Source organism: Nonomuraea sp. NPDC002799 (genome assembly GCF_053592075.1).
In genome coordinates this window covers 750,186-806,260 of sequence record NZ_JBSFVA010000001.1, presented here as the reverse complement: position 1 = coordinate 806,260, position 56,075 = coordinate 750,186, and the positions used below count along the sequence as shown (strand labels likewise).

53 protein-coding genes (2 of these 53 cut by a window edge) are annotated in these 56,075 nt (G+C 70.8%); 32 read left to right on the top strand and 21 right to left on the bottom strand.

What is annotated here, in order from left to right:
• From alr to tsaD, 9 genes are all read left to right on the top strand, one after another.
• Positions 1–194: the 3' portion of an alanine racemase gene (alr, locus tag ACWD0F_RS03600; protein WP_449872321.1), read on the top strand. The gene continues 952 nt to the left of window position 1, outside the view; the window shows 194 of its 1,146 coding nt (coding positions 953–1,146); its start codon lies off the left edge, out of view; the stop codon is at positions 192–194.
• Positions 195–239: 45 nt separating this feature from the next.
• A complete protein-coding gene (locus tag ACWD0F_RS03595) occupies positions 240–1,292 on the top strand; it encodes an alpha/beta fold hydrolase (RefSeq protein ID WP_449872320.1) in 1,053 nt (350 codons plus the stop codon).
• Position 1,293: 1 nt separating this feature from the next.
• Positions 1,294–1,752: a tRNA (adenosine(37)-N6)-threonylcarbamoyltransferase complex ATPase subunit type 1 TsaE gene (gene tsaE / locus ACWD0F_RS03590; RefSeq protein ID WP_449872319.1), complete on the top strand. Its 459-nt coding sequence runs from the start codon at positions 1,294–1,296 to the stop codon at positions 1,750–1,752.
• Between the two features lie 210 nt (positions 1,753–1,962).
• A complete protein-coding gene (locus ACWD0F_RS03585) occupies positions 1,963–2,601 on the top strand; it encodes a hypothetical protein (RefSeq protein WP_449872318.1) in 639 nt (212 codons plus the stop codon).
• Positions 2,602–2,614: 13 nt separating this feature from the next.
• Positions 2,615–3,148: a class F sortase gene (locus ACWD0F_RS03580; protein ID WP_449872317.1), complete on the top strand. Its 534-nt coding sequence runs from the start codon at positions 2,615–2,617 to the stop codon at positions 3,146–3,148.
• A 158-nt stretch (positions 3,149–3,306) separates the two neighbouring features.
• Complete coding sequence (locus ACWD0F_RS03575) at positions 3,307–4,236, top strand: aminoglycoside phosphotransferase family protein (RefSeq protein ID WP_449872316.1); 930 nt, start codon at positions 3,307–3,309, stop codon at positions 4,234–4,236.
• Positions 4,237–4,263: 27 nt separating this feature from the next.
• Entirely contained in the window at positions 4,264–4,911 is a 648-nt protein-coding gene (tsaB, locus tag ACWD0F_RS03570; RefSeq protein ID WP_449872315.1) for a tRNA (adenosine(37)-N6)-threonylcarbamoyltransferase complex dimerization subunit type 1 TsaB, read from the top strand.
• An 11-nt stretch (positions 4,912–4,922) separates the two neighbouring features.
• Positions 4,923–5,354 carry a ribosomal protein S18-alanine N-acetyltransferase gene (gene rimI, locus ACWD0F_RS03565; RefSeq protein WP_449872381.1) on the top strand — a complete coding sequence of 144 codons (432 nt, stop codon included), beginning with the start codon at positions 4,923–4,925 and terminating at the stop codon, positions 5,352–5,354.
• Positions 5,347–6,378: a tRNA (adenosine(37)-N6)-threonylcarbamoyltransferase complex transferase subunit TsaD gene (gene tsaD / locus ACWD0F_RS03560; protein ID WP_449872314.1), complete on the top strand. Its 1,032-nt coding sequence runs from the start codon at positions 5,347–5,349 to the stop codon at positions 6,376–6,378. Before rimI ends, tsaD begins: the two co-directional genes overlap by 8 nt.
• Positions 6,379–6,550: 172 nt before the next feature.
• On the opposite strand, the gene ACWD0F_RS03555 is transcribed toward tsaD, so the two are convergent.
• Positions 6,551–8,470, bottom strand: a complete 1,920-nt coding sequence (locus tag ACWD0F_RS03555; RefSeq protein WP_449872313.1) for a hypothetical protein — start codon at positions 8,468–8,470, stop codon at positions 6,551–6,553.
• A gap of 194 nt (positions 8,471–8,664) precedes the next feature.
• The gene (locus ACWD0F_RS03550; protein WP_449872312.1) at positions 8,665–9,834 is read right to left on the bottom strand and encodes a class I SAM-dependent methyltransferase; all 1,170 of its coding nucleotides are present in this window, start codon (positions 9,832–9,834) and stop codon (positions 8,665–8,667) included.
• Positions 9,835–10,381: 547 nt separating this feature from the next.
• Between ACWD0F_RS03550 and groES the strand changes: the two genes are divergently transcribed.
• The 3 genes from groES to ACWD0F_RS03535 all read left to right on the top strand — a co-directional run bounded on the left by groES (position 10,382) and on the right by ACWD0F_RS03535 (position 13,096).
• Positions 10,382–10,693 carry a co-chaperone GroES gene (gene groES, locus ACWD0F_RS03545; protein WP_184958020.1) on the top strand — a complete coding sequence of 104 codons (312 nt, stop codon included), beginning with the start codon at positions 10,382–10,384 and terminating at the stop codon, positions 10,691–10,693.
• Positions 10,694–10,764: 71 nt separating this feature from the next.
• Positions 10,765–12,384 carry a chaperonin GroEL gene (groL, locus tag ACWD0F_RS03540; RefSeq protein WP_449872311.1) on the top strand — a complete coding sequence of 540 codons (1,620 nt, stop codon included), beginning with the start codon at positions 10,765–10,767 and terminating at the stop codon, positions 12,382–12,384.
• 118 nt (positions 12,385–12,502) lie between these two features.
• Positions 12,503–13,096, top strand: a complete 594-nt coding sequence (locus ACWD0F_RS03535) for a DUF7711 family protein (RefSeq protein WP_449872310.1) — start codon at positions 12,503–12,505, stop codon at positions 13,094–13,096.
• A gap of 160 nt (positions 13,097–13,256) precedes the next feature.
• Here the strand turns inward: ACWD0F_RS03535 and ACWD0F_RS03530 are convergent, their stop codons facing one another.
• The 5 genes from ACWD0F_RS03530 to ACWD0F_RS03510 are packed head-to-tail and all read right to left on the bottom strand — an operon-like array spanning position 13,257 to position 18,336.
• On the bottom strand, positions 13,257–14,525 hold the full coding sequence (locus ACWD0F_RS03530) for an SGNH/GDSL hydrolase family protein (RefSeq protein WP_449872309.1): 1,269 nt from the start codon (positions 14,523–14,525) through the stop codon (positions 13,257–13,259).
• A complete protein-coding gene (locus tag ACWD0F_RS03525) occupies positions 14,522–15,070 on the bottom strand; it encodes a hypothetical protein (RefSeq protein ID WP_449872308.1) in 549 nt (182 codons plus the stop codon). Before ACWD0F_RS03525 ends, ACWD0F_RS03530 begins: the two co-directional genes overlap by 4 nt.
• Positions 15,067–15,981, bottom strand: a complete 915-nt coding sequence (locus ACWD0F_RS03520; RefSeq protein ID WP_449872307.1) for an alpha/beta hydrolase — start codon at positions 15,979–15,981, stop codon at positions 15,067–15,069. The genes ACWD0F_RS03525 and ACWD0F_RS03520 overlap by 4 nt, the downstream gene beginning before the upstream one ends.
• A gap of 53 nt (positions 15,982–16,034) precedes the next feature.
• Positions 16,035–16,823 carry an SDR family NAD(P)-dependent oxidoreductase gene (locus ACWD0F_RS03515; protein WP_449872306.1) on the bottom strand — a complete coding sequence of 263 codons (789 nt, stop codon included), beginning with the start codon at positions 16,821–16,823 and terminating at the stop codon, positions 16,035–16,037.
• Between the two features lie 58 nt (positions 16,824–16,881).
• Positions 16,882–18,336 (bottom strand): MFS transporter, encoded by a 1,455-nt coding sequence (locus ACWD0F_RS03510; protein WP_449872305.1) that lies wholly within the window; start codon positions 18,334–18,336, stop codon positions 16,882–16,884.
• A gap of 177 nt (positions 18,337–18,513) precedes the next feature.
• Here ACWD0F_RS03510 and ACWD0F_RS03505 point away from each other — a divergent pair, with 177 nt between their 5' ends.
• Together ACWD0F_RS03505 and ACWD0F_RS03500 are read left to right on the top strand one after the other, a co-directional pair.
• Positions 18,514–19,122, top strand: a complete 609-nt coding sequence (locus ACWD0F_RS03505; protein WP_449872304.1) for a TetR/AcrR family transcriptional regulator — start codon at positions 18,514–18,516, stop codon at positions 19,120–19,122.
• A gap of 367 nt (positions 19,123–19,489) precedes the next feature.
• Positions 19,490–20,125 (top strand): sigma-70 family RNA polymerase sigma factor, encoded by a 636-nt coding sequence (locus ACWD0F_RS03500; RefSeq protein WP_090930520.1) that lies wholly within the window; start codon positions 19,490–19,492, stop codon positions 20,123–20,125.
• A gap of 109 nt (positions 20,126–20,234) precedes the next feature.
• On the opposite strand, the gene ACWD0F_RS03495 is transcribed toward ACWD0F_RS03500, so the two are convergent.
• On the bottom strand, positions 20,235–20,612 hold the full coding sequence (locus ACWD0F_RS03495) for a DUF5319 domain-containing protein (protein WP_090930411.1): 378 nt from the start codon (positions 20,610–20,612) through the stop codon (positions 20,235–20,237).
• A gap of 117 nt (positions 20,613–20,729) precedes the next feature.
• The gene (locus tag ACWD0F_RS03490; RefSeq protein WP_449872303.1) at positions 20,730–21,722 is read right to left on the bottom strand and encodes a helix-turn-helix domain-containing protein; all 993 of its coding nucleotides are present in this window, start codon (positions 21,720–21,722) and stop codon (positions 20,730–20,732) included.
• Between the two features lie 436 nt (positions 21,723–22,158).
• Here ACWD0F_RS03490 and guaB point away from each other — a divergent pair, with 436 nt between their 5' ends.
• Complete coding sequence (gene guaB / locus ACWD0F_RS03485) at positions 22,159–23,640, top strand: IMP dehydrogenase (protein WP_449872302.1); 1,482 nt, start codon at positions 22,159–22,161, stop codon at positions 23,638–23,640.
• 3 nt (positions 23,641–23,643) lie between these two features.
• A complete protein-coding gene (locus tag ACWD0F_RS03480; protein ID WP_449872301.1) occupies positions 23,644–24,765 on the top strand; it encodes a GuaB3 family IMP dehydrogenase-related protein in 1,122 nt (373 codons plus the stop codon).
• A gap of 138 nt (positions 24,766–24,903) precedes the next feature.
• Here ACWD0F_RS03480 and ACWD0F_RS03475 read toward each other — a convergent pair whose 3' ends face one another.
• Positions 24,904–25,473 carry a dihydrofolate reductase family protein gene (locus tag ACWD0F_RS03475; protein ID WP_449872300.1) on the bottom strand — a complete coding sequence of 190 codons (570 nt, stop codon included), beginning with the start codon at positions 25,471–25,473 and terminating at the stop codon, positions 24,904–24,906.
• Between the two features lie 127 nt (positions 25,474–25,600).
• Between ACWD0F_RS03475 and ACWD0F_RS03470 the strand changes: the two genes are divergently transcribed.
• Positions 25,601–26,353, top strand: coding sequence for a phosphotransferase family protein (locus ACWD0F_RS03470; RefSeq protein ID WP_449872299.1), 753 nt, complete (start codon positions 25,601–25,603; stop codon positions 26,351–26,353).
• A 1-nt stretch (position 26,354) separates the two neighbouring features.
• Here the strand turns inward: ACWD0F_RS03470 and ACWD0F_RS03465 are convergent, their stop codons facing one another.
• From ACWD0F_RS03465 to ACWD0F_RS03450, 4 genes are read right to left on the bottom strand one after another with little or no spacing between them, the layout of a single operon-like run.
• Positions 26,355–27,179: a class II fructose-bisphosphate aldolase gene (locus ACWD0F_RS03465; RefSeq protein WP_449872298.1), complete on the bottom strand. Its 825-nt coding sequence runs from the start codon at positions 27,177–27,179 to the stop codon at positions 26,355–26,357.
• 10 nt (positions 27,180–27,189) lie between these two features.
• A complete protein-coding gene (locus ACWD0F_RS03460; protein ID WP_449872297.1) occupies positions 27,190–28,164 on the bottom strand; it encodes a 1-phosphofructokinase family hexose kinase in 975 nt (324 codons plus the stop codon).
• Positions 28,164–29,297: an N-acetylglucosamine-6-phosphate deacetylase gene (nagA, locus tag ACWD0F_RS03455; RefSeq protein ID WP_449872296.1), complete on the bottom strand. Its 1,134-nt coding sequence runs from the start codon at positions 29,295–29,297 to the stop codon at positions 28,164–28,166. The genes ACWD0F_RS03460 and nagA overlap by 1 nt, the downstream gene beginning before the upstream one ends.
• Positions 29,294–30,166, bottom strand: coding sequence for an SIS domain-containing protein (locus ACWD0F_RS03450; protein WP_449872295.1), 873 nt, complete (start codon positions 30,164–30,166; stop codon positions 29,294–29,296). Before ACWD0F_RS03450 ends, nagA begins: the two co-directional genes overlap by 4 nt.
• Positions 30,167–30,297: 131 nt before the next feature.
• On the opposite strand from ACWD0F_RS03450, the gene ACWD0F_RS03445 reads away from it, so the two are divergent.
• Together ACWD0F_RS03445 and glpD are read left to right on the top strand one after the other, a co-directional pair.
• The gene (locus tag ACWD0F_RS03445; protein ID WP_449872294.1) at positions 30,298–31,068 is read left to right on the top strand and encodes a DeoR/GlpR family DNA-binding transcription regulator; all 771 of its coding nucleotides are present in this window, start codon (positions 30,298–30,300) and stop codon (positions 31,066–31,068) included.
• A 70-nt stretch (positions 31,069–31,138) separates the two neighbouring features.
• The gene (gene glpD / locus ACWD0F_RS03440) at positions 31,139–32,875 is read left to right on the top strand and encodes a glycerol-3-phosphate dehydrogenase (protein WP_449872293.1); all 1,737 of its coding nucleotides are present in this window, start codon (positions 31,139–31,141) and stop codon (positions 32,873–32,875) included.
• A 73-nt stretch (positions 32,876–32,948) separates the two neighbouring features.
• On the opposite strand, the gene ACWD0F_RS03435 is transcribed toward glpD, so the two are convergent.
• From ACWD0F_RS03435 to ACWD0F_RS03420, 4 genes are all read right to left on the bottom strand, one after another.
• Positions 32,949–34,721 carry a S8 family serine peptidase gene (locus ACWD0F_RS03435; RefSeq protein WP_449872292.1) on the bottom strand — a complete coding sequence of 591 codons (1,773 nt, stop codon included), beginning with the start codon at positions 34,719–34,721 and terminating at the stop codon, positions 32,949–32,951.
• An 82-nt stretch (positions 34,722–34,803) separates the two neighbouring features.
• Positions 34,804–35,982, bottom strand: a complete 1,179-nt coding sequence (locus ACWD0F_RS03430) for a helix-turn-helix transcriptional regulator (RefSeq protein ID WP_449872291.1) — start codon at positions 35,980–35,982, stop codon at positions 34,804–34,806.
• Positions 35,983–36,067: 85 nt separating this feature from the next.
• Positions 36,068–38,092, bottom strand: a complete 2,025-nt coding sequence (locus ACWD0F_RS03425; protein WP_449872290.1) for a beta-propeller domain-containing protein — start codon at positions 38,090–38,092, stop codon at positions 36,068–36,070.
• Between the two features lie 32 nt (positions 38,093–38,124).
• On the bottom strand, positions 38,125–40,350 hold the full coding sequence (locus ACWD0F_RS03420) for a protein kinase domain-containing protein (RefSeq protein WP_449872289.1): 2,226 nt from the start codon (positions 40,348–40,350) through the stop codon (positions 38,125–38,127).
• A gap of 73 nt (positions 40,351–40,423) precedes the next feature.
• On the opposite strand from ACWD0F_RS03420, the gene ACWD0F_RS03415 reads away from it, so the two are divergent.
• From ACWD0F_RS03415 to ACWD0F_RS03405, 3 genes are read left to right on the top strand one after another with little or no spacing between them, the layout of a single operon-like run.
• Positions 40,424–41,929 (top strand): succinic semialdehyde dehydrogenase, encoded by a 1,506-nt coding sequence (locus ACWD0F_RS03415; RefSeq protein ID WP_449872288.1) that lies wholly within the window; start codon positions 40,424–40,426, stop codon positions 41,927–41,929.
• Positions 41,872–43,581, top strand: a complete 1,710-nt coding sequence (locus tag ACWD0F_RS03410; protein WP_449872287.1) for an FAD-dependent oxidoreductase — start codon at positions 41,872–41,874, stop codon at positions 43,579–43,581. Before ACWD0F_RS03415 ends, ACWD0F_RS03410 begins: the two co-directional genes overlap by 58 nt.
• Positions 43,582–43,618: 37 nt before the next feature.
• Positions 43,619–44,359, top strand: a complete 741-nt coding sequence (locus tag ACWD0F_RS03405; RefSeq protein ID WP_449872286.1) for an MBL fold metallo-hydrolase — start codon at positions 43,619–43,621, stop codon at positions 44,357–44,359.
• A 29-nt stretch (positions 44,360–44,388) separates the two neighbouring features.
• Here ACWD0F_RS03405 and ACWD0F_RS03400 read toward each other — a convergent pair whose 3' ends face one another.
• The gene (locus ACWD0F_RS03400; protein WP_449872285.1) at positions 44,389–44,511 is read right to left on the bottom strand and encodes a hypothetical protein; all 123 of its coding nucleotides are present in this window, start codon (positions 44,509–44,511) and stop codon (positions 44,389–44,391) included.
• Here ACWD0F_RS03400 and ACWD0F_RS03395 point away from each other — a divergent pair.
• On the top strand, positions 44,479–44,865 hold the full coding sequence (locus ACWD0F_RS03395) for an SDR family NAD(P)-dependent oxidoreductase (protein ID WP_449872284.1): 387 nt from the start codon (positions 44,479–44,481) through the stop codon (positions 44,863–44,865). The genes ACWD0F_RS03400 and ACWD0F_RS03395 overlap by 33 nt on opposite strands.
• 8 nt (positions 44,866–44,873) lie before the next feature.
• Positions 44,874–45,242, top strand: a complete 369-nt coding sequence (locus ACWD0F_RS03390) for a hypothetical protein (protein ID WP_449872283.1) — start codon at positions 44,874–44,876, stop codon at positions 45,240–45,242.
• A 17-nt stretch (positions 45,243–45,259) separates the two neighbouring features.
• Here the strand turns inward: ACWD0F_RS03390 and ACWD0F_RS03385 are convergent, their stop codons facing one another.
• The gene (locus ACWD0F_RS03385) at positions 45,260–46,003 is read right to left on the bottom strand and encodes an N-acetyltransferase (RefSeq protein ID WP_449872282.1); all 744 of its coding nucleotides are present in this window, start codon (positions 46,001–46,003) and stop codon (positions 45,260–45,262) included.
• 77 nt (positions 46,004–46,080) lie between these two features.
• On the opposite strand from ACWD0F_RS03385, the gene ACWD0F_RS03380 reads away from it, so the two are divergent.
• Together ACWD0F_RS03380 and ACWD0F_RS03375 are read left to right on the top strand one after the other, a co-directional pair.
• Entirely contained in the window at positions 46,081–47,574 is a 1,494-nt protein-coding gene (locus ACWD0F_RS03380) for a DUF885 family protein (protein ID WP_449872281.1), read from the top strand.
• A gap of 93 nt (positions 47,575–47,667) precedes the next feature.
• Positions 47,668–48,516, top strand: a complete 849-nt coding sequence (locus tag ACWD0F_RS03375) for an SDR family NAD(P)-dependent oxidoreductase (protein WP_449872280.1) — start codon at positions 47,668–47,670, stop codon at positions 48,514–48,516.
• On the opposite strand, the gene ACWD0F_RS03370 is transcribed toward ACWD0F_RS03375, so the two are convergent.
• Positions 48,507–49,433 (bottom strand): hypothetical protein, encoded by a 927-nt coding sequence (locus ACWD0F_RS03370; protein WP_449872279.1) that lies wholly within the window; start codon positions 49,431–49,433, stop codon positions 48,507–48,509. The two genes, ACWD0F_RS03375 and ACWD0F_RS03370, sit on opposite strands and share 10 nt — an antisense overlap.
• 98 nt (positions 49,434–49,531) lie before the next feature.
• Between ACWD0F_RS03370 and guaA the strand changes: the two genes are divergently transcribed.
• The 6 genes from guaA to ACWD0F_RS03340 form a co-directional block, all read left to right on the top strand.
• Positions 49,532–51,079 (top strand): glutamine-hydrolyzing GMP synthase, encoded by a 1,548-nt coding sequence (guaA, locus tag ACWD0F_RS03365; protein ID WP_449872278.1) that lies wholly within the window; start codon positions 49,532–49,534, stop codon positions 51,077–51,079.
• Positions 51,080–51,393: 314 nt separating this feature from the next.
• Complete coding sequence (locus ACWD0F_RS03360) at positions 51,394–52,299, top strand: DNA-processing protein DprA (RefSeq protein ID WP_449872277.1); 906 nt, start codon at positions 51,394–51,396, stop codon at positions 52,297–52,299.
• A gap of 82 nt (positions 52,300–52,381) precedes the next feature.
• The gene (locus ACWD0F_RS03355; protein ID WP_449872276.1) at positions 52,382–52,873 is read left to right on the top strand and encodes an AAA family ATPase; all 492 of its coding nucleotides are present in this window, start codon (positions 52,382–52,384) and stop codon (positions 52,871–52,873) included.
• A gap of 242 nt (positions 52,874–53,115) precedes the next feature.
• A complete protein-coding gene (locus ACWD0F_RS03350) occupies positions 53,116–54,294 on the top strand; it encodes a PP2C family protein-serine/threonine phosphatase (protein WP_449872275.1) in 1,179 nt (392 codons plus the stop codon).
• Entirely contained in the window at positions 54,291–55,850 is a 1,560-nt protein-coding gene (locus tag ACWD0F_RS03345) for a sensor histidine kinase (protein ID WP_449872274.1), read from the top strand. Before ACWD0F_RS03350 ends, ACWD0F_RS03345 begins: the two co-directional genes overlap by 4 nt.
• A protein-coding gene (locus ACWD0F_RS03340) for a response regulator (protein ID WP_449872273.1) crosses the window boundary here: on the top strand, positions 55,847–56,075 show its 5' end (the start). The gene runs 233 nt beyond the window's last position; only the first 229 of its 462 coding nucleotides appear in the window; it begins with the start codon at positions 55,847–55,849; its stop codon lies beyond the right edge, outside the window. Before ACWD0F_RS03345 ends, ACWD0F_RS03340 begins: the two co-directional genes overlap by 4 nt.

Sequence of the window (56,075 nt, the reverse complement as noted above, 5' to 3'; positions counted from 1 at the left end):
TGGACCAGTTCATGATCGACATGGGGGACGACCCGCTGTCGGCAGGAGACGAGATCGTGCTGTTCGGGCCCGGCGACGGGGGCGAGCCGACCGCTCAGGAGTGGGCGGATACTCTCGGCACGATCACGCATGAGATCGTGACCAGGATCGGTTCGCGGGTACCGCGTGTCTACGAGCACAGGAGCTCCCAGTGACGCAAGGCACCGCGCGACGGCCATGAGCGTAGAAGGATCGGGGACATGACGACGACGACAAGACGGCGCAGGGTCGGGATCGCCGGCGCGCTCGTCGGTGCGGCATCCGCCGGAGTCGCGGCGGCGGCGCTGGCCAAGCGTTACGCGGTCGGCCGCATCAGGCTGCGCCCCGACACGGAGTCCAGTGAGCCGTACGGCGAGCTGCGGGGCAGGGAGCGCACGCTCGTCACCTCCGACGGGATGGCGCTGCACGTCGAGATCGACGGGCCCGATGACGCGCCGCTGACCGTGGTCTTCTGCCATGGCTACTGCCTCAACCTGGAGTCCTGGCACTACCAGCGCAAGGACCTGCGCGAAAACTACCGCGTCGTGCTGTGGGACCAGCGCTCCCACGGGCGCTCGCAGCGCGGCGGCGCCGCCGACAGCACGATCGACCGGCTGGGCGAGGACCTGGCCGAGGTGATCGAGCAGTTCGTGCCCGGCCCGTGCGTGCTGGTCGGCCACTCCATGGGCGGCATGACCATCATGGCACTGGCCGACCGCCACCCCGAGCTGTTCGGCGACCGGATCCGCGCGGTGGCGCTCATCGCGACCTCGGCGGGCAAGCTGGCCGAGCTGACGCTGGGCCTGCCCGCGCTGCTGTCCAAGGTCGTGCACAAGGTCGCCCCCTCGACGGTCTCGATGCTGGGCAAGCGCGGCTCGCTGATCGACAAGACCCGCCACGCGGGCAGCGACATCGCCTTCCTGATCACCCGCTACATGGGCTTCGGCGACTCCAAGAACGTCAGCCCGACCCTGGTCGACTTCGCCGAGTCGATGATCAGGGGCACGCCCACCGAGGTGGTCGCCGACTTCTACCCCGCGCTGATGAACCACGACAAGCTCTCCGCCCTGCACGTGCTCGACCCGGTCCCCACGGCGATCCTCGTGGGCGACCACGACTGGCTGACCCCGCCCGAGCACAGCAAGGCCATCGCGGCCGCGCTGCCCAAGGCGCAACTCACCGAGGTGCCCGACACCTCCCACCTGATCCAGCTGGAGCGGCCGGGCATCGTCAACGACGTGCTGCGCGACCTGGCCAAGCGGGTGGAGCTCTGACGTGAGGCTCGCGACCGCCGAGGCCATGCGCGCGTACGGCGCCCGCCTGGCCGGCCACCTGCGCCCTGGCGACCTGCTCGTGTTGTCGGGCCCGCTCGGCGCCGGAAAGACCACGCTCGTGCAGGGCATCGCCGAAGGGCTCAAAGTACGCGGACCCATCACCTCGCCCACGTTCGTGATCGCCAGGGTGCACCCGTCACTGCGCCAGGGCCCGCCGCTCGTGCACGTCGACGCCTACCGGCTGGGCGGCGACCTGGAGGTGGACGACCTCGACCTGGACGCCTCCCTGGAGGAGTCCGTCACCGTCGTCGAGTGGGGAGAGGGCCTGGTGGAGGGCCTGGCCGACGACCGGCTCGACATCCACATCGATCGCGAGGCGGGCGACGAGGCGCGGATCATCACGCTGCGCGGGGTGGGCCCCAGGTGGGCCGACACGCCGTCTGATCCGCCAGAAGATTAAAACCACCGTCAAACAGTGTTAATGCTGGCACCCTTGACTTACCAGGCCATAGATATGAATCATGATCGCTGGTCAGGGATTCGCCCAGAAATTCTGGGTATCAGGAGGGGCGACATCCACAATTTTGGTGGATGCTGGGGTGCAAGACGGCAAAGTGGGGTGCGGCCGGTGCTCAGGGTCAGGCGAGTCGCTTACGCGGGAGTCATCGTCATGGTCGGTCTGACCGGCTGCACGGCCTCAGCGGAAACAGATCCCACACCGACACCCTCGGCCAGCGGCACAGCCGCTCCGTCGGCCACGCCGAGCACGCCCCTCACCGGCAGTCCCCGGCCGACGGCCACCAGGCAGACCATCTCGGTCCAGCTCAACCCCGACCGCATCACCGCGGGCGAGACCTCCAGCGTGTGGATCCTGGCCAACTGCCCGGTCCCGACCGGCGGCCCCGCGCACACCGGCACCGCGACCTCCAGGGCGTTCGTCAACGGCGTCACGCTCAACCCCGTGCCCGCGGCGTCGATCACGCCCGCCGTGACCGCCAGCCCCGCCAACGGCTCGCCCTGGGTGCGCGGCGAGGCGCGCGTGTCTGGAGCGGTCCGGCGCGGCAACTACCGGGTCGACGTCAAGTGCGACGGCACCAACGACATGGGCCGCGCCACGCTCAGGGTCGTCGCGGCCGACGCCCTGCCCAGCAGCGTGCCGAGCAAGGCGCCCAAGGCGGGCGGCGGCGGCATGTACGCCAAGGACGCCGGCGAGGAGTCCTCCATCCCGTTCGGTCCCGCCGCCGTCCTCATCGGGCTGGCGCTGGTCGCGGGCGCCGGCATCGCGGTCAAGCGGCGCAACCGGGCGTAGGCGGGCTGAGGCGATGGCCCGAGCAGGACGGGTGGTGCTCGCGGGCGCCCTCACGGGACTGGCGCTGGTGGCGTTCGGCAAGGGCATGACGGGCACCACGCCCGTCGCGGCCGTCGTGCCCGAGAGCATCGACATCCCCTCGATCGACGTCGAGGCCTCGCTGATGAAGCTCGGCCTGGACAAGAACGGCGAGGTCGAGCTGCCGCCCTACGAGAAGCCGAAGATCGCCGGCTGGTACACCGGCAGCGCCGTACCCGGGGAGAAGGGGGCTTCGGTGATCATCGGCCACGTCGACACCAAGTCGGCTCCGGCCGTGTTCTACAAGCTGAGGCAGTTACGCAAGGGTGAGACCGTCAAGGTCGAGCGCAGCGACGGCAAGGTCGTGAGCTACAAGGTCGACGCGATCGAGCAGGTGCACAAGGACTCCTTCCCGGCCAAGCGGGTGTACGTCGAGGACGGGCTCAAGCTGGTCACCTGCGGCGGCAAGTTCGACTACGCCAAGGGCGAATACCTCGACAACATCATCGTCTACGCCTCGAAGGTCTGAGTTCGGGCACACCTTCGTGGGCTGAGACCGGCTGCGCCTTCGCGGCCTGAGACCGGCTGCGTCTTCGTGGGCTGAGACCGGCTGCGTCTTCGTGGGCTGAAAACGGCTGCGCCCGCCGCGGCCTGAAAACGGTTTGCGCCCTCCGGGAGCATGGAGGCATGAGCGCAGAGACCCATCCGCCCGCGTCCGGCACGCGGGTGCCGTGGCAGAAGGTCCACCCGTCGGTGCGCGCGGCGGTCGAGGAGTTCCTCGGCGGCCGGGTGGTGGCGGCCGACACCCAGCCGGGCGGGTTCTCGCCGGCGGCCGCGGTGCGGTTGCGGACCGAGGGCGGCAGATGCGCGTTCGTCAAGGCCGTCGGCCCCGAGCCGAACCCCGACACCCCCGGCATCTACCGCGCCGAGCTCAAGATCGCCGCGATGCTCCCCGCGTCACTTCCCGCGCCGCGCCTGCTGACCGGCTTCGAGGTCGCGGGCTGGGTGGCGCTGGTCTTCGAGGACATCGACGGCGCCCATCCCGCGCTGCCGTGGCGGCGCGGCGAGCTCGACCGGGTGCTCGCCGCCGTCGGCGAGATGTCGGCCCTGCTGACCCCCGCCCCCATCGACGCGCCGCCGATCGAGGCGGTCTTCGGCCCGCGCCTGCGCGGCTGGCGGCGGCTCCTGGAGGAGGACACCGCGGGCCTCGACCCCTGGGCGCTGCGCCACCTCGGCGCGCTGGCCGAGCTGGAGTCCGGCTGGGCCGTGGCGGCGGCGGGCGACAGCCTGGTCCACGCCGACCTGCGGGCCGACAACATCCTGCTCACCGACGAGCACGTCTACGTCGTCGACTGGCCGTGGGCCTGTGTGGGCGCGCCCTGGTTCGATCTGGTGTCTCTGCTGCCCTCGGTCGGCATGCAGGGCGGGCCGCAGCCGCATGAGCTGCTCACAAACCCCGATCCGGCCGTGACCGCCGTGGTCGCCGCGCTGACCGGCTATTTCGTCCGGCAGGGCCGCCTGCCGGGGCCGCCGGGGATTCCCAAGCTCAGGGCGTTCCAGCAGGCGCAGGGCGTGGTCGCGCTCGGCTGGCTGAAGTGGCGTACCGGCTGGGTGTGAGCCGTCCGGCGGGTAGGCTAAACAGTCGTGCTGGTCCTGGCCTTTGATACCGCGACACCTGCTGTCACCGCCGCGCTCCATGACGGGGAGCGTGTGCTCGCCGAGTCGACGACGATCGACGCCCGGCGCCATGGCGAGCTGCTCGTTCCCACCATCGAGGTGGTGCTGCGCGAGGCGGGCACGTCTCTGCGCGACGTCACGGCGATCGTGGCGGGCAGCGGCCCCGGGCCCTACACCGGGCTCAGGGTCGGGCTGATGACCGCGCAGGGGCTCGCCACGACGCTCGGCGTGCCCGCCTACGGCGTGTGCACCCTCGACGCGGTCGCCTACGGCAGCGGGTTCGGCGAGCCGTTCCTGGTGGCCACTGACGCGCGGCGCAAAGAGGTGTTCTGGGCGCGTTACGCGGACATGCGCACCAGGCTGGCCGGGCCTTTCGTGGACCGGCCCGCCGACGTTCCGGTGGAGGGGCTGCCGGTCGTGGGCGCCGGTGCCGCGCTTTATGCCGAAATTTTGGGACAAGGGGGCGGGGTGGCGCCGTACCCGTATGCGGGCGCCCTGGCCGCCCTCGCGGCCGAGCGGCTGGCCGAGGGCACGCCGCTCGACCCGCCGCGCCCGATCTACCTGCGCCGGCCCGACGCGGTGGTGCCGGGCGCGCCCAAGAGGGTGACGGCGTGAGGCTCAGGCCGATGACCGAGGCCGACCTTCCGGCGGTCATGGCGATCGAGCGGGCCACGTTCCCGCTCGACGCGTGGAGCGAGGGCATGATGCGCGGCGAGCTGGCCGACATGCCGCGCTCGCGCCACTACGTCGTGGCCCTGGTCGGCGACGAGATCGTGGCCTACGCCGGGCTCGCCGTCGCAGCCGATCAGGCCGACGTGCAGACCATCGCGGTGCTGGACAAGCACCAGGGCACCGGCCTCGGCGGCGCGATGCTGACCGAGCTGCTCGCCGAGGCGCGCCGCAGGGGAGCGCGCGAGATCTTCCTGGAGGTCCGGGACGACAACCCGCGGGCGCAGGGGGTCTACCGGCATTTCGGGTTCGAGGACATCGGCACCCGCCGCCGCTACTACGACGACGGCACCGACGCGATCATGATGAGAAGGAAGCTGGATGGCTGACGCACCTCTGGTCCTGGGCATCGAGACGTCCTGCGACGAGACCGGCATCGGCATCGTCAGAGGTCACACGCTGCTGGCCAACACGATCGCCTCCAGCATGGAGGAGCACGCCCGCTACGGCGGCGTGGTGCCCGAGGTCGCCTCGCGCGCCCACCTGGAGGCCATGACGCCGACCGTGGAGGCCGCGCTGGCCGAGGCCGGGCTGAGATTCGCCGACATCGACGCCATCGCCGTCACGGCGGGCCCTGGGCTGGCCGGGGCGCTCCTGGTCGGCGTGGCCGCGGCCAAGTCCTACGCGCTCGGCCTCGGCGTGCCCCTCTACGGCGTCAACCACCTGGCCGCCCATGTCGCCGTCGACCAGCTTGAGCACGGGCCGCTGCCCAAGCCGTGCATCGCCATGCTGGTGTCGGGCGGGCACTCCTCGCTGCTGCTCGTGCCCGACGTGGCCGCCGACGTCATCTCGCTCGGCTCGACCGTCGACGACGCGGCGGGGGAGGCGTTCGACAAGGTGGCGCGGGTGCTGGGGTTGCCGTTCCCCGGCGGGCCGTACATCGACCGGGCCGCGCGCGACGGGTCCGCCACGGCGATCACGTTCCCGCGCGGCAAGGTCGACGACGGCACGCTCGACTTCTCCTTCTCCGGCCTCAAGACCGCCGTGGCGCGCTGGGTCGAGGCCCGCGAGGCCACCGGGCAGTCCGTGCACGTGCCCGACGTGGCCGCCTCCTTCCAGGAGGCCGTGGTCGACGTGCTGACCCGCAAGGCGTTGCAGGCGTGCAAGAAGTACGACGTGCACGACCTGCTCGTCGGCGGTGGGGTGGCGGCCAACTCGCGGCTGCGGGCGCTGGCGCAGGAGCGGTGCGAGGCGGCGGGTGTGCGCCTTCGGGTGCCCAGGCCCGGGCTGTGCACCGACAACGGCGCCATGGTCGCCGCACTGGGCTCGGACCTGGTGGCGGCCGGCATCACACCGTCCACGCTGGAGATCCCGGCCGACTCCTCGTTGCCGATCACGACCGTCTACGTGTGAGCCCGTCGCGCGGGCCACGCTCGCGCGGGCCACGCTCGTGCAGACCGGCTCGCGCGGCCCGCGCTCGTGCAGACCGGCTCGCGCGGGCCGCGCTTGTCCGGGCCGGGCTTGTTAAGTCGCGCTTGTCCGGGGCGGTGTGTCCGGGGTGGTGGGTCCGGGTGGCTTCGGGGGCTCAGTCCTTGGTCCTCGTCGGGCGGAGCAGGGCCTCGGCCAGGACCAGCATGCTCTCCTCCAGGGCGCCGAGGCGCTTGGTCAGGTCGTCGGTCGCGGGCGCGACGATGCCGCTGACCGTCTCGGCGAGCTCGTCGCGGTCCGGGCGCGACCGCACCAGGTCGGTGAGCGTGTCGGCGGCGGCGGCCAGGCGCTCGGCGTGCTCGCCGGTCTGCGACCTGATCAGGTCGCCGACCCGCTCGGGGATGGCCAGGGCGGCGGGTAGCTGCACCACACGCTGGTTGACGGCCTCGATGCGGTCGTCCACGGACTCCAGGTGCTCGCCGGCCTGCTCGGCGCGGGTGGCCAGGCCGTTCATGTGGGCGTCGAGGCCGTTGAAGCGGGTGTCGAGACCGCTGAAGTGGCCGTCGATCGTGTCGAGGCGGCCGCTCAGGTGCTCCTCGGCCTCGCCCAGCCGCTCGTCGATGGCGTCGATCTGGTTGTCGAGCTTGTTGAAGCGGCCCTCGCTGCGGGTGGCGCTGTCGCCCAGGTGCTGGTCGGTGGTGGCCATGCGCTCGTCGAGTGAGGTGAAGCGGGTGTCGATACGCATGTCCAGCGCGTCGAAGCGGTCGTCGTGGCGGCCCAGGTGACCGTCCATCGTGCCCAGCCGCTTGTCGACCCCGCCGAGCCGGCTGTCCACGGAAATGAGGCACTTGTCGACGCCGGTCATCCGCCCGTCGAGCCCGTCGAGCCTGGTGTCGATGTCGGCCAGGCACTCGTCGGCTGACTCCAGGCGGCTGTCGAACCCGGTCAGCCTGGTGTCGAGGCCCATGAGGCGGCCCTCGGCGCGTTCGAGGCGGGCGTCGACGCCGTCGAGCCGGGCGGCCAGGCGCTGCTCGCTCTCGCCGAGCTCGACGGCGAGGTGCCGGTCGGCCTCGTCGAGCCGGGCGGTCAGGCGCTGCTCGATGCCGGACAGGCGGCCGGTGAGCTGCTCGTCGGCCTCCCTGAGACGTGTGGTGGCGCGCTCGTCCGCCTCGGTGAGCTGGGTGGTGAGGCGCTCGTCCGTTTCGTCCAGGCGGGCTGTCAGGCGTTGGTCGGTCTCGTCGAGGCGGGCCGTCAGGTGCCGGTCCGTCTGGTCGAGGCGGGCCGTCAGGTGCCGGCCGGTCTCGTCCAGGCGGGTCGCGAGGTGCTGGTCGGTTTCGTCGAGGCGGGTGGTGAGGCGCTGGTCGGTCTCCTCGATCCGCGTGGTGAGACGCTGCTCGGCGGCGTCGACCTTGACGGCCATCTGCTCGGCCGTGCCCGCCAGGCGGTCGTTGACGCTCTCGGACAGATCGCCCACCACGATCTCGACGCGGTCGGTGCGGGTGGCCAGATCGGCCATCGACTTGTCGAGCCTGGTGAACCGGCTGGCGGCGGCCTCCATGCTGGAGTGGAGGGTGGCCAGGGTGGCGGCGAAATCGGACATGCCCTTGGTGATGCCATCGGTGGAGTCGAGCACGGACTGCAGCCGGTTGAGCGCCTCCTCCACGCTCTCGCCCATGGTCCCCAGATCGGCCCAGAGGCTCGGCAGCTCGGCGACGGGGGCGATCTGGGCGTCGACGTGGCCCACCCGCTCTCCGACGGCGTCCACGTGGTCGCGGACCGCCTCCACGTGCTGGGCGAGGCCCTCCGCCCACATCGGCGGCTTGGCGGTGATCTCGTCGAGCCGTCCGCTGACCGATTCGAGCGTGCCGCTGAGCCCGCCCAGCTCGCGCTCGCGGACCTCGCGAAGCAGCCACTCCATGCCTTCGAGCCGCTGGCGGATCTCGTCGAGCACGGCGCCCTGGGTGCGCTGCTCGTACACGTGATCCTGAGCGGCACGCGCGAGCAGGTCGCGCATCCTCGCGGGAACGTCGGTCGGAGCGCCTGCCTGGAGAAGGACGGTGTGGCTGGAATGGTTCACCGAAAGGCTCCTTCGCTCGCCGACGGTCAGCCGCGCAGCGGTGGGGATAGGTCCGGTCTGCAGTTGAAAGAGCGAAAACGCGGTTAACCGCACTAGGGGGAGAACGCCCGCCCGCCAACCTTAGCCTCTCGGCAAGGTCCGTCAGTGCTGAAGTGAAAGATCGCGGTTATCGGATAAATGAGCGATTTGGGCGTTCAGGCAGGTCGGAAGGGGTTGCAGATGAGGACCGAGGGTTTATCCAGAATTCGGGTCAGCATGATGACCGCAGATTTATCCCCGTTGAGCCGCAGGTCGGCGCGGAGGCGTTCGATGTCGATGGCGGAGCCGCGCTTTTTGATGGTGACATTACCGATTTGTCGCTCTCGGAGTGTGGTACGCAGCTTTTTCAGGGAGAACGGCAGAATGTCGGTCACTTCGTACCGGGAGGCCCAGGGAGTGTCCACCGGATCGTCGGCCGTGATGTAGGCGATCATCGGATCGAGCAGGCGGCCATTGATCATTTCGGCCACCTCGCCCACCAGGTGTGCCCGGATGGCGGCGCCGTCCGGCTCGTAGACGTAGCGGCCGGCGGGGCCCACCGGGGGCCGGACGTCCCGGGCGGCCATGGTGTGCCCGGCGGGGAGCAGGGTGGCGCGCCGGCCGTCCCCCTGGCCGGCCCAGATCGTGGCCTCCTTGACCTCGCCCTTGTAGGAGATCCATTCAGCTTCCGCGCCGCCGGGGATGAACTCGTACGGGATGCCCGGGGCCACCTTGAGGCAGGCTCTGCGGGCTCGGGAGATCAGGTCGAGCACCACGGGCCAGGGCGGCGAGTAGGCCATGGGGTCGAACGTCCGGCCCCGGCTCGTCCGGCGGGCAGGATCGGCGAACAGGACGTCGTACGCCTCCGGGCGCACGGTGGCGGCGTCGGCCACGGTCACCGTCACCCGGTCGCCCACCCCGAGCGCGTCGGCGTTCGCCCTGGCCACGGCGGCGGTCAGGGGGTCGGTGTCCACGGCCGTCACGGTGCAGCCGGCGCGCGCCAGGGCCAGGAAGTCGCCGCCGATGCCGCAGCAGGCGTCCACGACGCTCGGGCCCGGCGCGGTCGCGGCGATCCGGCGGGCGCGGTGCTCGGCGACCTCCGCGCGGGTGGACTGCTCCAGCCCGTGAGGGGTGAAGTACATCGCGCCGGCGTCCGCGCCGAACTTGGCTCTGGCGCGTTCGCGCAGCCCGGCCTGGGTGAGGGCGGCGGAGGTGAGGGTCGCGTCGTAGGTCTTGCGCAGTTTCGTGGCGGCGGCGACCGGATCGGCGCCGATGAGCTCCCCGGCCTCGGCGAGGGCTCGCCGGCCGCGCGGGGTGAGCAACTCGTTGAAGGCGTCGACGTCCACGTCGGACGACGTTAGCGCGGTCGCGCGGGTGCGGACGCCGCCACGTCGGTGGTGCCGGGAACGGACCGGCGCAGACGATTCCGCTCCGGGAACGGACCGGCGCAGACGATTCAGCTCATGGCGTAGCGGAACATTTGGAGCGGGTCGTGCCCGGCGGTGGCGGTGGGTATGTCGCCTTCGGCGGCGCGGTGCCGACGTGAACGTTCGTGCACGTGGGAGACTTGGGAAAGGCCGTTGTGACGGTCGTGGAGCTGCTGGGCGCGGGGGTCGCACGGGCCCTGACTCTCGGCGTCGCCGGTGCCTGGAGTCGCCTGACCGGACTCGTGCTCGCGCGGGCGCCGGCGCTGATCTGGCGGACGGCTCTGATGCCTGATCGCTGTCAGCGGACGCGTTCGTGTTGACTGTCAAGCCCCTCTTGCATATGTTTCCTGTTGGCACTCTCCCCTTGAGAGTGCCAACGTGCGACGAGGCAGGTCTGACACCCGCGACGGCAGGCCCCGCTGGTCGCCTCTTCTAGATCATTCAAATCTGAAGGGGAGGTCCGATCGTGACGACCGCCACCAAGGTTCCCGTTAAGCCGCTCGGCGACCGCATTGTGGTTCAGCCGCTTGAGGCTGAGCAGACCACCGCTTCCGGCCTGGTCATCCCGGACACTGCCAAGGAGAAGCCGCAAGAGGGCAAGGTCCTCGCGGTGGGTCCCGGCAACTGGGATGAGGACGGCGACAAGCGCATTCCGCTTGACGTCGCCGAGGGCGACATCGTCCTCTACAGCAAGTACGGCGGCACAGAGGTCAAGTACGGCGGCGAGGAGTACCTCGTGCTCTCCGCCCGCGACGTTCTCGCGATCATCGAGAAGTAAGCCGGTTGTGTCGGGCCCCGGGCGCTCTTGTGGGCGGCCGGGGCTTTCGATGCTAGGAGAGGACTTTCAGCATGGCGAAGATCCTGGAGTTCAACGAGGACGCCCGCCGCGCTCTTGAGCGTGGTGTGAACGCCCTCGCGGACGCCGTGAAGGTTACCCTCGGCCCCCGTGGCCGCAACGTCGTCATCGACAAGAAGTTCGGTGCCCCGACGATCACGAACGACGGTGTGACCATCGCTCGTGAGATCGAGCTGGAAGAGCGCTACGAGAATCTCGGCGCCCAGCTCGCCAAGGAAGTTGCCACCAAGACCAACGACATCGCGGGTGACGGCACCACCACCGCGACCGTCCTGGCCCAGGCCATGGTCCGCGAGGGCCTGCGCAACGTGGCCGCCGGCGCCTCGCCGCTGTCGCTCAAGCGCGGCATCGACAAGGCCGCCAAGGTGATCAGCGACAAGCTGCTCGCCAGCGCGCGCGAGGTCGGCGACAAGAACGAGATCGCCAATGTCGCGACGATCTCCGCGCAGGACGCCAAGATCGGCGAGCTGATCGCCGAGGCGTTCGACAAGGTGGGCAAGGACGGTGTCCTCACCGTCGAAGAGTCCAACGCCATGGGCATGGAGCTCGAGTTCACCGAGGGCATGCAGTTCGACAAGGGTTACCTGTCGGCCTACATGGTGACGGACCCCGAGCGCATGGAGGCCGTCCTCGAGGACACCTACGTCCTCATCACCCAGGGCAAGGTCGCCTCCATCGCGGACTTCCTGCCGCTGCTGGAGAAGATCGCCCAGACGAAGAAGCCGCTGCTCGTGATCGCCGAGGACGTCGAGGGCGAAGCCCTGGCCGTGCTGGTGACCAACAAGATCCGCGGCACCTTCACCTCCGTGGCCGTCAAGGCCCCGGGCTTCGGCGACCGCCGCAAGGCCATGCTGCAGGACATCGCCACCCTCACCGGCGGCCAGGTCGTCAGCGAGGAGGTCGGCCTCAAGCTGGAGCACGTCGGTCTCGAAGTGCTCGGCACGGCCCGCCGCGTCGTCGTCACCAAGGACGCCACGACCATCGTCGACGGCGCCGGTGACGCGAAGGCGATCGAGGACCGGGTCAAGGAGATCAAGATTGCCATCGAGCAGTCCGACTCCGACTGGGACCGCGAGAAGCTGCAGGAGCGCCTGGCCAAGCTCGCCGGAGGTGTGTGCGTGCTGCGTGTCGGCGCCGCCACCGAGGTGGAGCTGAAGGAGAAGAAGCACCGCCTCGAGGACGCGATCTCCGCGACGCGCGCCGCGATCGAGGAGGGCATCGTCTCCGGCGGTGGCTCCGCGCTCATCCACGTGGGCAAGGAGCTCGACGACCTCGGCCTCACGGGCGACGAGGCCACCGGTGTCGGCGTCGTGCGCCGCGCCCTGGCCGAGCCGGCCCGCTGGATCGCCGAGAACGCCGGTCTTGAGGGCTACGTCGTGACGCACAAGGTGGCCGAGCTCTCGGCCGGTCAGGGCTTCAACGCCGCGACCGGCGAGTACGGCGACCTGATCGCGCAGGGCGTCATCGACCCGGTGAAGGTCACGCGGTCGGCTGTGCAGAACGCGGCTTCGATCGCGGGCATGCTGCTCACCACCGAGGTTCTCGTGGTGGACAAGCCCGAGGAGGAGGCTCCCGCCGCCGGCGGTGGCCACGGTCACGGCCACGGCCACTGACCCGTCTTTCTCTCTTGCTGTCACGGCCCGCACCCTCCCGGGGGTGCGGGCCGTGACGTTGTGCGGGGTCGCGGCAACCTACGCTGGTGGCGAAGCGGGCAGGGGGAGGCGGCGGAGTATGCGATACCGGCGGGCGGTGGAGCGGCTGCGGATGCTCGCCGACGCGTGCGACCAGACCAGGCGCGTGCCGGCGAACGAGCCGTTCCTGCGCGAGGCGTACGTCTTCGGCGATCTGCCGGCGGGAACCGATCCCGTCGACCAGATCCAGGCCGTCTTCGTGCTGAACCTGCCTGCCGTCGAGGTGGCCTGGGAGTCTCATCCGCCCGGCACCGCGTGGCTGGTCGACTTCCTGCGGCTGGATCAGGGCGGGGTCGCCTACTGGTGGCGCTCGCACCAGGATCCCGTGGCGAATCACCTCATCCGGAGCCCGGTGCGGTTCTGGTCGCTGGACGGTCCCGATCGGGAGGTGCTGGACGCGCTCGCCGAGCGCCGCTTCGACGGGCCGCGCGAGGGGCCGCCCGATGCCGGGGAGGAACGGGCTCAGGTGGAGGCCGAGCTCCGGACGGCTCTGGCGCATCTGCGCGAGGTGCGCGGCTCCTACTGGGACCGGCAGTGGCGGCGTGAGCATCGCGGGCTGGGGCGTTCACCGGAGCGTCATCTCTGGGAAGCGGTGGCGGGGTATCTGGATCTGCTGGATGTGCGGGACGAGTGAACGCGGGTTCCGCGTGCAGCAGGGAGACGCTCGACGCCGGGGTTCCGCGTGTAGCAGGGAGACGCTCGCCCGCTCGACGCGGGATTCCGCATCGAGCAAGGAGACGCTCGCCCGGTCGTACCAGGCGAGCGTCTCGGCGGCGGCGGGGTCCGCGTCGCACTCAGCGCGCGGAGAGCTGGTCGGCGATGAGGCGGGCCATGGCGGTGTAGCCGGCGTCGTTGGGGTGCAGGTGGTCGCCGCTGTCGTAAGCGGGGTCGAGGACGTCGGGGTCGCCGGGGGCGGCCAGGCCCCGGTCGAGGTCGACGACCGTGTCGTACTCGCCGGAGGAGCGGATCCACTGGTTGACGGCGTCGCTGACGGCGGCGGCGTGCTCGCCCCAGTGGTCGGAGTTCTTGAAGGGCAGCAGGGTCGCGCCGACCACCTTGACGCCCTTCGCGTGCGCCTGCCGGATGAGCCGGCGGTACCCGGCGATCAGCTCGCCGGCGGAGACCACGGGCGCGGGCTTGTACGTCGGGGTGTCGGACTCGCTGAAACCGATGTCGTTGACGCCTTCCAGCACGATGACCGTGCCGACGCCCGGCTGGTCGAGGACGTCGCGGCGGAAGCGGGCGGCCGAGTGGTCGCCGTACCAGGCGGAGTCGTTGAGCACCAGGTTGCCGCCGATGCCGGCGTTCAGGACGGGTCGGGCCCGGCCCGTGGCGGCGAGCCGCTCTGCCAGCTCGTCGGGATAGCGGCCGTTGGCGTCGCCGGTCGAGCCGAACCCGTCGGTGATGGAGTCACCGAAGGCCACCACGGTGTCGCCGCTCTTCTTGCCGCCCGTGACGTCGACGCCGGACAGGTAGTACCACGAGTGCGTCGCCTGCGTGTAGGCGCTCGCGGTGGCGTCGGCGCGGTGGTCGCCCGGTGCCCGATAGCTGCTGGCGTACGCCTGTGAGTGGAACGTCGCCGGTCCCGTGGTGCCGGCGAAGTACAGCGTGACGGCCACCGACTGGAACGGGCTTACGTCGAGCCGTACGGGGTCGCTGGTCAGCCCGCCATGGGCGGGGATGTCCGCCGATGCGGCCTGCCCGAAGGTCAGGTGCCGCACGGACTCCGGCCGCACCGAGGCGCCCTGCCCGGCGTAGGCGACGGTGGCGCCCGTCAGGTGCACGGCGGACGAGCCGTAGTCGTTCGACAACCGGATGCGCACCGATGAGCCGTCCGCGGTGAGCCGGACCACCTGGCGCACGCTCTGGCCGCTGAAGCCCTCCTCCGCCCAGTTCGGCTCGAACCCGGCGCTGGCCCGCTGGGGCGCGGCCATCCACGCGGCCTGCCAGCCCCGCTGCCGCTCGGCGTCGGCCTGAGCGGGGCCGGCGCCGGCCGCGGACGTGCCGAGTGCGATCACCAGGGCCGACAGTGCCGCACCGATCTTCGTGGTGACGTGATTCATGATCTGCTCCTCAATGGTTGGGTCAGTTGGTCGTGTGCAGAGCGGACGATGCGCCAGTCGCGCTGGAACACGAGGTTGTGCAGGTCGGCGGCGGCGATGGCCCGCATGACGGGGACGAGCTCGGTGGCCTGGGCCTGGTCCAAGACGTTGAGCGGCCACTCGCCGACGGTGGCGCCGCGCAGGTGGGGGTGATGGAACCCGGCCCCGTAGTGCGCGGTCAAGGTGATCGGGACGATGCCCGTCCGGCGTTGCTCGGGCCAGCTGAGCCGCCAGGCGGCGTAGGCGCCGCCGGTCGGATCTCGTTGCGGGCCGGTGGCCTGGACGGCGCCGGTGCTGAGCAGGAGGTGCCGGTCGACTTCCGCGAGCACCTGGCGGGCGGGGGCGTCGAGCAGGCCGACGGCCTGCCGGAACGCGGACTCCTTGTCCTGGCGGGTGGAGCGGCCGGCATGGGTGCCGTCCCGCAGGTCCTCGAAGTGCCTGGCCAGCGCCTCCCACGGGGCCGGGGGTCGTTCCCGGCTGCCGTGCTGGGCGGGGGAGATGGTCATGGAGACTCCTGCCACGAGGTGGGGAAAGGGTGGTCGCTGAGGGCCGCGAGTTCGCAGGCCAGCCGTTCGAGGAGGAGGCTGCCGGGCTGCAGGATGTCGCCGTGGCGCACGCCGGGCAGGCGCAGGTGCCGTACGGGCACGTGGTCCTTGCGCAGTCGGCGGGCGTAGGCCAGGACGTCGTCGCGGACCGGGTCGGCGGTGCCGACGGCGAGCACGGCCGGCGCCGTTCCAGCCAGGGAGGCCGCCTCGAAGGGGGTCGAGTACAGGCGGGCGCCGTTCTCGTCGCGGGCGGCGGACGCGCCGCTGCCGCGCCAGGCCCGCCAGGCCCGCCGCAGTGAGGCGGCCTGCGGGAAGACCTCCGGCTCGCTCCTGAAGGACGGGCTGCCGCAGGCAGGGTCGAAGGGCGGGTACGCCAGGATCTGGGCGTCCAACGGCAGGCCGCGATCGCGGGCGGCCAGGGCCGCGCAGGCGGCGAGGGTGCCTCCCGCGCTGTCGCCGCCCACGGCGAGCGGCAACCTGTCTCGCCCGCCCTGCCCCTGCCCGTTCTGCCGGCCCTGTCCGTCCTGTCCGGCCTGCTCGACCTGCCTGGGCTGTCCGGCCCGTCCGGCCCAGGTGAGGGCGGTCAGGACGTCCTGGAGGGCGTCGGGATGGCGATGGCGCGGCGCGAGCCGGTAGTCGACGCTGATCACCTCCCAGCCGGAACGGGCGGCGAGGGCGCTGGTGACGTGGTGCCATTCGCCGGCGGAGCCGCGCTGCCAGCTGCCGCCGTGCGCCCACACCAGCCGGCCTGCCGGCGGCCGGTCGGCGTTCTCCGGCCGATAGACGTGGACGGTGACCGGTGATGTCGCGGGGATGATCGTGCGAACCCCTCGGGGAAGGCGGATCTCCTGGTGGGATGTGCTGCTGTGCATGGTGGCGTGACACCTCCTCGTCGATTGCGGTGAAGCAGTGCTCCGGTGAGCCGTTAGAGCTGGCGCAGGGCCCCGCCGTCGATGGCCCATTCGGCGCCGGTGACCTGAGCGGTGAGGGGAGACAGGAGATAGGCGATGACGCCCGCGACCTCTTCGGCCGTGCCGATGCGTCCGGTGGGCAGGCGGCGCTCGTTGCGGATGAAGTGGTCCACGGCCGCGTCGGCGGACATGCCGTACCGCTGGGCGAGCTGGTCGGCGAAGCCGCCGGGAGCGTCGAACAGGGCGGTGCGCGTGGGCCCTGGGGAGACCACGTTGGAGCGGATTCCGGCCGGTCCCAGCGAGGTGGCCAGGGACTTCGACACCGACAGCAGGGCGGCCTTGGACGCGGCGTAGTCGGCGATGGAGGCGTCGGGCAGCCGGGCAGCCTCGCTGGCGACATGGACGATGCTGCCTCCGGCGGGGTTGTCGTCCAGGGCCGGCAGGGCCGCGAGGGTGAGGCGAACGGCGGCATGGAGGTTGAGTTCGAAGGTGGTGTGCCACTGGGCGTCGTCGATGTCGGCGAAGGAGTCGCGGGAGGTGAGGGCGGCCGCGTTGTTGACCAGCCCGTCCAGCCGGCCGTGCGCCGCGATGACCTGGGCGACGGCCCGTTCGGCGGTGGTGGGGTCGGTGAGGTCGGCTCGGATGAGAGTGGTGGAGCCGGGCAACTGGAGCTGCGCGGCACTGCCGCGGGCAAGGGCTACGGTGTGCGCGCCCTCGGCGGCGAGGAGGCGGACGGTGGCCAGGCCGATGCCGCTGGTGGCGCCGGTGACGAGGATGACCTTGTCGGCGAGCTGCAGATCCATGGTGGTCTCCGGGAGGAAGGAAAGGTCGGGCGCGGGCTGCCGGGTGTCTTGGTGCCGGTCAGGCGCGGGCCGTCTGCTTCTTGGTGCGCAGGGCGACGACGGCGATGAGGACGCCGAGCAGGACGAGGGCGGCATTGACGGCGATGGCGATGGTGACGCCGTGCAGGATCGCGGCGCCGGTCATCGCGCCGGCCGTGGTGGCGGTGACGATCGCGGACATGATGGGGGTGCCCATGGTGATGCCGACCTGCTGGGACATGGAGGCCAGTCCGGTGGCCAGGCCCTGCTCGTGGTCAGGCAGGCCGGTGGTGGCGGTGACCATGAATCCGACGATGACCAGCATGTTGCCGACGCCGCCGAGGAAGGTCGCGGGCAGCAGCAGCGCCATCGAGGCGGACGTGCCGCCGAGGAGCAGCAGGACCGCGGTGAACGCCGCCTGCAGCAGACCGCCCGCGATCAGCGTGGTCAGGGTGGAGGTACGGGCGATGACCTTGGGTGCGAGCATCCCGCCGACCACGGTGCCGACACCGAGCACACCGAAGGAGACGCCGGCGGCCAGTGCGGAGAAGCCGAGGGTCTTCTGCATGTACAGGGTGAGCAGGTAGACCAGGGAGGTCTCGGTCACGAAGGCGAGCACGCCGAGCACGTTGCCCCAGGCCACGGTGCGCTTCCTGAGAACGTGGACGGGGACCAGGGGCTGGGCCGCCTTGCGCTCGATGAAGTAGAAGGCGACCAGCAGCACGGCGCCGACGAGCAGGGAGCCCAGCGCGATGGGGTGGGTCCAGCCGTGCTCACCGGCCTGGGTGAGACCGAAGACCAGGGCGAGCAGGCCGAGGGTGACGGACAGGGCGCCGGGCAGGTCCATCTTCGGGCGTTCGGCGGGGCGGGACTCGGTGATGACGGTGGGGGCGATCAGCAGGACGGCGACGGCGACGGGGACGTTGAGGAAGAAGGCCCAGCGCCAGGAGAGGAGGTCGGTGAGCACACCGCCGAGTACGGCGCCGGCGGTGAATCCGGCGGACATCAGGGCGCCGTTGAGCCCGAGCGCCTTCTGCCGCAGCGGGCCCTCAGGGAAGGACGTGGTGAGCAGGGCGAGTCCCGCGGGGGTGGCGGCGGCGGTGGCGAGGCCCTGGGCGACCCGGGCGATGATGAGGATCTCCGGACTGGTCGCCAGGCCGCCGACGAGAGAGGCCAGACCCAGCAGTGCGAGGCTGCCGAGGAAGATGCGCTTTCGGCCGATCAGGTCGCCGACGCGGCCGAAGAAGAGGGTGAACCCGGCCGCGGACAACGCGAAGGTGGTGGCGATCCACTGCAGGTTGGAGAGGGAGAAGCCGAGGCCGTCGCCGATCGCGGGGAGGGCGACGTTCAGGATGGAGAAGTCGACGGCCAGCATGAACTGGGCGACCAGCAGCACCACGAGGATCATCTTCAGGCGGCCCGTCAGCCGTTGCGGGGACGCCGCGTGAGCGGGAGCCGGAGCCGTGGCTCTGGGCAGGGGCTTCGTGGTGGACATGGCGGAGTTTCCTTTCGAGCAGGCCGGCGGGCAGCGCATGCGTACGAACGCCGGACGGAGGGTGCGGAGCCGAGCTAACGGGTCCCGCGTTCCATTAGGATGAGGGGACAGTAGCACGACATGCCGCTTTAAAGAAACTCCGGTCCCGATAAGAGTTCGTGAGAGAAGGAGCCCGCCATGGCCGCCGCACCACAGCCCGGCGCCGTCCGCCCTGGCGGACGGACCGCCCGCGTCCGCGAAGCCGTCCTGCGCGCCGCCGGCGACACCCTGGCCGAGAAGGGCTTCGACGCCCTCGACCTCGCCGAGATCGCCCGTGCCGCCGAGGTGGGGAAGACCACCGTCTACCGTCGCTGGGGCACGCCCGGCGTGCTCGCCGCCGACCTTCTCGACGACATGGCCCAAGGGTCCCTGCCCCGTACGCGTACCGGCAGCGTCGAGCAGGACCTGCACGCCAATGCCCGCCTGGTCGTCAAGACCCTCACCGATCCCCGCCAGGGCCCGCTGTTCAAGGCGCTGATCGCCGCCTCGCTCTGCGACGACCAGGCCGCGCGGGCGCTGCACCGCTTCTACGCCGTACGCATCGACGAATGGGCCGGCTGTGTCGCCGACGCCGTCGAACGGGGCGAGCTGCCTTCCGGCACCGATCCGCACCGGGTGATCGCGGCTGTCTCCGCGCCCCTGTACTACGCCTTCCTCAACACCGGAGAGCCGCTGGACGACGACGCCGCGGACCGCGCGGCGGCCGGCGCGCTGGCAGCCGCACGCGCCGGGGTCATCTCTCGGTGACCTCGACGGGAAACGTTTTCTGGAGCGGTCTTGCTGGGGTGTTTATGGGGGTTTTGCGCTAGGTGGTGGAAGTTTCGGTTGGGACAAAAAGGAGGCATACCCGGGCGGCGTCTGGAGGGGAGGGGGAGAGCACTGTGGCTACCGGGCGAGTAGAAGTGGGGAAAAAGGTGGATTACTGGAGTAAACCGGGAGTCGGAGATAAGCGTCTAGGGTCTGACAATTGTCGTGCATTTCGGGTTATAGGATGAAACATTATGTCAGCAAAAAGTCTTAGTGTGGTCGTTTGATTACTGTTAGTTATCGTCGCTTCAATGTGACCAATCCGTAGCCGTTCGCAATGACGACAGGCCGGATCAGTGCGGGCATCATGCCTATCGTGAGCGAGGGAAGCGTCGCCGACGCCAAAATTGGGGTAAGGCTCGCGTCGAGACTTCCGGCACGGACGGATGACTCCGACCTAAGGGAACTGACGAGCCTCGCCGTGCAGGGAGATCGCAGTGCGATCGAATCTCTGCTCGGGGAGTTGCGTCCGATGGTGGTGCGGTATTGCCGCGCCAGGCTGGGCAGGGTTTCAGGGCAATATCACATTGCCGATGACGTAGCCCAGGAGGTGTGCATCGCGGTCCTGTCCGCGTTGCCGCGATACCGAGACATGGGGCGGCCTTTTGCGTCCTTCGTCTTCGGGATCGCCTCGCACAAGGTGGCCGACGCGCTGCGCAGTTCGGTGCGCTCGGCCGTACCGACGCAAGATCTGCCCGACGGGCCGGACGACGGGCCCGGACCCGAGGAAACGGTCGTCCGCTACATCGAGGTGGAGCACGCACGCAGGCTGCTGGCCAGGCTGCCTGACAATCAACGGGAGTTGCTGCTGTTGCGGGTGGTGTCGGGCCTGTCGGCCGAGGAGACCGGTAATGTACTCGGTATGTCACCGGGTGCGGTTCGTGTCGCTCAACATCGGGCGCTGGCCAGGTTGCGGCAGATGGCCGAGCTGGAGTCGGCTTGACGCCAGAGGACGAGACCGACGCGCTGCTCGATGCGCTCGGTCGTGGAGAGATGCCTGACTCAGGCGATCCGGCAGTGCGGCTTCTGGCCGCGCTGCTCGATGATGTCGGTCAGCGGCGTTCCTCCGTGTCGATGACGCCGTCGACATAGCCTCTGGCGTACTCCCAGCTCACGTAGTCGGCTGGGTCCGGGTGAAAGGCCGGCTCGTGCACCTGCGGCTGGCCTTTCTCGATCATCTGTCGTAGGTTGCCGCGCAGCAGCTCCCAGTCGAAGAAGTGCTGCTCGCCGCATTCCGGGCAGTCGAGCACGAGGCCCAGCACGCCCTGCGGTTCGAGCAGGGAGCGGAAGACCTCGACGTCGGCGAGGTCGGTGATGGCCTCGTCGCGCTCGGCTGCGGTGAGTGGCTCGGCGTCGTCGAGCGCGCCCATCGCCGAGGAAGGGTCGTTCGGGTCGTCCGCGAACGGGTCGCGGGGGACGTCTTCCAGCACCTTCCCACCATATGACCGATGCGGCCCCAGCGGTGGGTATTGGCTCAGCCGTCTCCCCATGAATGGTCTGCCGGTGGATGTGACCAGCAGGTCAGGGCCGCCCGCTTCGTGTGGGGGTCAGTCCAGCCAGCCGCGCCGGGCGGCTTCCACGCCGGCGTGGAAGCGTGACTGGGCGCCCAGCTCCGTCATGGCCTCGGCGAACCGGGCGCGGACCGTACGCACGGACACCCCGAGCTGGCGGGCGATCGAGTCGTCGCACATGCCCTGGGCGGCCAGCCGCAACACCCGGGCCATGCCGTCGCCCCCGCGTCCCCATGGCAGCGGCACGGCTCGGGCCCACAACTCGTCGAAGAGCGAGCGGAGCACCCCGACCACGGTGGAGGTGCGGACGAGATAGAAGTTGTACGCGTGATCCGGCAGGCTGCCACCCCAGAACGGGGGCAGGCCGGCGACCTCCGGCCCCGCGGTCATGAACCAGCTCGGCACTTTGTCCAGAGTGCGTACTTTGCCCCCGGTTTCGGTTAGGCGGGTGAGCTGGTCGCGGACGCCGGGCAGCGTGAGGGTGGAGACCGGGATGATCACATGAACCGTGAGAAGCTTTCGTTTCTGCGCGTCAATCCACGGATCCGCAAATTTGCGGGCAAAGTCGATCATCGTGCGTTCGTCCGGAACGGCCGTCACCAATTCCATCGGCGGTGACGACTGCACGGCGATGCCCAGCACGCTTTCGTACAGCACGTCCGACCCGCTGGCCAGCTCCACCGTGAACGGCCCGCTCTGATAGGCCCGGCCGGCGTCGTAGTCGCGGATCAGCCCCCGGATCGAGCCGAGCGCCGAGTCGATCATGCGGCTCTCCTCGGCCAGCTTGTCCAGGCGTTCGGCGATCAGCCGGCCGAGGGCCGCGGCCGGATGCCGGGCGAGATACTGTCCCGACTGCTCGTCCACCACGCCGAGTTTGACGAGGTCGTCGAGCTGGCGGCCGACCTTCTCGATCGTGCCGTCCATGGCCTGGGCCAGATCGGTGCGCGTCGCTCTGTGCAGGCGCAGGACCGCCGAATACAGTGCGGTCTGTGCCGGGTCGAGGCCCAGCGTCTCGAAGGGATCAGACACGGTTCGGGGCTCGTTGCGCATTATGGGCGGCTCCGTTGGGGGGACACGGGCGTGCCGCGAGAATAACCCTGCCTGGAGCTGCTGTCCTGTCCTTGCGCCTACTCGTCCGGGGAGACTGCAACTTCGTGCAATTGCACGTTTTCACCTTGCGATGTTCCGTTGCGTAACGCAGGATTTACACAGCGTCGGCATCCCGCAGAGGTGCGGTCGCGCGGCCCATCAGGACGCGGAGGGGGGTTCGGTGGGCGCGGCGCTTCCATGCCTGGATGCCGGTGGCCGGGGGATGGGACGGATCACCGACCGTCCCATCCCCAGGCACTTCTGGATGCCGGGAGCACGACGGGCCGTGGGGGTCATCGTGCTCCCGGCATCACCGTGTTTTGGAGGCACCCCCTAGAATTAACGAAACAGCGCAACGGCAGGAGGGGGCCGCAGCATGTCCAAGTTCACCGAGATAGGTTTGACCTTCGATGACGTGCTGCTGGTGCCGGGCTACTCGGATCTCCAACCAGGCGACGCGGACACCAGGTCACGCCTGTCCCGGGGCATCACGCTGTCCATCCCGCTGGTCTCAGCGGCCATGGACACCGTGACCGAGGCCCGCATGGCGGTCGCCATGGCGCGCCAGGGCGGCATCGGCATCCTGCACCGCAACCTGTCGGTCGAGGAGCAGGCCCAGCAGGTCGATCTCGTCAAGCGGTCCGAGGCGGGCATGGTCACCAATCCGGTGACGTGCAGCCCGGACGACACGCTGGCGGACGTCGAACGGTTGTGCGCGACGTACCGGATCTCCGGGGTACCGGTGACGGATATGTCAGGCACGCTGGTCGGCATCGTGACAAATCGTGACATGCGCTTCGAGACCGACCAGGCGCGCTCCGTGCGCGAGGTCATGACGAAGATGCCGCTGGTCACCGCCCCCGTCGGGGTGTCGCGTGACGACGCCTTCGCGCTCCTCCGGCAGAACAAGATCGAGAAGCTGCCCCTGGTCGACTCCGACGGCAGGCTGCGCGGCCTCATCACGGTCAAAGACTTCACCAAGAGCGAGCAGTATCCCCTCTCCACCAAGGACGCCGGCGGCCGGCTGGTCGTGGGGGCGGCGGTCGGCGTCGGCGGTGACGCCGAGCTGCGGGCCAAGGCGCTGATCGAGGCCGGGGTCGACGTGGTGGTCGTGGACGTGGCCCACGGTCACTCCAAGGGGCTGGCCGACATGATCGCCAAGGTCAAGGCCAACAGCAAGGTCCAGGTCATCGGCGGCAACATCGCGACCAGGGCAGGCGCCCAGATGCTGGTCGACGCGGGCGCCGACGCGGTGAAGGTGGGCGTGGGGCCGGGCTCGATCTGCACCACGCGCGTGGTGGCCGGGGTCGGCGCGCCGCAGGTCACCGCCATTCACGAGGCTTCCAAGGCGTGCGCGCCGGCGGGTGTGCCGGTGATCGGCGACGGCGGGCTGCAATACTCCGGCGACATCGTCAAGGCGATCGCCGCCGGCGCGGACACGGTCATGCTGGGCTCGCTGCTCGCCGGGTGCGAGGAGTCGCCCGGTGAGCTGATCTTCATCAACGGCAAGCAGTTCAAGTCGTACCGGGGCATGGGGTCGCTCGGCGCCGTGCGCAACCGCGAGCGGGGCGGCCAGTCCTTCAGCAAGGACCGCTACGCCCAGGCCGACGTCGGCGGCGAGGACAAGTTCATCCCCGAGGGCATCGAGGGCCAGGTCCCCTTCAGGGGCCCGGTGTCGGCCGTCGCGCACCAGCTCGTCGGCGGGCTGCGCCAGGGCATGTGGTACGCCGGGTGCCGCACGATCACTCAGATGCACACCGACTGCGAGCTCATGCCGATCACGGCGTCGGGTCTCAAGGAGAGCCATCCCCACGACATCCAGATGACCGTGGAAGCTCCGAACTATCACAGAAGGTAAGTCATGACGCAGCAGGTGGAGATCGGCCGGGGCAAGTCCGGGCGACGGGGATACTCACTTGACGAGATCGGCCTGGTGCCCTCGCGGCGCACCCGCGATCCCGAGGAGGTGTCGATCGCCTGGCAGATCGACGCCTACCGCTTCGAGCTTCCCGTGATCGTCGCTCCCATGGACAGCGTGGTGTCGCCCGCCACCGCCATTGAGATCGGCCGGCTCGGTGGCCTGGCGCCGCTCGACCTCGAAGGGCTCTGGACGCGCTACGAGGACCCGTCGTCCCTGCTGGAGGAGTGCGCGGCCCTCGACGCGGAGGCGGCCACCAAGCGGCTGCAGGAGATCTACGCCGCGCCGATCAAGGAGGAGCTGATCGGCCGGCGGATCGAGGAGATCCGCGCCTCCGGGGTGACGACGGCCGTACGGTTGTCGCCGCAGCGCACCGTGCAGTACCACAAGACGGTCATCGACGCCGGTGTGGACATCTTCGTCATCCGGGGCACCACGGTCTCCGCCGAGCACGTCTCGGGGCGCGCGGAGCCGCTCAACCTCAAGCAGTTCATCTACGAGCTCGACGTGCCGGTCATCGTGGGCGGCTGCGCCACCTACACGGCCGCCCTGCACCTGATGCGCACGGGCGCGGCCGGTGTGCTGGTCGGGTTCGGCGGCGGCGCCTCGCATACCACGCGCAACGTGCTGGGGGTGGCCGTGCCGATGGCCACCGCGATCTCGGACGTGGCGGCGGCGCGCCGCGACTACATGGACGAGTCGGGCGGACGCTACGTGCACGTGATCGCCGACGGCGGCATGGGCACCTCCGGTGACATCGCCAAGGCCATCGCCTGCGGCACCGACGCCGTGATGGTGGGCTCGCCGCTGGCGCGCGCCGTCGAGGCGCCCGGGCACGGGTTCCACTGGGGGTCGGAGGCGCACCACCCGGATCTGCCGCGCGGGCGGCGGGTCGAGTTCGGGACGGTGGGGACGCTGGAGCAGATCCTGCACGGGCCGTCCAGCGTCGCCGACGGATCGATGAACCTGATGGGCGCGCTGAAGCGCACGATGGCCTCCACAGGCTACTCCGACATCAAGGAGTTCCAGCGGGTCGAGGTCGTGGTGGCGCCGATCCAGCACTGACGGAGAGGCGGGTCCAGAGCGTGGGCCCGCCGGATCCGGCGCCGATCAAGGGACGGTTCTGTTGTTCCTGCCGGTGGACCTGCCTGGCGGCGGGTCCACCGGCGGCTTTTCCGCGGCGGGCGGCCCTTGTCCCGGTGATCAGCGGGTGTACGTCAGCACGATCGTGCCGTTGCTGAACGTCCGGGTGCCGGTCAGGCTGAACACCGTCGGGCGGAACTCGCCGTCGAAGGCCGAGATGCCGGTCCCGGCCACCACCGGATAACTCTTGACGATGAGCTCGTCGATCTCCGGCAGGAGATGGGCGGCGAGGTTGCCGCCGCCGCAGAGCCAGACGTCCTGGTCTCCGTCCTCCTGCTTCAGGCTGCGCACCAGGTCGATGGGGTCGCCGGCGACCAGCTCCACGGCCGGGTCCTCGATGCCCTTGATCGTGTTGGAGACGACGTACTGCCGCAGGTGCGCGTAGGGACTCGTGACGCCGATGTCCAGGGCCGGCTGGTAGGTGCCGCGGCCCATGATCACGGTGTCGAAGCGCTGGTTGGGCCTGTCGAGGCCGATCTGCGTCCTGATGTGGGTGGGGACGGTCTCGGGAAAGTTCTCGGTCAGGTCGGCCGCCATGTCGTCGGCCAGCGGGTAGAAGTCGATCTCGCCGTGCGGCCCCGCGATGTAGCCGTCGATGGAGATGGCCACGTAGTAGACGAGTTTCCGCAAAACGACTCCATATCGTCGGGCGGCCGACGCTGCCCGACGGTGATCGGCGAGGAGCTGGTGAGCAGCGCCGTCGGGCGGTCGCCGTCCTAGTATCCCTGGCGTGGCCGATCTTCAGCATACCCATGAGGTGACCTTTGACGGTGATCTCGTCACCAAGCGCTACGTGCCCGGCAAGCCGGGGGCGGCCGCATGCGAATGGCGGGCCCTGCGGCTCCTGGCCGAGCACGCGCCCGGCCTCGCGCCCGAGCCGATCGCCTTCGAGGACGGCGTGGTGACCATGAGCAGGGTCGACGGTGTGCCGCTGCGCGGGCTCTTCGCGGGGGACGAGCACGTCGCCGCCATGGCCGGGGCCCTTGCCGAGCTGCACTCCGCCGTCCCGCGGCACGTCCTGCGGGCCGTGCCGGTGCGCCCGTGGCAGCGCGAGGCGCTCGTCGGCCGGCTCCGGCCGCGCTGCGCGAGCTGGCAGCCGAGAGACCCGCTGGCCGACCGGGCCGTGCTGGAGGGCTTGCGCTGGCTGGACGGCTGGGACCCGGGGGAGTCGGGGATCACGCCGGTGTTCGGGGGCGGCGACGGCAACCTGGCCAACTTCCTGTGGGACGGCGTCCGCGTCCGCATCGTCGACTTCGAGGAGTCGGGGCGCAGCGATCTGGCGTTCGAGCTGGCCGAGCTGGCTGAGCACGTGTCGATGTGGGTGGACGGCGAGGTGGCAGACGTCACCCGCCGGTTCGAGCTGAGCCCGCCCGAGGAGCGGCGGCTGCGCGAATGCCGCAAGCTGCTCACGCTCGTCTGGTTCTTCCTGCTGTCGCACGAGAGCCCGCGCAACCCTCCGGGCACCTTCCAGCGCCAGGCCGAGCGTGTGCTGGCCGGATTGGGCGCGTGACTCAGCCCGTGAGCACGCCGAGCAGGTGGGTGACCTCCCTGGCCACGGCGTCGCGCCCGGCCTTGAGATACTTGCGCGAGTCGACGACCCGCTCGTCGTGGGCCAGATAGTCGCGTACGGCGCCGGTGAACGCCTTGTTCAGGTGCGTCGCGATGTTGATCTTCTTCATGCCGTGCCGTACGGCCTCGCGCAGCACGTCGTCCGGCACCCCTGACGAGCCGTGCAGCACCAGCGGCACCGGCACGGCGGCCCGCAGTTCGGCGATGAGCTCCAGGTCCAGGACCGCGTCCTTGGTGGTCATCGCGTGCGAGGTGCCCACGGCCACGGCCAGCGCGTCCACGCCGGTCCTGGCCACGTAGTCGACCGCCTCGTGCGGCTTGGTGCGGACGCCGGGGGCGTGCACGCCGTCCTTGCCCCCGACCTCGCCGAGCTCGGCCTCCACCCACACCCCGCGCTCGTGGCACCAGGCGGCCACCTCGGCGGTCGCGGCGACGTTCTCCTCGTCGGGCAGGGCCGAGGCGTCGTACATCACCGAGCCGAGCCCCAGCTCCACCGCCTCCACCACGAGCGCCCGGTCGGTGGCGTGGTCGAGGTGCACGGCGACCGGCACGTCGGCCCGCCTGGCGATCGCGAGCGCGGCCAGCGCGACGGGCTCCAGCGCGCCGTGGTAGCGCACGGCGTTCTCGCTGATCTGCAGCACGACCGGAAGGTCGAGGGCCTCGGCGCCGGTCACGATCGCGGTGGCGTGTTCGAGCTGGATCACGTTGAACGCGCCCACCCCTGCGGGCGACCGGCCGATGATGTCGCCGATGGTGGCGAGGGGCATGGGGGGCTCCTTACGTGATGACGATCTGGGGGTGGATGTCGGCGTAGACGTCCCGGTCGAAGTCGCCGGCCACCGGCGCGGCCACGGCCGCCGCGCCGAGCGCCGCGGCCCGCCTGAGCCGGTCGGGCCAGGGGGACGACTCCAGCAGCCCCAGCGCCAGCCCGGCCACCAGCGAGTCGCCCGCGCCGGTCGGGTTGCCCTCCACGGTGTACGGCATGCGCGCCCGGAACGTGCCCTCCTCGGTGACCGCCAGCAGCCCGTCGGCGCCCATGGACACCACCACGGCTTCGGCGCCCTGGCCGCGCAGCGCGTGCGCGCCCTCGGCCGGAGTGCCGCCGGGCACGGCTCTGGCGAGCTCCTCGGCGTTGGGCTTGACCACGGCGGGGCGGCCCTTGGGCGCGTGGCGCAGCGGGTCGCCGTCGGCGTCCACGATGGCGGGAACGCCGCTGTCCGCCGCGATGGCCGCCAGGGTGGCGTAGACGTCGGCCGGGATGCCGCGCGGGAGGCTGCCCGAGATGACGACGACCTGGGCCGTCGCCAGCAGGGCTGCATACGTTGTCAGGAAATTTCGTAGCTCGTCTGGCGTGACGTCGGGGCCGGGCTCGTTGAACAGCGCCGTACGGCGACCGGGCGCTCCAGAGAGCGCGCGTGCGCCTGGACCTGCTGTCTCGGAGACAGCAGGCGTGGCGCTGGAGGCTGTCTCGGAGACGGCCAGTGTGGTGCGGGAGTCGGCGGCGATGGCGCACAGGGCGCTCGGCAGCCCCGCCGCCCGCAGGTCCGCCTCGATGGCCGAGCCGGTCGGCCCGCCCGCCAGCCCCGTGACCAGCACCTCCTGGCCCAGCGCGGCGAGCACACGGGCCACGTTGACGCCCTTGCCGCCGGCCCGGCGATGCACCGCGCTGACCCGGTTGACCCCGTCCCAGTCGACACCGGGAACCTGGTAGGTCACGTCGAGGGCGGCGTTGAGCGTCACCGTGAGGATCATCAGGGCTCCGTGATCCAGACGCCGTCCTTCAGCACGCCGTCCACCTCCAGTGAGTCGGAGAGCACGACCAGGTCGGCCGCCTTGCCCACCGCGATCGAGCCGATCCTGTCCGCCTGGCCCAGCACCCGCGCGGGGGTCAGCGAGGCCACCTGGACGGCGTCGGGCAGCGACATGCCCACCTCCTGGACGCTGCGCCGGAAGGCGACGTCCATGGTCAGCGTGGCGCCCGCGATGCTGCCGCCCTCGACCAGCCGGGCCACGCCGTCCCGAACCCGGACCTGCATGGGGCCGAGCACGTAGTCGCCGTCGCCGAGGCCGGTGGCCGACATCGCGTCCGTGATCAGGGTCGTGCGGCCGGGCCCGGCCACCTCGTACGCCAGCCGCAACATGGCCGGATGCACGTGCACCCCGTCGTTGATCAGCTCGACGGTCACCCGCTCGTCGTCGAGCAGCGCGGCCACGGGCCCGGGAGCGCGGTGCCCGAGCGGCGGCATCGCGTTGTACAGATGCGTGGCCACGCTCGCGCCGGCCTCGATGCCCGCGATCGTCTGGTCGTAGTCGGCGTCGCTGTGCCCCAGGGCCGCGATCACGCCCTCCGCGGTGGCCATCCGGATCATCTCCAGCGCCCCCGGCAGCTCGGCCGCGATGGTGACCATCCGCACGTGCCCGCGCCCGGCCTTGACCAGCCCGGCGAACTCCGCCGCGACCGGCTCGCGCAACAACGACGGGTCGTGCGCCCCGCACCGCGCCTTGGCGATGTAGGGGCCTTCGAAGTGGATGCCGGCCAGCAGCCCCTCGTCGCAGAGCTCGGCCAGCGCCGACGCCGCCCTGGTCAGCCCGTCGAGCGAGTCGGTGACCAGGCTGGCGATCATCGTGGTGGTGCCGTGGCGCCGGTGCAGCGCGACCGCGTCACGCGCCTGCTCCTGCTCGCCGGTCGGGAACGAGCCACCCGCGCCGCCGTGGTTGTGGATGTCCACGAAGCCGGGCACGACGTGCCGCCCGCCCATGCTCAGGCCCGGACCGGGGGCTGATCCGTGGCCGACATGCGTGATGCGGCCGTCTTCGATGGTCAGCCACCCCTCGTGAACTCCGTCGGGAGTCACGATTCTGGCGTCGGCGAGAGTAAGGCTCATGAAGAAAGGATCACAGATCGCGTGAGGTGTATGGGCTCGTCGGGGTTCAGCCCGCGGGCGAAAGCCCTGGCGACGGCCACCCGCTGGGCCCTGATGAGCTCGGCCATCGGGTCGAGTGCGCTCTCGGCGAACGTCGCGCCGGTCGCCTCCACCTGCTCGCGCAGGCCCTCGGGCGCGGCGCCGAGCATCCAGGTGACGCGGCCGGGCGCGGCGATGCTGATCGGGCCGTGGCGGTATTCCATCGCCGGGTAGGCCTCCGTCCACGAGCGGGACGCCTCGCGCATCTTCAGCGCGGCCTCCTGCGCCAGGCCGACCGACCAGCCGGTGCCCAGGAAGCTGAACTGCTCGGCCTCGACCAGCTCGGCCGGCAGCGGCGCGGCCACGGCCTGCTCGGCGTCGGCGATGGCCTGCGTGAGGTCCTCGCCGAGGCTGGCGCGCAGCAGCGCGAGCTGCGTGGTGGCGAACCTGGTCTGCACGACCGACTGCTCGTCGGCGTAGTCGAGCACGACGACCTCGTCGGCGGCCCGCATGATCGGCGTCTTGGGGTCGGCGGTGATCGCCGTGCTCTTCGTGCTCGTCCTGGCGAGCAGCTCCAGCACCTCGGTCGTGGTGCCGGAGCGGGTCAGCGCGAGCACGCGGTCGTACGAGCGGTCGATCGGCGCCTCGGAGGCGGCGAAGGCGTCGGTCTCGCCGTGCCCCGCCCGCTCCCGCAGCGCCGCGTAGGCCATCGCGATGAACCACGACGTGCCGCAGCCGATGACGGCGACCCGCTCGCCCCGGCGCGGCAGCGCGTCCGCGGGAACGCTCGCGACGGCGCGGCGCCAGCACGACGGCTGGGACGCGATCTCGGCCTCGGTGTGGGTGGTCACCACTTGCCTCCCCCGTGATTGATTGTTTCTGCTGTTTTTATACCAGGAAACTGCATCAATGAACACTGTTCGCTCTGGCCTGCTCGGTTGTGCAACGCTTGCTCCTGACCTCGTGCCTTAGGGAGGCATTCGTGTCCCGCTACGATCGCTGGAACGCCATCCTCGAACTGCTGGCCCAAGAGGGCAGGCTGTCGGTGGAGGAGGCCTCCCAGGCGCTCACCGTCTCCACCGCGACGATCCGGCGGGACTTCGATCAGCTCGCGCAGCAGCAGATGCTCATGCGCACGCGGGGCGGCGCGGTCGCCCAGAGCGTGAGCTACGACCTCCCGCTGCGCTACAAGACGGCCAGGCACGCCGACGCCAAGCACCGCATCGCGAACGCGGCGGCCGAGCTGGTGACCCCCGGCGCCGTGGTGGGGCTCAACGGCGGCACCACGACCTCCGAGCTCGCGCGCTCACTGGCCACGCAGTCCACGCTGGAGAGCGGCTTCACGATCGTCACGAACGCGCTCAACATCGCCTCCGAGCTGACCGTCCGCCAGCACGTCAAGATCGTGGTGACCGGCGGGGTGGCCAGGCCGCAGTCCTACGAGCTGATCGGGCCGCTGGCGACGGGCGTGCTGGAGCAGGTGACGCTCGACGTGGCCTTCCTCGGGGTGGACGCGCTCGACGTCGAGCTGGGCGCCTCGGCCCACCACGAGGGCGAGGCGAGCGTCAACAACCTGCTGATCAGCCGGGCCGGGCAGGTGGTCGTGGTGGCCGACTCCTCCAAGGTGGGCAAACGGGCGTTCTCCCGCATCTGCCCGATCGAGCAGATCGACACGCTGGTCACCGACTCCCAGCTCTCCGACACCCTCGCGGGACAGCTCACCGACGCGGGGGTGAAGGTCGTACGTGCCTGACGGCGTTACATGCCGATGCCAGAGCGGGTAGGTATGGCGCAAGTGACAAAAGCCGTCGCAGGGGGACTTCATGACGTCGGGAAGGGGCGTGGCCCGGCTCGGGCCCGCGGAGCGGACCGAGGCGCTGGAGCGCATGGCCGCGCAGGAGCTCGACGTGGTCGTGGTCGGCGGCGGCGTCGTGGGGGCCGGGATCGCCCTCGACGCCGCGACGCGCGGGCTGGACGTGGGCCTGGTCGAGGCGAGGGACTTCGCGTCGGGCACGTCCTCGCGCTCGTCCAAGCTGATCCACGGCGGTCTGCGTTACCTGGAGCAGCTCAACTTCGAGCTCGTGCGCGAGGCGCTGCAGGAGCGCGCGCTGCTGCTGCAGCGGATCGCGCCGCACCTGGTCAGGCCGGTGCCGTTCCTGTTCCCGCTGACCCACTACGTGTGGGAGCGGGCCTACGTGGGCGCCGGGGTGGCGCTCTACGACACGCTCGGGCTGGCCACCGGCCTCGGCAGGGGTGTGCCGGGGCACCGGCATCTGTCCAGGTCGCGGGCGCTGCGGCTGGCGCCGGCGCTGAAGAAGAGCGCGTTGACGGGCGCCGTCCAGTACTGGGACGCCCAGGTGGACGACGCGCGTTTCGTGATGACCATGCTGCGCACGGCGGCGACCTACGGCGCGCACGTCGCACCCAGGGCGCAGGTCGTGGGGTTCCTGCGGGAGGGCGAGCGGGTCACCGGGGTGCGCGTGCGCGACCTGGAGTCCGGCGAGGAGATGGAGATCCGCGCCCGGCAGGTGGTCAACGCCACCGGCGTCTGGACCGACGACATCCAGGAGCTGGTCGGCGGCCGGGGCCAGATCCACGTCCGGGCCTCCAAGGGCATCCACCTGGTCGTGCCGCGCGACCGGATCCACTCGCGGACCGGGATCATCCTGCGGACGGAGAAGTCCGTGCTGTTCGTGATCCCCTGGGGCCGCCACTGGGTCATCGGCACCACCGACACCGAGTGGACGCTCGACAAGTCCCACCCGGCCGCCTCCCGGGCCGACATCGACTACCTGCTCGACCACGTCAACGCCGTCCTGTCCGTGCCCCTGACCCGCGACGACGTCGAGGGCGTCTACGCGGGGTTGCGGCCGTTGTTGTCGGGCGAGTCCGACGAGACGTCCAAGCTGTCCAGGGAGCACGTGGTGGCGCATCCGGTGCCGGGCCTGGTGATGACCGCGGGCGGGAAGTACACCACCTACCGGGTCATGGCCGAGGACGCCGTGAACGCCGTCGCGCACGGGCTCGACCAGCGGGTGCCGCGGTCGTGCACCGACCGCGTCCCGCTCGTGGGCGCCGAGGGCTATCAGGCGTTGTGGAACTCCAGGCACCGCATCGCCCAGACCTCCGGGCTGCACGTCGCCAGGATCGAGCACCTGCTCCAGCGCTACGGCTGCCTGATCGACGAGGTGCTGGAGCTGATCGAGCGCGACCCGTCGCTGGCCAGGCCGCTGGCGGGGGCCGACGACTATCTGCGCGCCGAGATCGTCTACGCCGCCACCCACGAGGGCGCCCGGCACCTCAACGACGTGCTGACCCGGCGTACGCGCATCTCCATCGAGACCTTCCACCGGGGCCTGGCCGTGGCGCAGGAGGCGGCCGAGCTGATGGCCGAGCCGCTCGACTGGGACGGCGAGCAGGTCAAGAGAGAGGTCGAGTACTACGCGAAGCGGGTCGAGGCCGAGCGGCGCTCCCAGGAGCAGGACTCCGACCAGGAGGCGGACGCGATCCGGCTCGGCGCGCCGGAGATCGTCCCCGTCGAAGCGCCGGAGCATCCGTGACCCGGGAGTTCTGAAGAGAAGGGGCGGTCCGCGGTGCTGCGGGGGCCGCGGACCGCCCGTTCCGGGATGGTCGTCAGGGCACGGTCACCGACTTGGTGACCGCGCCGGTGGCGCCCAGGTTGTCGGTGACGGTGAGCGTGACCGACTTGGCGCCGCCCGAGCTGTAGAAGTGCCGGATCGTGGTTCCGCTACCCGTGGAGCCGTCGCCAAACGTCCAGGCGTACGTGGCGATCGTGCCGTCCGGGTCGGCCGAGGACGAGCCGTTGAAGTCGCAGTAGCGCCAGATGAGCAGCAGGGTGCAGGTCTGGGTGAATCCGGCGGCAGGCGGCTGGTTGGCGCCCGCGCCGGTCGTCACCTGCTTGGTGACCGAGCCCGTCGCGCCCTGGTCGTCCGTCACGGTCAGGGTGACCGTGTACGTCCCCGCCGCCGCGTAGGTGTGCCCGTTCGTGGATCCCGTGCCGGTCAGGCCGTCGCCGAAGGTCCAGGCGTAGGAGGCGATCGAGCCGTCCGCGTCGGAGGAGGCCGTGCCGTCGAAGGAGCAGGCGAGCACGTTGCACGAGACCGTGTACGACGCCACCGGCGCCAGGTTCCCGCCACCGCCGCCCGGCGGGTAGCGCGTGGCGTCGTGCACGTCGAGCAGCGGCTCCTTGACGCCGTCGCCGGAGTCGTCGGTCCAGGCGGAGTTGCCCGTGGAGATCAGCGTGCTCCGCACGGCCAGCGCGCCCGCCCTGGTCGTCGGCTTGTTGGTGCCCGAGGTGAGGAGGCCGGCCGCGCCCGCCACGTGCGGGCTGGCCATCGAGGTGCCGCTGATCGTGTTGTAGCCGCCGTTCATCCAGGTCGAGTAGATGCAGGTGCCCGGCGCGGTGATCTCGACGGTGGCGCCGAAGTTGGAGTAGAACGCCGAGGTGTCGTCCAGGTCGGTCTCGCTGCGGCACGACAACGTGCTGCCGCCCGAGCCGCCCGGCAGGCCGTCGTTGTCGGTCAGCGCCGAGACGGTGACGACGTCGGCGTGGTTGGCGGGGAAGAACGTGGAGGTGTTCACGTGGTTGTTGCCGGCCGCCACGACGACCACGATGCCGGCGTTGACCGCGTTGGTGATCGCGGTGCTGATGGCGCTGCTGGAGCAGCCGTTGCAGCCCAGGCTCAGGTTGACGACCTCGATGGTCGAGGCGCGGGCCACCACCCAGTTGAGGCCGGCCGCGATGGCCGACAGGGTGCCCTGACCGGCCGAGTTGAGCACCTTCACGCCGTGGATGCGCGCGCCGGGCGCGACGCCGACCGGGCCGACGGTGTTGTCGAGGGCGCCGACGGTGCCCGCGACGTGGGAGCCGTGGCCGTTGTCGTCGGTGCCGGAGTCGTTCACGCAGGAGCCGGTCTGGCAGTTGGCCCGGGCGGCCACGTTCAGGTCGGGGTGGGTGTAGTCCACGCCCGTGTCGACGACCGCCACGTCCACGTCGATGCGCACGTCGTCGACGCCGTCGATGTCCAGGTTCGGGTTGGCGGGGCCGAAGATGCGCCGCACGCCCGTGGGCACGGTCTGCGGGAACGCGCTGACCTCGGCGTCCGCCTCGACGGTGAGCACGTTCGGGCTCTTCCTGAGCCGTTCGGCGGCGGCGCTGGTCAGGCGGGCGGTGTAGCCCTTGAAGGCGTGCTCGTACACGCCGACCAGCTCGCCGCCGACCTGGGAGACCTGGTCCTGCGCCGAGGTGCGGGGCGTCGCGCGGAGCAGCGGGTTGAGCTGGACGATGTACGTGCCGGTCTCGGCCGCCGCGAGGACGGGGAGCGGCGTCGCGCATAACGCCAAGGTGCTGACGAGTGCCGCGAGCAGGGGGATGCGTGGTCGCATGGCAGCGTGAGCCCTTTCCTGGGGGTTGGACGGGACCACTGAAAACATGAGCCAGAATCAGGCTCTGGGCCATACGTATCGACTACGTATTGCGACTACTTAGTTGCCTGCGCGAGGTGAGGCCGAGCTTGCGCAGCGCGTTCGCCACGTGCACCTCGACCGTGCGCGGCGACAGGAACAGGCTCTCGGCGATCTCCTTGTTCGTCAGCCCGCCCGCCGCCAGTCCGCTCACCTGCTTCTCCCTGGGCGACAGGGTGCCCTGGGGCTCGTTGGGCGCCTCGATCCTGCGGCTGATCCGGCGCCGGACGTTGGGGGTGATCGACTCGCGCAGGGCCTGCCTGGTCAGGGGCTGGCGCAGGCCGTACGCGCCGGGGGACCACTCGCGCAGCAGGCCGCGCCGGACCGCCTCGGCGAGCCCGCGCTCGCCCTGCTCGGGCGGCAGGCCCGCCACGCCGGTCAGCGCAGGCTGGGGCGCCGGCTCCTCCAGCATGGCCGCGGCCTGCACGATCCGGCGCGCGGCGGCCGGCAGGGCGTCCAGCTTGAGCCGTACGGCGTCGCGCAGCGCCGGCGGCGTGCCCGGCTCCCTGCCGTCGGCCAGCATGCGGGCCAGCTCCTCGATCGCGAGCGGCACGCCGCCGGTGAGCGGCCAGAGGTCGCCCGCGTCCGGCAGCAGGTGCTTGACCAGCAGCGCGGTCTCCTCAGCGCAGAGCGGCGCCAGGGCCAGCTCGGTGTGGTCGATGCGCGGCGGCAGGTGCGCGAGCAGCTCGGCGACCGGATGGCGCAGGTCCTCGCCACGGTAGGTGAGCACCAGGTTGACCGTGTCGGGCAGGCAGCGCACCAGGAACGCCAGCAGCTCCCTGGTGTCCTGATCGACCCAGTGCACGTCCTCCACGACCAGCGTGACCGGGCGCAGGGCGTCGAGCAGCGACAGGACGGCCCTGAACAGGCGGTGCCGCTCGACCTGGGCGTTGCCGAGCGCGGGCGGCGCGGGCGGGAGCAGGTGGGCGCACTCCGGCAGGAGCGGGCGGAGGGCGCCGGTGATCGGGTTCAGCCCGTTCGCCGGGCGCGCCTCGCGCAGCGCCTCGACGACCGGGCCGTACGGGAAGCGCATGGGGTGGCAGTTCCCCATGAGCAGGGGATGGCCGGTCAGCTCGTGCAGCAGGCGGGTCTTGCCGACGCCGGCCTCGCCCTCGATCAGGACGACGACCGGCGGGCGGGCGAGAGCGTCGGACAGGTGACGGAGTTCGTGCTCTCGACCCACGAAAGGCATGACACACCCGCCCGATCCCGACAACACAGTGTCAGTGGATTTTTCATTATTTGTGGGGGTGTGTCCATAGATGCTGTTATGACCGGAAGGGAATCCAGGCTTGCTCGGCCAGCGAGGTGGCGTCGTTGACCTGAGCGCCTTCGTACGAGATCGTCCAGATCCCGTCCCCGATGATCATCGAACGCTGGATGCCCGGCTGGTACTGCTGCCCGCGCGGCGCCGGGTGTTTGATCATGCCCAGCTTCGACACGCCCGAGTCGTCGATCTTGAGCACCAGCGCGCCCGACTCGGCCTCCTGGTAGAGCGGGATGACGGACAGGCCGGTCTTGGGCCAGTACAGGAACGCGTGCGGATCCCACTCGGCCACCGAGCCCGAGTCCTTCTGGAAGAACTGCGACAGCCGGCGCGGGCCGGCGGGGTCGCTGACGTCGAACAGCGAGATCTGCGTGCCGAGTGTCCTGCCCTGCTCGCCGGCCTCCTGGCCGATGCCGATCAGCTGGCCGTCGGTCGCGCCGGGATGCAGGTAGGCCGAGTAGCCGGTGATCTTCAGCTCGCCCGTCACCTTGGGCGCCGCCGGGTCACGCAGGTCCAGCGTGTAGAGCGGGTCCACCTGCTTGAAGGTGACGCAGTAACCGACCGGGCCGATGAACCTGACCGAGTAGATGCGCTCGCCCTCGCCCAGGCCGCCGACCTCGCCGGTCTTGGCCAGGGTGTCGGCCTTGAGCTCGTGGACGGTGCTGGAGCTGGACGTGCCGTCGTCGGAGGTGAGGGTGGTGGCGACGCGGAGGCTGCCCTCGTACTCGGAGAGCGAGTACTGGTTCAGCAGCCGGCCCTGGACCTTGCCGGAGGCGATGTAGACGGGCGCGCCGGGGCGGTCGATGCCGAAGCGGTGGATCTCCGTCTCCTCGGGCGGCGCCGTGGGGGTCGGGGCCGGGCTCGCCGACGCGCTCGCCGACGGGTTAGCCGACGGGCTCACCGACGGGCTCGGCTGGGCGGAGACGGACACGTCCGGGTCCGTTGGGGTGGGCTCGTCGGCCGGGGCCGCCGCGTTCGTCGAGGCCGGAGGGTCGTCGATGGGCAGCGGGCGCGGCTGGAACCACCAGCGCGGGTTGCTGGCCACGTACAGGCTGGCGCCGGTGCCGTAGACGATGTCGCCGTCGGCGGCCAGGCTGATCGGGTCGGTGCCGGCCGCGGTGACGCCCTGCGCCAGGTCGACGGTGTGCACGGTCAGCATCGAGGTGCCGGTGTAGTCGGCCGGGTGGCTGACCCGCTCGCACGCGACCGCGTCCTTCTTGACGGCTCCCGACGCGTCCGTGATCTCGACCGAGGGCAGCCAGTCGCCGACGGGGGCGCGCCGCACCACGGCCTCGTTCGCGGCGCGCTGCTGCTCCTCCGACATGCCCTCCTTGGCCTGCGGGAACTCGATGGCGGGATAGCTGCGGGTGACGATCCTGACCGTGGAGCCGACCATCCTGGCGTCGACGTACGTGCCCTGCGGCTTGATCGTGCTGAGGATCTTCGGCCGGCCGGCCAGGTCGACCAGCAGATATCTGGTGTCGCTCGGCGGGCCGATCATCCGCTTGTACATGATGTCCCCGCCGCGCATGAGCACCAGCGCGCGGTCGCCGGAGACCAGCAGGTCGGCGGGCGCCCCCGGGATGTCGCCGTCCGTGAGCTTGAGCGAGGAGGTCACCTTCCTGGTGGCCGTGTCGATGATCCGCAGGGTGCCGTCGGCGACCGTGATGACCCGGTTGCCGTCGGTCTTGACCAGGTCGGGCTCGTCCACGCCGGCCTCGTGCACGTTGGTCGTGGAGTGCTCGGGGGCCTCGGCCGTGCTCTTCGCCTGCGGGACGTTCGCCCTGGCGTCCTGCAGGTAGGCGATGGGCATGGCGTTGCCGAAGCCGTAGGCGGTGACGTTCGCGGCGGCGTGCTCGCGCAGGCCCGACAGCAGGTCGTCGCAACTGCTGTAGGAGATCAGGCGGACGGCCCCCAGGCTCAGCTTGGGCGGCGGCCCCGAGCCGCCTCCCGCCGAAGAGGTGCAGGCGGTCGCCACCGTCGCGAGTACCGCGGCGGTGACCGCCGTACGGATCAGCGTCTTCATGACCTCATTGACGGTTGTCCGGCGCGGATGGTTCAGGAGCCCCGGGTCGGGTTGATGGTGAAGGCCGGGCTGAAGTCGACGTCGTCCGGCACCTCCAGCAACTTGCGCAGGAGGTTGCCGTCGAAGTCGATGACCTGGACCTCGTCGTTGGGGCTGTTGTTCTGCTCCCAGCAGTAGAGGTGGCTCTCGTCGTAGAAGCCGAGCACCTTGTCGCAGTCGGAGGAGAACTTGTGCAGCCGGTCGCCGGACTCGGAGTCCCAGACGCAGTGGTCGCCGTCGCCGCCGTTCGGGCAGTTGGTGACGAACGCCTTGCCCGAGGGGGAGAAGATGTCCTGGGTGCCGGCCGACATCGTGCCGATGCCCGGCAGGGAGCGGGTGGCCTCGCCCCCGGTGTCGAAGAAACGCAGGCCCTGGTTCTTCTCGTCGCCGTAGACGTTGACCGCGCCCTCGTCGTCGCCGTCGAAGCCGAAGGCCGTCTCACGGATGGCGGTGTCCGAGACGTCGATCGTGGTGGCCTTGCTCGTGGCCACGTCCACGAGGACGAAGCCGAGGTACTTCCAGTTGGCTCCGGTCTTCTTCTCGACGTTGAGCAGGATCTTCGAGCCGTCCTTCGACCAGGCCCGGATGCTGCTGATCAGCGGCTCCTTGACGGTCTTGATGGTGACCCGGCCCTGGGTCCGCCGGTCGGTGATGACGATGAAGTCGTAGTCGTCGGAGCTGTACTTCCGGCCCCGGGTGGCCAGGTAGCGGCCGTCGGGCGAGACCAGCGACTCCCAGTTGGCGGCGTACTTCGTGAACGTGCCGCGCACGGAGCCCCTGGCGTAGTCGATCCAGTCCTTCTTGACCTTGTCGTAGATCTCGTAGGAGGTCAGGACGATGGCGTCCGCCGGGTTCTCGTAGAGGTGGATCGCGGCGCCGGGGAGTGACCGCTTGGTGCCCGTCTTCGGCACGGCGGCCACGGTGGCGGTGGGCGAGGGCGACGGCTTCGATGAGCTCCGCGTCGGGGAGGGGGTCGGGAGGGCCACCGACGCCTTGTCCATCTGGATGATCACGACCACGCCGGCGAGCAGCAACAACGCGATCCCCACCGCGATGCCGGCGATGAGCGGGGCCCGGCTCTTGCGCCGTGGCCGCTGGGTGTACATGCCCTGGTAGGGCGACTGCTGCCCGTAGGGGCCCGGCGGGTGCCACTGCTGCTGGACCGGTGGCTGCTGCTGGGAAGGCGGCCCGACGGGTCCCGAATGATGGGGGACCGGGCCCGAAGCAGGGCCGTACGGGCCGGACTGCGGCCCAGCCAGCGGCCCGGGTCGCGGCCCGGACTGTGGCCCGGACTGTGGCCCGGACTGTGGCCCGGACTGCGGCCCGGACTGCGGGCCGGGTTGCGGGGTGAACTGCTGGTGCCGGGGAGCCGCCTCGGCGGCGGCCTGCGCCAGCATGCCGGAGTTGGGGGCGGGATGTTGCAGCAGCCGCATGATCACCTGCTCGGCCGTGGGCCGCTGCGCCGGATCCTTGCTCAGGCAGGCGGCCACGACGTCACGTAACTGCCCGTCCAGCACGCCGAGGTCGGGATGCTGGCTGAGGACCCGGTTGATCACCGCGGGCATCGTGTCACTGCCGAACGGCGCCTTGCCGGAGGCCGCGAAGACCATGGTCCCGGCCCACGAGAACAGGTCGGCGGCGGGCCCCACGGTGTGGCCCATGATCTGCTCGGGCGGCATGTACGCCGGCGTCCCCACGACCATGCTGCTGATCGTCGAGGTGGCGTTCAGCGCGCGGGCGATGCCGAAGTCGATCACCCGGGGCCCGTCGGCGCCGATGATCACGTTGGCCGGCTTGAAGTCGCGGTGCACGATCCCGGCCTGGTGGATGGCGGCCAGCGCGGTGGCGGTGCCGATGGCCAGCCGGTGCAGCGTCGTGCCCGTGCGCGGCCCCTCCTCCTGCACGACGCGCTGCAGCGAGGGCCCCTCGATGTACTCGCTGACGATGTAGGGCCGGTCCTGCTCGACCCCGGTGCCCAGCACGGCGGCGGTGCAGAACGGCGCCACCTGCTGGGCCACCTGGACCTCGCGCAGGAACCGCTCGATGCTCACCCGGTCGCCCGCCTGGTCGGGCCGCAGCCACTTGACCGCCACACGGTTGTCCTGGCTGTCCGTGGCGAGGTAGACGACGCCCTGTCCGCCCTCGCCGAGCCGGCCGAGGAGATCCATGCCTCCCAGCCGCTGTGGATCTCCGGGGCGTAGCGGAGCGAAGGTTGCCATGAGGGGATTCTGGCCCTATGCCGCGCATCCGCAAAAACTACCCGTGGGTAGCCGGGCGGAATATCCTTCTGGCATGCAGGTGACGTCCAGCGGTAGGACACAGCACATCATCGCCCCCTTCACCGGCGAAAGCCTTGCTGAGCTGCCCATATCGGACGCAGAAGACGTCCGGCGGGCATACGAGAAGGCGCGGGCCGCCCAGATCGAGTGGGCGGCCAGATCCGCCGCCGAGCGGGCGCGGCCGTTCCTGCTCCTGCACGACGCGATCCTCGACCGGCGGGACGAGATCCTCGACATCGTCCAGAACGAGACGGGCAAGGCCCGCAGGCACGCCTTCGAAGAGGTGCTCGACGTCGCGGGCTGCGCCCTCTACTACGCCCGCCGCGCGCCGGAGCTGCTCGCCCCGCGCCGGCGTCGGGGGGCCTTCCCCGTCGTGACCCGGGTGGCGGAGCTGCGCCAGCCCAAAGGCGTGGTCGCGCTGATCACGCCGTGGAACTACCCGCTCTCGCTCGGGGCCACCGACGCGGTGCCCGCGCTGCTGGCCGGCAACGCCATCGTCCACAAACCGGACACGCAGACCGCGCTGTCCACGCTGTGGACCGTCGACCTGCTGGCCGAGCTGGGCATGCCGCGCGAGATCTGGCAGGTGGTGCTGGGCGAGCCGGCCGACATCGGCGACGCGCTGCTGGACCACGCCGACTACGTCGGCTTCACCGGCTCCACGCGCGGCGGCAGGAAGATCGCCGAGGAGGCGGCCAAGCGCCTCATCGGCTGCTCGCTGGAGCTCGGCGGCAAGAACCCGATGGTGGTGCTCGACGACGCCGACCTCGACGCCGCCGTCCCGGGCGCCGTCCGCGCCTGCTTCGTCAACGCCGGCCAGCTCTGCCTGTCGGTCGAGCGCCTGTACGTGCACGCGTCGTTGTTCGACGCGTTCGCCGAGCGCTTCGTCCGGCAGGTGACCGGCCTCAAACTCGGCGCGGGACACGACTGGTCGGTGCAGATGGGCTCGCTCACCTCACAGCGCCAGCTCGACGCCGTCCGCGCGCACGTGGACGACGCCGTGGCCAAGGGAGCCCGCGTCCTGGCCGGCGGCCGGACCCGGCCCGACCTGGGCCCGCTGTTCTACGAGCCGACCGTGCTGACCGGCGTCGGCGAGGACATGGACCTGTGCCGCGCCGAGACGTTCGGCCCGGTGGTGGCGCTCCATCCGTTCTCCTCCGACGACGAGGCGGTCGAGCTGGCCAACGACACCATCTACGGCCTCAACGCCTCCATCTGGAGCACCGACCTGCCGAGGGCCCGCCGGCTCGCCGCACGCGTCCGGGCCGGCACGGTCAACATCAACGAGGGGTACGCCTCCGCGTACGCCTCCTACGACGCCCCCATGGGCGGCATGAAGGCGTCCGGGCTCGGCCGCCGGCACGGGGTGGAGGGCCTGCTGCGTTACACCGAGGCCAAGACCGTGGCCGCGCAGTCGAGCAAGCTGGGCTTCGAGCCGCCGTTCGGGCTGGCGTACGAGAAATGGGCGGACACGCTGTCCGCCCTGCTGAAGACGATGCGGAGGCTGCGGCTCAGGTGAGTTTCGACGTGATCGTCATCGGATCGGGGTTCGGGGGCAGCGTGGCGGCGCTGCGGCTGACCGAGAAGGGGTACAAGGTCGGGGTGCTGGAGGCGGGCCGCCGCTTCGACGCGTCGACGCTGCCCGCCACGTCGTGGCAGGTCCGCGACTTCCTGTGGGCGCCGTGGCTGGGGCTCAAGGGCATCCAGCGCATCCACGTCCTGCGCGGCGAGCGTGGCACCGGCGTCATGGTGCTGGCGGGCGCCGGGGTCGGCGGCGGCTCCCTCGTGTACGCCAACACGCTCTACGAGCCGCTCGACCCCTTCTACGACGACCCGCAGTGGGCCGGCATCGCCGACTGGAAGGCCGAGCTGGCACCCCACTACGACCAGGCCAAACGCATGCTCGGCGCGGTCGTCAACCCCACCTTCACCCGGGCCGACGAGATCATGACCAGGGTCGCCGCCAAGATGGGCGTGGCCGACACCTTCCACCTGGCGCCGGTGGGCGTCTACTTCGGCGAGGACGGCGTCGACCCCTACTTCGGCGGAGCGGGCCCCGCCCGCCGGGGCTGCGTCGAATGCGGCGCCTGCATGACCGGCTGCCGCTACGGCGCCAAGAACATGCTGACCGAGAACTACCTGCACCTCGCTGAGCGCGCGGGCGCCCTCGTCTATCCGGAGAGCACGGTGACGTCCGTGCGCCCGCTGCCGTCCGGGGGTTACGAGGTGATCGCGCGCAAGACGGGCTCCGTACGCGCGCGCCGCTCGTTCACCGCCCGGCAGGTCGTCTTCGCGGCCGGCACGTACGGCACCCAGCGGCTGCTGCACAAGCTGCGCGGGGACGGCACGCTGCCCCGGTTGTCGGCCAGGCTCGGCACGCTGACCAGGACCAACTCCGAGGCGCTGCTCGGCTTCGAGCGGCCGTCCCGCGACGGCGAGAAGCTCAACGGCGGTGTGGCGATCACCTCCTCGATCCACCCCGACGCCGAGACCCACATCGAACCCGTCCGCTACGGCGACGGCTCCAACGCCATGGGCCTGCTGCGCACCCTGCTCGTGGACGGCGGCCAGTCGCGCCCGCGCGCGTTCGCCCGCGAGGTGGCCGCGCGACCGCTGCGCGCGCTGCGCCTGCTGGACCTGCGCCGCTGGTCGGAGCGGACGGTCATCGCCCTGGTGATGCAGGCCAAGGACAATTCGATCACCGTCCGCCGCACCCGCTGGGGTCTGCGCTCCGAGCGCGGCCACGGCGAGCCCAACCCGACCTGGATCCCCGCGGGCCACGAGGCGGTGCGCCACGCGGCGGAGGAGATCGGCGGGGTGGCCGGAGGGACGTGGCTGGACCTGTTCGACATCCCGACGACCGCCCACTTCCTCGGTGGTTGCGCCATCGGCGAGTCGTCCGAGACGGGGGTGATCGACCCCTACCAGCGCGTGTACGGCCACGCGGGGCTGCACGTCGTCGACGGCTCGGCCGTGTCGGCCAACCTGGGCGTGAACCCGTCGCTGACCATCACCGCCCAGGCCGAGCGGGCTTTGTCGTTCTGGCCCAACGCGGGCGACCCGGATCCGCGCCCGCCGGTGGGCTCCTCCTACGCCAGGCTCGCACCGGTGCCGCCGCGCAGCCCCGCCGTGCCGCCGCACGCGCCCGGAGCTCTGCGGCACACGCCGTAGCGGAATAAGCGGCCGTGCGGGGATGTCGGTTACCGTCATGAACATTCGTTATGTCGGAGGGCCGACGGCGGTGCTGGAGATCGGCGGGGTGCGCCTGCTGACCGATCCCACTTTCGACCCGCCCGGCGACTACCCGATCGGGAGCCGGGCGCTGAGCAAGACCTCGGGCCCCGCCGTCGACGCCGTGTCCATCGGCCCGGTCGACGCCGTGCTTCTCTCCCACGACCAGCATCCCGACAACCTCGACAAATCCGGCCGCGCTTACCTTTCGTCCGTGCCGCTGGTGTTGTCCACGGGGGCGGCGGCCGGCCGTCTGGGCGCGCCGGTGCGGGCGCTGCCCAACTGGACGTCCGTCGAGGTCGGCCCGTTGACGGTGACCGGGGTGCCGGCGCAGCATGGGCCCGACGGGAGTGAGCACCTGGTGGGGGAGGTCACCGGGTTCGTGCTCACGGGCGACGGGGTGCCGACCGTCTACGTCAGCGGTGACAACGCCTCGCTGGCCGTCGTGCGGGAGGTGGCCGAGCGGGTGGGGCCGGTGGACGTGGCGGTGTTGTTCGCCGGCGCGGCCAGGACACCGCTGGTGGACGGGAACCTGACGTTGTCCAGCGCGGACGCCGTCGTCGCCGCCGAGATCCTCGGGGCCCGGTACGTGGTGCCGCTGCACTTCGAGCACTGGGCGCATTTCACGCAAGGTCGGGAGACGGTGGAGAAGGCGTTCGAGGGGTTCGGGGACCGGTTGCGGCTGCCGGCACCTGGAGAGAGCACGCGGCTGCCCTGATCGGCCCGGGATCTCGGGCGGGCCGCCCCTCACACCCGCTGCAACCCGACCACCCGCAACATGTCGAGCATGGTCGCCTCGGGGGAGCCCGGTTCGGCCGAGTACACGAGCACGGTCTGGTGGCCGTGTTCGGCCAGGTGCGGGTCACCCACGCGTTCCTGCCGTTGCTCCGCAGGTCGGAACAGCCCCGTATCGTCATGGTCTCCAGCTCCCTCGCCTCGCTGACCCGTGGCGCCGACCCCGACCGCCCCGAGCACGGCTTCCTGAGCCTGGACTACGCCTCGTCGAAGGCGGCGCTCAACAGGATCGTCTCCCAGTACGCCCGGGCGCTGCCCGGGTTCAAGGTCAACGCCGCGGACCCGGGCGACCCCGCCACCGACATGAACCACCACACAGGTGTCCACACCGTCGCGGAAGGGGCCGATGCCATCATCAGCTTGGCCACATCGGACCCCGGCGGGCCGACGGGCGGCTTCTTCGGCAGCGACGGCCCCGTCCCCTGGTAGGAGTGAAGATGAGCAAGATCCTGACGATCGGCCTGCAGCCGAGCACGATCGACTACGCCAAGTACCCCGGACTCGACGAGGCCACGCTCACCGCACGGATCGAGCAGGGCGAAGCGGCGCTGCGCGCGGCGGGCCTCGACGTGGTGCCGTGCCAGGTCGGCACCGACCCGGACGCGGCGGAGAGGACCGTCCGCGAACGGCTGGCGGAGGGGCACTTCGGCGTGGCCATGATCGGGGCCGGGCTGCGCATGTCCCTTGAGCACACCGTCCTGTTCGAACGGCTGATCAACGTGCTGGCGGAGACGACCCCCGGCATCCGGTTCTGCTTCAACACCGCACCGGAAACGACGATCGACGCCATTCGCCGCTGGATCTGACCGGGACGAGCGGGTGATCAGGTCAGGGGGTGGCTGACCCAGACGTTCGGCTCCACGTAGACGGCGTGGTCGTGCGCCACGTCGCAGTGCACCGGGCTGAGCGCGCCGGCCACCTCGACCGCCCCCGTACGGTCGAACGGCAGGCCGGTCCACCCCCGCCATTCCGCCAGGGTCCCCGCCACCACCATCGAGCGCGGCGCCACCTTGACGATCTTCCCGCCCGCCCGTACGTGCACCCGCAACCAGGCGTCATGGGGCAGGCCGTCGGAGCGGGTCCTGAAGGCGTACTCCGTCATGGGGGTGTGCGGTTCGAGGTGCTTGCCGTTGGGCCGGACCGGCGCCACGAGCTCGCGGTAGCCGAGGCGGGTGGCGTGGTCGCGCATCGCCGCCAGCATGAGGGCGGACAACCCCTTGCCCTGCAGGTCCCGCCGGACGCTGATCTCCAGCGCCGAGACGGCGCCGGGCGTCGTGCCGCGCTGGCGGGCCAGCCAGCCGGACCGGACCACGCCGTCCCAGCCGTCGTCGGGCAGCTCGGGCCCGTTCGCCAGGTACGGCGTCATGCAGGCCCGCGCCGCCAGCCGCCCAGGCTCCGCCTCGTCGTCGGCCACGAGCACGTAGTCGGCGTAGGTCGTGGTGGCGATCGGATAGAACAGGTCGGCCATCGGATCCTGGAGCATGAACTCGGGCCAGGTGTCGTCCATGTCCCACAACCCCGACGCCAGCTCCGGACGCTCCGCGAGCGTGGTGATCTTCAGCTCCATGCCGGTCATCTTGGCATTCCGCGCCACCGCGCTGTGCACCATTCTCCGCTTAAGCGACGTGCGCTAGCGTCGGCGACATGACGGACCTTGACCCCAGACTGCGCGCCATCACCGATCTCATCGTGGCCGACGCGCGCGAGGGCGGCGGCAGGCACGAGTACGACGGCAGGATCCAGGACCTGTCGCCCGCCGGCGTACGGGAGGGCCTCGCGCGCCTCGGCGAGGGAGCCGCGCCGGCCGACCCGCACGACGCGGAGCACCAGCGGGTGTTCGAGCAGGCGCTGCGTTACCAGCTCGGCGAGCTGGCGCTGCACCGCAAGAACCCGCTGCTCCACCTCTCCAACCTCGACCTCGCCTGCTACGACCGCGACTACGGGCCCGAGGAGGAGCGCGCGGCGGCCAAGGCGGCCCACCTCGCGCTCTGGCCCGACGCCGTACACCACGCGATCGACTCCCTCGACGAGGTCACGGCTCCTGTCGCGCAGGCCCTGACCGGCGCCGTGAAGGGGTTGTCGACCGGCATCACGGACGAGACGGCGCTGCAGGCGCACGGCCGGCTCGTCGCCCACCTCGAACGCGCCGCCGCCGAGGGCGACCCCGACGCGGCGCTCGGCGGCGCGGCGCTGGCCGGGCTGATGGGCACGGCCGAGGGCCTGCCGGTGGACCTGGGCCGGCTGGCCGAGCAGGCCGACGCCGAGCGCGACCGGCTCATGGCGCTGCTCACGGAGTCCTGCGCCAAGCTGGGGGAGAGCGGACGGGCGCCGCTCGACGTCGTACGCGAGCTGGTCAAGGACCACCCCGACGCGGACGGCGTGATCGAGGCGGCCAGGGTCGGCACCGAGCGGGCCATCGCGTTCACGCGGGAGAAGGACCTCGTGCCCTACCACGACGGAGCGTGCCGGGTCGGCCCTGCTCCCGAGTCGCGCCGCTGGGCGCTGGCCATGATGTCGTGGAACGCGCCAGGCGAGACCGAAGGCCCCTCCTGGTACCACATCACGCCGCCCGACCCCTCCTGGCCGGCGGAGGAGCAGGAGGAATGGCTGGAGGTCTTCAGCCAGACGACGCTACCCGCGGTGAACGTCCACGAGGTGGCCCCCGGGCACTTCTCCCACGGCCGCGCGCTGCGCCGGGCGTCGTCGGACGTGCGGCGGCTGCTGCAGTCCATGGCGTTCATCGAGGGGTGGGCGCACTACGCCGAGGAGCTCTGCGTCGAGGAGGGGTTCGCGCCCGGCGATCCGCGGTTCGAGATCGGCGTGTGGGTGGAGGGTCTCGTCCGGGTGACGCGGCTGGCCTGCGCTATCGGGGTGCACACCGGGGCGATGACGGTCGAGGAGGGCGCCAGGCGCTTCGAGTCCGACACGCACATCGCCGGGCCGGCGGCGCTGTCGGAGGCGCGGCGGGCCACGTTCGATCCGACGTACGGGCGGTACACCTGGGGCAAGCTGGCCATCATGGACCTGCGCGAACGGGCCCGCAAGGAGTGGGGCGCGGGCTTCAGCCTGCGGCGTTTCCACACGGCGCTGTTCGACCTCGGGGCGCCGCCTCTGGGGCTGATCGACGGCGCCCTCTAGCGCCCGCAGGCACCCGGGCGGCATTCTGGAGCGTCCGGGGCCGCCCGTGTGGTTCGCGGCCACTGAGCCCGGTGGGGCATGGGAGGTGCGTCGGTGCGTGAGCTCTCCGGCAAGGTCGCCGTGGTGACGGGTGCGGCGAGCGGGATCGGGCGGGCGCTGGCGCTCAGGTTCGCGGCCGAGGGCATGGTGCTCATGCTCGCCGACGTCGATCCGGACGGCCTCGCCAGGACGGCGGCACTGGCCCGCGACGCCGGGGCACCCACGCCGCTCACCGGCGATCGGGTGCGCACGCAGATCACCGACGTCGCCGACGCGAGTGCCGTCCGGCACCTGGCCAACCGCTGCTTCGGCGAGCTCGGCGCCGTACACGTGCTCTGCAACAACGCCGGCGTCTTCCAGGGCGGCCACATGTGGACGCGCGACGAGGAGGACTTCTCCTGGCTGCTCGGCGCGAACCTGTGGGGCGTGCTGCACGGCATCCGCGAGTTCGTGCCCCGGATGATCGAGCAGGACACCGAGGGGCACATCGTCAACACGGTGTCGGTGGCCGGGCTGTTCGCGGTGCCGGGGGCGGGTGCGTACGCGGTGACCAAACACGCCGCGCTGGCCGCCTCCCAAGCGCTCGCTCAGGACCTGTCGGCCGCCGGAGCGCGGCTCCGCGTCACCGCGCTCTGCCCCGGCGCGGTCAGGACCCGCATCGGCGACTCCGCCCGCGTACGCCCCGCCGGCCCGGCCGCCGCCCCCACCCAGGATGAGCTGGCCGCGCTGGAGTCCGTCAGCAGGTCGGCCGAGCACGGCATCGAGCCCGCAGAGGTGGCCGACCTGGTCGTGACGGCCATCCACGAGGAGCGGTTCCTGGTCCTGACCGACGACAAGTACGCCGCGCGGCTGCGCCGCCAGACCGAGGCCCTGCTCTCCGGCGAGTTGCCGTCCTACCAGTGACGATCGTGGGCCAGCATCCGCACCACCGTGCCGCTGTGTGGCCGGACCAGCAGGCGTACGGAGTCGCCTGGCAGCACGTCCTGATACAACCCCTGCTTCACCGAGAACGCGGTGGCCTTGTCCGAGCTGCCGTCGTGCAGCGCGATGTAGTAGTGCCAGGAGCCGGACTCGGCGTCGGCCCAGCGCTTGACGACGTGCCCGGTGACCTCCTGGCGATCAGGCCCTCCGGCGGACGTCGCGGCGGGCTCGACCGCCTCGCCTCGCCACCCGCTGCCCGTGAAGATCCACTCTTCCTGCCGGCCGGCCGGCGCCGCGCCGGGCCCGGCGACCTCCCGCCCGGCGGGCGTCAGCAGGAACCCCCGGCCGCCCATGAGCAGCCCCGTTCCCGCCACGAACGACACCATCGTCGCGATCATCCCGGGCCACGACAGGCCGGCCAGGGAGACGGTGACGTACCAGGGCACGGCCAGCGCGACGGCGAGCAGCACGGGAACGGCCATGGTCGGCCAGCGCCGCCTGGCCAGGCCCAGGTCGATGGCGTGCTGCTGGACGAGGGGGAGGAAACCACGTTCGAGCTCGGACCCTGGCGGCATGAGGTCGATCACGAGGGTGGACGGGGCGCCCGCCATGAGGGCGGTCACCCGTTCCAGAGCCCATCGCTCGTACGGCAGGAGCGGCTCGCCCGGCGGCGCGCCCGGCGCCACGTGGTCGCCGTCGACCCTCACCCAGCCGCGTCCGCCCAGCTCGAACAGCGCCGAATGGAACACCTCCTGCGCCCGCATCCCGCGTAAGAGCTGGACCACCGGCGCGGGCGCCTCCTCTGTCCCCGAGGGGCCGTCGCGGAGGGACGCCTTGAAAGCGCCGACCAGCGCGGTGACCCACAGGGCCCACGCCGCCGCCGGCCAGACAAGATCCATCTCTCTGTGTTAGCACGAGTGCCGGGTGCCAGGCCAGGCATAATGCGTAAGCCCGATACACTGAGTGCACCGCATTTCGCCTTTGGGGGGTTCTCACGGTGTCTGAATTCGACACAGTGCTGGTGGTCGACTTCGGCGCACAGTACGCGCAGCTCATCGCCAGGCGGGTGCGCGAGTGCCACGTCTACTCCGAGATCGTTCCGTCGACGATGCCGGTCGAGGAGATGATGGCCAAGAAGCCTAAAGCGATCATCCTGTCCGGTGGCCCGTCCTCGGTCTACGCCGACGGGGCGCCGCCGGTGCCGCACGGCCTGTTCGCCACGGGCGTGCCCACGTTCGGCATCTGCTACGGCTTCCAGGCCATGGCCCAGGCGCTGGGCGGCGAGGTGGCCCGCACCGGCATCGCCGAGTTCGGCGGCACCGCGCTGACGGTGCTCGACGAGGGCATCATCTTCGCCGGTCTGCCGGCCGCCCAGACGGTCTGGATGTCCCACGGCGACAGCGTCGCGGCCGCCCCTGAGGGCTTCAGGGTGACCGCCTCGACGAGCGAGACGCCGGTCGCCGCCTTCGAGCACGAGGAGCGCGGCCTCTACGGCGTGCAGTTCCATCCGGAGGTGCTCCACTCCGAGCACGGGCAGGCGGTGCTCAGGCACTTCCTCGACGCGGCGGGCTGCCGCCCCACGTGGACCATGCTCAACATCGTCGAAGACTCCGTCGAGGCCGTGCGCCGGCAGGTCGGCGACGGCCGGGCCATCTGCGCGCTGTCGGGCGGCGTCGACTCCGCGGTGGCCGCCGCGATCGTCCAGCGCGCCATCGGCGACCGGCTGACCTGCGTCTTCGTCGACCACGGCCTCCTGCGCAAGGGCGAGGCCGAGCAGGTCGAGCGCGACTTCGTCGCCGCCACCGGCGTCAAGCTGCGCGTCGTCGACGCCGCCGACCGCTTCCTGAAGGCCCTCGACGGCGTCTCGGACCCGGAGGAGAAGCGCAAGATCATCGGGCGCGAGTTCATCCGCGTCTTCGAGGACGAGCAGCGCGCCATCATGGCCGACGGCCCCGTCGACTTCCTGGTCCAGGGCACCCTTTACCCCGACGTGGTCGAGTCGGGCGGAGGCGCCGGCACCGCCAACATCAAGTCCCACCACAACGTCGGCGGCCTCCCGGAGGACCTGCAGTTCAAGCTCGTGGAGCCGCTGCGGACGCTGTTCAAGGACGAGGTGCGGCGCGCGGGCGAGGAGCTCGGGCTGCCCGCCGCGATGGTCTGGCGCCAGCCGTTCCCCGGCCCCGGCCTGGCCATCCGCATCGTCGGCGAGGTGACGCGCGAGCGGCTGTCCCTGCTGCGCGAGGCCGACGCCATCGCCCGCGAGGAGCTCTCGCGGGCCGGCCTGGACCGGCAGATCTGGCAGTGCCCGGTGGTGCTCCTGGCCGACGTCCGGTCGGTGGGCGTGCAGGGCGACGGCCGCACGTACGGCCATCCGGTGGTGCTGCGGCCGGTGACGTCGGAGGACGCGATGACGGCCGACTGGTCGCGGGTGCCCTACGACGTGCTGGCCCGCATCTCCACCCGCATCACCAACGAGGTCCGCGAGGTCAACCGCGTCGTCCTCGACGTGACCAGCAAGCCCCCGGGCACCATCGAGTGGGAGTAACCCTCCTTTTCGCACAAAGGCCCGCGCCGGTCGCCCTCCTGGGGCTCCGCGCGGGCCTTTCGCGGCTCTCATGCCATTCGGTACGGCGGAGCCAACGTCACACCACCCGCCGCACGTGGCACAGGGCCTCCAGGAAGACGCCCGCTGACCCGCACACAGCACCCACCGCAACGGCGCCCTCTTGACCTCCATAGTGGTTGAACGCTGCCTGTCAGGGGTGCGCGCTTCCCGGTAAAAAAGTGGGAATCAACGATGGGCACGCCTGTTCGATGCGAAGGGTGACGCGGGACCTGCGGGGACACTACTGTGTGGGTGTGGGCCGTCTGGATGACAGGGAGCGCGCCGCCATGGTGGCGCTACTTCGTCGTATCTCGACCGAAAAGGGCGAGCGTGAGCTCGTTCAGCAGCTCACCGACGACGCCACGGCCGTGACATTGCTGAGCCGACGCCTCGCCCCCGTCGATCTGTTCTCCGATCCGGTAGAGGAAGCGATAACCGAAGCCGGAGCGGAGATAGCCTCCTGGGAGCGGAGCGGAATCCACGTCCTCACCCTGGGAGACGACCATTACCCGCACCGGCTGCGGGACGTGTTCGACCGACCCCCTCTGCTGTTCGCCCGGGGCATTCTCCTCGCGGATGACGACGGGGTCGCGGTGGTCGGTTCTCGGCAGGTCTCCCCAGCGGGCCGGTCAATAGCGGCTGAGCTGGCCAGGGGGCTCGTCGAGCGCGATCTCACAGTGGTGTCGGGCCTGGCCGCCGGTGTCGACACTGCCGCGCACCGTGCGGCGCTCGGAGCAGGTGGCCGGACAGTGGCCGTCATCGGCACCGGCATCCGTAAACACTTTCCTCCGGAGAATCGGGATCTCCATCAAGAAGTAGCCGAGCAAGGTGCCGTGCTGTCGCAGTTCTGGCCGGACAGGGCGCCGGACAAGACGACGTTCCCACTGCGCAACGGCACGATGTCGGGCTACAGCCTGGCGACGATCATCGTAGAGGCCAATGAGCGAAGCGGGACACGCATCCAGGCACGCAAGGCCGTGGAACACGGCCGACCGGTGATCTTGATGCAGTCGGTGCTCGACCGCACGCAGTGGGGACGTGTCACGGCCGGCAAACCCGACGTCCATGTGGCCCGCGACACCCAAGAGGCGATGGCGATCGTGGACGACCTTCTAGACCGTCCCAGACAGCTAGAGCGTTTCCTCTCCATGGCTGGCTGAGCTCCAACGACAGGGAAACGCCCGCTCACCCAAGGTGGGTGATGAAGCCGACGAGATCAGGGCGGGCGGGTAGCCTCGGCTGATGGCGAAGATCCTGATCACGGGGATGTCGGGCACCGGCAAGTCCACGGCCTTAGGGATGCTGGCGGCCCGGGGTCATCGCACCGTCGATACGGACACCGACCAGTGGAGTCACTGGATGACCCTGCCGGACGGGTCCGCTGATTGGGTGTGGCGGGAGCCGGCCATCAGCGACCTACTCGCCCAACACTGTGAAGGCGCCCTTTTCGTGGCCGGCTGCAAGTCCAATCAGGGCCGGTTCTACCCGCAGTTCGACCACGTCGTCCTGCTCAGCGCTCCCGCTGAGATCATGCTCGCCCGCATCGCGACGCGAACCAACAACCCCTTCGGCCAGCGCCCTGAGGAACGTGCGGCCATCCTGCGTGACCTTGCCAACGTGGAGCCGCTGCTCAGGGCCACCTCCACTGTCGAGATCGACGCATGTGCGCCAGTCGACAAGGTGGTCCAGCAGCTTGAGGAACTGGCACAAACGACGCCTGATCAAGGGGTGTAGCCCGCGAGCGCTATGACGGTCGCCAGAGCAGTGAGCACCGGTGATGGCGCGTAGGCGTACGGTCGCCGCCGTCTGAAACTAGCTTCGAGCAGGGCGGATAAAATTTGCCGGTCGATGAACGCATGAAAGCATCGCCTGTGGGAAAAGTGGGTACCCCGGGTCAGCCCTGCGCTGGTGTGGTCCGTGGGACCCGGGTGCCGACTGAAGGGACTCGGCGCGACCAAGAGGAGTGACGTGCCTGTATGGCCCAACCATATGAGCTAGACCGGTTGCCGCTGGTCCTGCTCGTCGAGGACGACCCGCAGGACGCGGTGATCGTCCAAGAGCTGCTGAACGACAGCGGCCTGGCCGTGCGCCTGGAATGGGCGCGCTCGGTCAACGAGGCGCGGCTGGCGTTGGCGCGGCTGCGCCCGCAGTGCGTGCTGCTGGACCTCGGCCTGCCGGACTCCTACGAGTTCTCCGCGCTGCCGGCCGTGCTGGAAGAGGCCGGCGACGCGGCGGTCGTGGTGCTGACCGGCATGGCGGAGGAGCAGGCGGGCCTCGCGGCGGTCACGGCGGGTGCTCAGGACTACCTGGTCAAGGGCCAGGTGGAGGCCGAATGGCTGGGCCGGGCGCTGCGCTATGCCATGCAGCGCAAGCAGGCCGAGCAGGCGTCGGCGGCGCTGCGGGCCGAGCGCCTGCGGGCCACGGAGAACGCCCGCCTGGAGCGCGGCCTGCTGCCGACCCCGCTGCTGCAGAGCACCAGGATCGCGGTCGCCGCGCGCTACCGCGCCAGCAGGGGCTCCGCCACGCTCGGCGGTGACTTCTTCGACGTCGTCGAGTCCGACGACAAGGTCGTGCACGCGGTGATCGGCGACGTGTGCGGGCACGGTCCCGACGAGGCGGCGCTCGGTGTCTGCCTGCGCATCGCCTGGCGGGCGCTGGTGCTCAGCGGGGTGACCGGCGCCGCGCTGCTGCGGCAGCTCGAACGCATCCTGCGCGCGGAGCGGTCCAGCCCGGAGATCTTCACCACGATGACCACGCTGACGCTGGAGCCCGACCAGCGTACGGTCCGCGTCTGGCGGGCCGGCCATCCGGGCATGCTGGTGCACACGGCCGACGACGTCACCCTGTCCGAGCCGGAAGGGGGCCTCGCGATCGGCCTGCCCATCGAGGCGGACTGGCACCAGCACGTCATGGAGCTGCCCGCGGGCGCCGGCCTCACGCTGTTCACCGACGGCCTGTTCGAGCGCCGCCTGCCCGGCGAGACCCCGCGCTGGCTGGGCGAGGAGGGGCTGCTGGAGCTGGCCAGGCAGCACGTCCGGCTGGACGGCGAGCAGCTCCTCGACGCGCTGATCGCGGACGTCGAGGCGCGCACCGCACCCGACACCCCCGCGGACGACCTCGCCGTGGTACACCTTCGATGGAGAGCGGATTCTTGAACACAACGGTTCCCGATGGACGCTGGGGACGCCTGAAGGTGCACGGCTGGTTCGTCGTGGTGCTCGCCACCATCACGATCTTCGTCGTCGCCGCCGCCGCGGTGGCCGCGATCATGTTCAGCCGCACGGCCCAGCTCTCCGACGAGCTGACCGAACGGCTCTCGCCGGCCAGGATCGAGGCGGCCGAGCTGCAGAACGCCCTGCTCGACCAGGAGACCGGCGTACGCGGCTATCTGCTGAGCGGTGACCGCGAGTTCCTGGGGCCGTACACCCAGGGCATGACCGCCGAACAGCGCAGCACCGAGCGCATCGCGGGCCTCGTCCAGGACCGGCCCGAACTCCTCGACAACCTGCGGACGATCCGCGCCGAGGCCGCCGCCTGGCGCACCGGCTACGTCGAGCCCGCCACCGCCGCCAGACAGGCCGAGAATCCCATCTCCAGCGTCACGGCCGCGAACGGCAAGCAGTCGTTCGACCGGATCAGGACGCTGCTGGACCGGCTGGGCGGCAAGCTGGGCGAGGCCAGGACACAGATCCAGGAGGAGCTGGTGCAGGCGCAGCGGGTGCGCGACTCGGCGTTCATCGCCATGCTCGTGGCGTTCCTGCTGGCCGGCGTCGCGATGGCGATCCTGCTGCGCAACGCGGTGGGCCGCCCGCTCGACGAGTTGCGCATCGCCTCCCGGCACATCGCCACCGGCGACTTCGACCATCCCATCCCAGCGCGCGGTCCCGCGGACATCCGCGAGGTCTCCCGCGACGTCGACCTGATGCGGACGAAGCTCGTGCAGGCTCTGGAGGAGGCGCACGGCCAGGAGGTCCTGCTGCGTGACCAGGCGATGGAGTTGCGCCGCTCCAACGCGGAGCTGGAGCAGTTCGCGTACGTGGCCTCGCACGACCTCCAGGAGCCGCTGCGGAAGATCGCCACCTTCTGCCAGCTCCTGGAGAAGCGCTACGGTCACGTGCTCGACGAGCGCGGCTCGCAGTACATCCACTTCGCCGTCGACGGCGCCACCCGGATGCAGGTCCTCATCAACGACCTGCTGAGCTTCTCGCGCGTGGGCCGCCTGTACGACGACCGCAAGCCGGTGGAGCTGGAGGAGGCGCTCGACAAGGCGCTCGACGACCTGTCCACCGCCGTGGAGGAGTCCGGCGCCACGCTGGAGCGCCCCGACCCGCTGCCGACCGTCGTCGGCGACGCCACGATGCTGAGCCTGCTCTGGCAGAACCTGGTCGGCAACGCCGTCAAGTTCCGCGATCCCGAGCGCCCGCCGCGGATCCGCATCACCTGCGAGCCCGCCGAGGAGGGCGGCTGGTCGTTCGCCGTGTCGGACAACGGCATCGGCGTGGAGGCCGACTTCGCCGAGAAGATCTTCGTCATCTTCCAGCGCCTGCACAGTCGCGAGACCTACACCGGCACCGGAATCGGCTTGGCGATGTGCCGGAAAATCGTGGAGAACCATGGTGGCCGGATCTGGCTGGATACCGCCTACACTGGCGGCGCCCGCATCTGTTTCATCCTCCCTGGGTCCAACGACGAAGGAACGATCAGTACATGACCTCAGCACAACCGATCGAGGTTCTTCTCGTCGAGGACGATCCCGGTGATGAGCTCATCACCCGTGAGGCGTTCGAGGACAACAAGATCAACAACAACCTGCACGTCGTCAGGGACGGCCTGGAGGCGCTGGACTTCGTCTACCGTCGCGGTGCGTACGCCGAAGCCCCCCGCCCCGATCTCATCCTGCTCGACCTCAACCTGCCCAAGTACGACGGCCGCCAGG

Coding starts and splice junctions, on each gene's coding strand:
- ACWD0F_RS03595 (WP_449872320.1), top strand. CDS start 240: ATGACGACGACGACAAGACGGCGCAGGGTCGGGATCGCCGGCGCGCTC.
- ACWD0F_RS03585 (WP_449872318.1), top strand. CDS start 1,963: ATGGTCGGTCTGACCGGCTGCACGGCCTCAGCGGAAACAGATCCCACA.
- ACWD0F_RS03580 (WP_449872317.1), top strand. CDS start 2,615: ATGGCCCGAGCAGGACGGGTGGTGCTCGCGGGCGCCCTCACGGGACTG.
- ACWD0F_RS03575 (WP_449872316.1), top strand. CDS start 3,307: ATGAGCGCAGAGACCCATCCGCCCGCGTCCGGCACGCGGGTGCCGTGG.
- rimI (WP_449872381.1), top strand. CDS start 4,923: ATGACCGAGGCCGACCTTCCGGCGGTCATGGCGATCGAGCGGGCCACG.
- tsaD (WP_449872314.1), top strand. CDS start 5,347: ATGGCTGACGCACCTCTGGTCCTGGGCATCGAGACGTCCTGCGACGAG.
- groL (WP_449872311.1), top strand. CDS start 10,765: ATGGCGAAGATCCTGGAGTTCAACGAGGACGCCCGCCGCGCTCTTGAG.
- ACWD0F_RS03535 (WP_449872310.1), top strand. CDS start 12,503: ATGCGATACCGGCGGGCGGTGGAGCGGCTGCGGATGCTCGCCGACGCG.
- ACWD0F_RS03530 (WP_449872309.1), bottom strand. CDS start 14,525: ATGAATCACGTCACCACGAAGATCGGTGCGGCACTGTCGGCCCTGGTG.
- ACWD0F_RS03525 (WP_449872308.1), bottom strand. CDS start 15,070: ATGACCATCTCCCCCGCCCAGCACGGCAGCCGGGAACGACCCCCGGCC.
- ACWD0F_RS03520 (WP_449872307.1), bottom strand. CDS start 15,981: ATGCACAGCAGCACATCCCACCAGGAGATCCGCCTTCCCCGAGGGGTT.
- ACWD0F_RS03515 (WP_449872306.1), bottom strand. CDS start 16,823: ATGGATCTGCAGCTCGCCGACAAGGTCATCCTCGTCACCGGCGCCACC.
- ACWD0F_RS03510 (WP_449872305.1), bottom strand. CDS start 18,336: ATGTCCACCACGAAGCCCCTGCCCAGAGCCACGGCTCCGGCTCCCGCT.
- ACWD0F_RS03505 (WP_449872304.1), top strand. CDS start 18,514: ATGGCCGCCGCACCACAGCCCGGCGCCGTCCGCCCTGGCGGACGGACC.
- ACWD0F_RS03500 (WP_090930520.1), top strand. CDS start 19,490: ATGCCTATCGTGAGCGAGGGAAGCGTCGCCGACGCCAAAATTGGGGTA.
- guaB (WP_449872302.1), top strand. CDS start 22,159: ATGTCCAAGTTCACCGAGATAGGTTTGACCTTCGATGACGTGCTGCTG.
- ACWD0F_RS03480 (WP_449872301.1), top strand. CDS start 23,644: ATGACGCAGCAGGTGGAGATCGGCCGGGGCAAGTCCGGGCGACGGGGA.
- ACWD0F_RS03465 (WP_449872298.1), bottom strand. CDS start 27,179: ATGCCCCTCGCCACCATCGGCGACATCATCGGCCGGTCGCCCGCAGGG.
- ACWD0F_RS03460 (WP_449872297.1), bottom strand. CDS start 28,164: ATGATCCTCACGGTGACGCTCAACGCCGCCCTCGACGTGACCTACCAG.
- nagA (WP_449872296.1), bottom strand. CDS start 29,297: ATGAGCCTTACTCTCGCCGACGCCAGAATCGTGACTCCCGACGGAGTT.
- glpD (WP_449872293.1), top strand. CDS start 31,139: ATGACGTCGGGAAGGGGCGTGGCCCGGCTCGGGCCCGCGGAGCGGACC.
- ACWD0F_RS03435 (WP_449872292.1), bottom strand. CDS start 34,721: ATGCGACCACGCATCCCCCTGCTCGCGGCACTCGTCAGCACCTTGGCG.
- ACWD0F_RS03425 (WP_449872290.1), bottom strand. CDS start 38,092: ATGAAGACGCTGATCCGTACGGCGGTCACCGCCGCGGTACTCGCGACG.
- ACWD0F_RS03420 (WP_449872289.1), bottom strand. CDS start 40,350: ATGGCAACCTTCGCTCCGCTACGCCCCGGAGATCCACAGCGGCTGGGA.
- ACWD0F_RS03415 (WP_449872288.1), top strand. CDS start 40,424: ATGCAGGTGACGTCCAGCGGTAGGACACAGCACATCATCGCCCCCTTC.
- ACWD0F_RS03410 (WP_449872287.1), top strand. CDS start 41,872: ATGGGCGGACACGCTGTCCGCCCTGCTGAAGACGATGCGGAGGCTGCG.
- ACWD0F_RS03405 (WP_449872286.1), top strand. CDS start 43,619: ATGAACATTCGTTATGTCGGAGGGCCGACGGCGGTGCTGGAGATCGGC.
- ACWD0F_RS03390 (WP_449872283.1), top strand. CDS start 44,874: ATGAGCAAGATCCTGACGATCGGCCTGCAGCCGAGCACGATCGACTAC.
- ACWD0F_RS03385 (WP_449872282.1), bottom strand. CDS start 46,003: ATGGAGCTGAAGATCACCACGCTCGCGGAGCGTCCGGAGCTGGCGTCG.
- ACWD0F_RS03380 (WP_449872281.1), top strand. CDS start 46,081: ATGACGGACCTTGACCCCAGACTGCGCGCCATCACCGATCTCATCGTG.
- ACWD0F_RS03370 (WP_449872279.1), bottom strand. CDS start 49,433: ATGGATCTTGTCTGGCCGGCGGCGGCGTGGGCCCTGTGGGTCACCGCG.
- ACWD0F_RS03355 (WP_449872276.1), top strand. CDS start 52,382: ATGGCGAAGATCCTGATCACGGGGATGTCGGGCACCGGCAAGTCCACG.
- ACWD0F_RS03350 (WP_449872275.1), top strand. CDS start 53,116: ATGGCCCAACCATATGAGCTAGACCGGTTGCCGCTGGTCCTGCTCGTC.